The 51838-nt window shown below is 48.8% G+C and carries 40 protein-coding genes and 1 pseudogene; 17 read left to right on the top strand and 24 right to left on the bottom strand.

The window, feature by feature from the left end; translation table 11 throughout:
- Positions 1–23 precede the first annotated feature (23 nt).
- Positions 24–952, bottom strand: a pseudogene (locus tag N836_RS78265) (IS1595 family transposase).
- Between the two features lie 334 nt (positions 953–1286).
- On the opposite strand from N836_RS78265, the gene N836_RS63930 reads away from it, so the two are divergent.
- From N836_RS63930 to hypD, 8 genes are all read left to right on the top strand, one after another.
- Positions 1287–2657: a condensation domain-containing protein gene (locus N836_RS63930; RefSeq protein ID WP_081716960.1), complete on the top strand. Its 1371-nt coding sequence runs from the start codon at positions 1287–1289 to the stop codon at positions 2655–2657.
- Positions 2654–3145 (top strand): DUF6141 family protein, encoded by a 492-nt coding sequence (locus N836_RS63925; protein WP_023075307.1) that lies wholly within the window; start codon positions 2654–2656, stop codon positions 3143–3145. The genes N836_RS63930 and N836_RS63925 overlap by 4 nt, the downstream gene beginning before the upstream one ends.
- Positions 3146–3363: 218 nt before the next feature.
- The gene (gene lon, locus N836_RS63920; RefSeq protein ID WP_023075306.1) at positions 3364–5886 is read left to right on the top strand and encodes an endopeptidase La; all 2523 of its coding nucleotides are present in this window, start codon (positions 3364–3366) and stop codon (positions 5884–5886) included.
- Between the two features lie 204 nt (positions 5887–6090).
- Positions 6091–9792: a pyruvate:ferredoxin (flavodoxin) oxidoreductase gene (gene nifJ / locus N836_RS63915; RefSeq protein WP_023075305.1), complete on the top strand. Its 3702-nt coding sequence runs from the start codon at positions 6091–6093 to the stop codon at positions 9790–9792.
- Positions 9789–9920: a hypothetical protein gene (locus tag N836_RS77950; protein WP_268744328.1), complete on the top strand. Its 132-nt coding sequence runs from the start codon at positions 9789–9791 to the stop codon at positions 9918–9920. The genes nifJ and N836_RS77950 overlap by 4 nt, the downstream gene beginning before the upstream one ends.
- 47 nt (positions 9921–9967) lie before the next feature.
- Entirely contained in the window at positions 9968–10990 is a 1023-nt protein-coding gene (locus tag N836_RS63910) for a dihydroorotate dehydrogenase-like protein (protein ID WP_023075303.1), read from the top strand.
- A gap of 31 nt (positions 10991–11021) precedes the next feature.
- Positions 11022–12230, top strand: coding sequence for an ATP-dependent 6-phosphofructokinase (locus N836_RS63905; protein ID WP_023075302.1), 1209 nt, complete (start codon positions 11022–11024; stop codon positions 12228–12230).
- A gap of 8 nt (positions 12231–12238) precedes the next feature.
- Positions 12239–13354, top strand: coding sequence for a hydrogenase formation protein HypD (hypD, locus tag N836_RS63900; RefSeq protein ID WP_023075301.1), 1116 nt, complete (start codon positions 12239–12241; stop codon positions 13352–13354).
- A 144-nt stretch (positions 13355–13498) separates the two neighbouring features.
- Here the strand turns inward: hypD and N836_RS63895 are convergent, their stop codons facing one another.
- Both N836_RS63895 and ftsH read right to left on the bottom strand, forming a co-directional pair.
- Entirely contained in the window at positions 13499–14059 is a 561-nt protein-coding gene (locus N836_RS63895) for a DUF3122 domain-containing protein (protein ID WP_081716959.1), read from the bottom strand.
- Positions 14028–16019 carry an ATP-dependent zinc metalloprotease FtsH gene (gene ftsH / locus N836_RS63890; protein ID WP_023075299.1) on the bottom strand — a complete coding sequence of 664 codons (1992 nt, stop codon included), beginning with the start codon at positions 16017–16019 and terminating at the stop codon, positions 14028–14030. Before ftsH ends, N836_RS63895 begins: the two co-directional genes overlap by 32 nt.
- Before the next feature lie 269 nt (positions 16020–16288).
- Here ftsH and N836_RS63885 point away from each other — a divergent pair, with 269 nt between their 5' ends.
- Positions 16289–16765, top strand: a complete 477-nt coding sequence (locus tag N836_RS63885) for a universal stress protein (RefSeq protein WP_023075298.1) — start codon at positions 16289–16291, stop codon at positions 16763–16765.
- Positions 16766–16900: 135 nt separating this feature from the next.
- Here N836_RS63885 and N836_RS63880 read toward each other — a convergent pair whose 3' ends face one another.
- Entirely contained in the window at positions 16901–17122 is a 222-nt protein-coding gene (locus N836_RS63880) for a hypothetical protein (protein WP_023075297.1), read from the bottom strand.
- Positions 17123–17294: 172 nt separating this feature from the next.
- Between N836_RS63880 and hypE the strand changes: the two genes are divergently transcribed.
- Both hypE and N836_RS63870 read left to right on the top strand, forming a co-directional pair.
- On the top strand, positions 17295–18326 hold the full coding sequence (hypE, locus tag N836_RS63875; RefSeq protein WP_023075296.1) for a hydrogenase expression/formation protein HypE: 1032 nt from the start codon (positions 17295–17297) through the stop codon (positions 18324–18326).
- Positions 18327–18486: 160 nt separating this feature from the next.
- A complete protein-coding gene (locus N836_RS63870; RefSeq protein ID WP_023075295.1) occupies positions 18487–19095 on the top strand; it encodes a hypothetical protein in 609 nt (202 codons plus the stop codon).
- 28 nt (positions 19096–19123) lie between these two features.
- Here N836_RS63870 and N836_RS63865 read toward each other — a convergent pair whose 3' ends face one another.
- Both N836_RS63865 and N836_RS63860 read right to left on the bottom strand, forming a co-directional pair.
- Complete coding sequence (locus N836_RS63865; protein WP_023075294.1) at positions 19124–19702, bottom strand: Uma2 family endonuclease; 579 nt, start codon at positions 19700–19702, stop codon at positions 19124–19126.
- 146 nt (positions 19703–19848) lie between these two features.
- Positions 19849–20334 (bottom strand): ureidoglycolate lyase, encoded by a 486-nt coding sequence (locus tag N836_RS63860; protein WP_023075293.1) that lies wholly within the window; start codon positions 20332–20334, stop codon positions 19849–19851.
- Positions 20335–20575: 241 nt separating this feature from the next.
- Between N836_RS63860 and N836_RS63855 the strand changes: the two genes are divergently transcribed.
- Entirely contained in the window at positions 20576–21727 is a 1152-nt protein-coding gene (locus N836_RS63855) for a pyridoxal-phosphate-dependent aminotransferase family protein (protein ID WP_023075292.1), read from the top strand.
- Positions 21728–21786: 59 nt separating this feature from the next.
- Here N836_RS63855 and N836_RS63850 read toward each other — a convergent pair whose 3' ends face one another.
- Positions 21787–22320, bottom strand: coding sequence for a DUF192 domain-containing protein (locus tag N836_RS63850; protein ID WP_031293810.1), 534 nt, complete (start codon positions 22318–22320; stop codon positions 21787–21789).
- A gap of 59 nt (positions 22321–22379) precedes the next feature.
- On the bottom strand, positions 22380–23069 hold the full coding sequence (gene nblR, locus N836_RS63845) for a response regulator transcription factor NblR (protein WP_023075290.1): 690 nt from the start codon (positions 23067–23069) through the stop codon (positions 22380–22382).
- Positions 23070–23313: 244 nt separating this feature from the next.
- Here nblR and N836_RS63840 point away from each other — a divergent pair, with 244 nt between their 5' ends.
- Positions 23314–24816 carry a cryptochrome/photolyase family protein gene (locus N836_RS63840; RefSeq protein ID WP_023075289.1) on the top strand — a complete coding sequence of 501 codons (1503 nt, stop codon included), beginning with the start codon at positions 23314–23316 and terminating at the stop codon, positions 24814–24816.
- A 287-nt stretch (positions 24817–25103) separates the two neighbouring features.
- Here the strand turns inward: N836_RS63840 and N836_RS76745 are convergent, their stop codons facing one another.
- From N836_RS76745 to N836_RS63795, 9 genes are all read right to left on the bottom strand, one after another.
- Complete coding sequence (locus N836_RS76745; protein WP_023075288.1) at positions 25104–25256, bottom strand: hypothetical protein; 153 nt, start codon at positions 25254–25256, stop codon at positions 25104–25106.
- Between the two features lie 119 nt (positions 25257–25375).
- Positions 25376–27472, bottom strand: a complete 2097-nt coding sequence (locus tag N836_RS63835) for an FAD-dependent oxidoreductase (protein WP_031293809.1) — start codon at positions 27470–27472, stop codon at positions 25376–25378.
- A 272-nt stretch (positions 27473–27744) separates the two neighbouring features.
- Positions 27745–28467, bottom strand: a complete 723-nt coding sequence (locus tag N836_RS63830; RefSeq protein ID WP_023075286.1) for a TrmH family RNA methyltransferase — start codon at positions 28465–28467, stop codon at positions 27745–27747.
- A gap of 93 nt (positions 28468–28560) precedes the next feature.
- A complete protein-coding gene (locus N836_RS63825; RefSeq protein WP_023075285.1) occupies positions 28561–30402 on the bottom strand; it encodes an ABC transporter ATP-binding protein in 1842 nt (613 codons plus the stop codon).
- 122 nt (positions 30403–30524) lie between these two features.
- On the bottom strand, positions 30525–31193 hold the full coding sequence (locus N836_RS63820) for a LuxR C-terminal-related transcriptional regulator (protein ID WP_023075284.1): 669 nt from the start codon (positions 31191–31193) through the stop codon (positions 30525–30527).
- A 120-nt stretch (positions 31194–31313) separates the two neighbouring features.
- Positions 31314–32417 (bottom strand): sensor histidine kinase, encoded by a 1104-nt coding sequence (locus N836_RS63815; protein ID WP_023075283.1) that lies wholly within the window; start codon positions 32415–32417, stop codon positions 31314–31316.
- A gap of 534 nt (positions 32418–32951) precedes the next feature.
- A complete protein-coding gene (locus N836_RS63805; RefSeq protein WP_031293807.1) occupies positions 32952–33461 on the bottom strand; it encodes a pentapeptide repeat-containing protein in 510 nt (169 codons plus the stop codon).
- A 173-nt stretch (positions 33462–33634) separates the two neighbouring features.
- A complete protein-coding gene (locus N836_RS63800; protein WP_023075280.1) occupies positions 33635–35647 on the bottom strand; it encodes a methyl-accepting chemotaxis protein in 2013 nt (670 codons plus the stop codon).
- A gap of 291 nt (positions 35648–35938) precedes the next feature.
- The gene (locus N836_RS63795; RefSeq protein WP_023075279.1) at positions 35939–37747 is read right to left on the bottom strand and encodes a methyl-accepting chemotaxis protein; all 1809 of its coding nucleotides are present in this window, start codon (positions 37745–37747) and stop codon (positions 35939–35941) included.
- Positions 37748–38287: 540 nt separating this feature from the next.
- On the opposite strand from N836_RS63795, the gene N836_RS63790 reads away from it, so the two are divergent.
- Both N836_RS63790 and ndk read left to right on the top strand, forming a co-directional pair.
- Positions 38288–39007 carry a cytochrome b/b6 domain-containing protein gene (locus tag N836_RS63790; protein WP_031293806.1) on the top strand — a complete coding sequence of 240 codons (720 nt, stop codon included), beginning with the start codon at positions 38288–38290 and terminating at the stop codon, positions 39005–39007.
- A 265-nt stretch (positions 39008–39272) separates the two neighbouring features.
- On the top strand, positions 39273–39722 hold the full coding sequence (ndk, locus tag N836_RS63785) for a nucleoside-diphosphate kinase (protein ID WP_031293804.1): 450 nt from the start codon (positions 39273–39275) through the stop codon (positions 39720–39722).
- Between the two features lie 58 nt (positions 39723–39780).
- Here ndk and N836_RS63780 read toward each other — a convergent pair whose 3' ends face one another.
- The 7 genes from N836_RS63780 to N836_RS63750 all read right to left on the bottom strand — a co-directional run bounded on the left by N836_RS63780 (position 39781) and on the right by N836_RS63750 (position 47830).
- On the bottom strand, positions 39781–41097 hold the full coding sequence (locus N836_RS63780; RefSeq protein WP_023075276.1) for a cytochrome P450: 1317 nt from the start codon (positions 41095–41097) through the stop codon (positions 39781–39783).
- A gap of 65 nt (positions 41098–41162) precedes the next feature.
- Positions 41163–41801, bottom strand: a complete 639-nt coding sequence (locus tag N836_RS63775; protein ID WP_023075275.1) for a hypothetical protein — start codon at positions 41799–41801, stop codon at positions 41163–41165.
- An 82-nt stretch (positions 41802–41883) separates the two neighbouring features.
- Entirely contained in the window at positions 41884–42402 is a 519-nt protein-coding gene (locus tag N836_RS63770) for a GNAT family N-acetyltransferase (RefSeq protein ID WP_023075274.1), read from the bottom strand.
- A gap of 18 nt (positions 42403–42420) precedes the next feature.
- Positions 42421–42819 carry a hypothetical protein gene (locus N836_RS63765; protein WP_023075273.1) on the bottom strand — a complete coding sequence of 133 codons (399 nt, stop codon included), beginning with the start codon at positions 42817–42819 and terminating at the stop codon, positions 42421–42423.
- Between the two features lie 92 nt (positions 42820–42911).
- Positions 42912–44264: a tRNA (N6-isopentenyl adenosine(37)-C2)-methylthiotransferase MiaB gene (miaB, locus tag N836_RS63760; RefSeq protein ID WP_023075272.1), complete on the bottom strand. Its 1353-nt coding sequence runs from the start codon at positions 44262–44264 to the stop codon at positions 42912–42914.
- A 145-nt stretch (positions 44265–44409) separates the two neighbouring features.
- Positions 44410–45981 (bottom strand): gamma-glutamyltransferase, encoded by a 1572-nt coding sequence (gene ggt / locus N836_RS63755; protein ID WP_023075271.1) that lies wholly within the window; start codon positions 45979–45981, stop codon positions 44410–44412.
- Positions 45982–46975: 994 nt separating this feature from the next.
- Positions 46976–47830 carry a helix-turn-helix transcriptional regulator gene (locus tag N836_RS63750; protein WP_023075270.1) on the bottom strand — a complete coding sequence of 285 codons (855 nt, stop codon included), beginning with the start codon at positions 47828–47830 and terminating at the stop codon, positions 46976–46978.
- A gap of 149 nt (positions 47831–47979) precedes the next feature.
- Here N836_RS63750 and cas3 point away from each other — a divergent pair, with 149 nt between their 5' ends.
- Together cas3 and N836_RS63740 are read left to right on the top strand one after the other, a co-directional pair.
- Positions 47980–50154, top strand: coding sequence for a type I-D CRISPR-associated helicase Cas3' (gene cas3 / locus N836_RS63745; RefSeq protein WP_023075269.1), 2175 nt, complete (start codon positions 47980–47982; stop codon positions 50152–50154).
- A gap of 287 nt (positions 50155–50441) precedes the next feature.
- Positions 50442–51830 carry an ISKra4 family transposase gene (locus N836_RS63740; RefSeq protein ID WP_023071473.1) on the top strand — a complete coding sequence of 463 codons (1389 nt, stop codon included), beginning with the start codon at positions 50442–50444 and terminating at the stop codon, positions 51828–51830.
- Positions 51831–51838 lie beyond the last annotated feature (8 nt).

The raw sequence follows: 51838 nt of genomic DNA, 5'->3' as shown, positions 1-51838 counted from the left end.
GGCTCAATCGGCGTTTCAGGGAGTTAGACGAGCAATGTACTCAATAGACTACCCAGCAAGGCTTTCCCCCTTTTTCTGGCATTATGCACAAACTCAAAGAACCCCAAATATATCGGCAATTTCTCTTGTGAGATACCTCGATGAGGTCTCAACCATGACCGCAGCAATGACCAGAAGCCTTCCATCGTATTGACATGGACTTCACAGAAACCATCGCCATCGTCATCTCGGGCATATTCTCCGGCACTGTGGCAAACACTTTTGTGAGTATATCCCCAACTCTCTAGACGAGCATAGATATCATACTCGTCGGTATAGATGAGGGTGCCAGGTTTCACGATGGACTGAATGATTGGCTTAATAGTTTGTTGTTGAACATTTGACAGCATTTTAATCACCACCTCTCCGCCTCGCTGAATCATCCCGAAGATCGGCGGTTTCTCCGTTTCGAGCGTACCGTGCCCCCGAAACCCTTTGAGTTTCCGCCTGCGCCCCTTGCGCCCTTTTTTTTGACCTTCTCTGGCTGCCCCTTATGGCCTGCTGTCACATACACTTCATCAAACTCCACCGTCCCTGATAACTGGACTTCTGGTCGCTTGTCGGCCACCGCTTGACGTAATTCACTCGTCATCTGATGCACATCATCTTTGTGCAGACTCAACTCTTCGGCAATTTGTTGGTTCGAGACATTGAGTCCCATCAGATATAAGCACGCCATCCAGGTCTGTAACGGTTGATGACGACCCGCAAAGAGGGTGTCGGTTAAGTCATCAAAGTGACGACCACACTCCCCACAGATATAGCGTTGCCGCGCTGAATAGGTGTCATGCTTCCCTCGTTTAGTAATGCTTTTCGAGCCACAATCAATACAGCAAACGCCCTCAGGCCAACGCATTGTGCGAATAGTCTCGTAGCATTTGTCCTCATCGATTAACTTAGAAAGCGTTAGCATAGGTAGGCTGGCAGGAGGATTCATTCCATGACACTACCCTGCTCATCTTAAAGTTAGCAACCTCCCTGAAACAGCTATTGAGCCAAAATAAAATCTAATTGCATCCCTATTCCTAAGTGCTCAAATTTTGTCGTATATAGAAAAGCTAATTCCTAGACAAAAACTTATCAAAGTTACGATGTTGTTCAACCTAAAAAAATACTCTGTATCCGTAGCATAAATCTCCTCATAAGTTCCTCATAGGTTGCCCTCAAACTTAAAGGTGAGAGTAGTCGATCTGATGGCGTATGGCCTCAATGTCCGGCTGACACATTGAGGAAGCGGAGGGGTAGCAATGAAGACTCAAGCGTCTCAAAAAAACAGATTCCGACAAAAAATGAATGGTCCAGAACGTCGGTTTTTGGGAATGCCCAATGCCAATATTGTGATGGGAGCCAGAATCCGGGGCCAAGTAACTCCAAAACTGCTGCAGTCAGCAATTTTGAAGGCCAGACAGAAACATCCTCTGCTAGGAGTCCGTATTCATTTAGGCGATGACGCCACAGGATGGTTTGTCCAAACGAATGTACCAGAAGTCCCCATTGAAACTAAACCAAGAGCGACTGAAAAAGATTGGACCGAAGTAGCTGCAGACCAGCTGCAACAGCCTTTCTTCATTGCAACAGGTCCGTTGATTCGCATTATTTTACTGGAGTCGCCGGAGATTTCCGACTTGATTATTACGGCTCATCATAGTATCTGCGATGGTCGCTCATTGGTATACCTAATCCGTGACCTCATGACCTATTTAGGGCATCCTGCCTATGAACCTGAGCCTAAGCAGGTGATCCCTATAGCATCCCAAGAGTATTTACCACCCTCTATTTCTGTTAACTGGCTTCGCAAAATTATTATCAAAAGCATCAATCAAAAATGGCTACGTAAAGCGATTACCTTTAATGACGAAGATTACCAAAATCTGCACAATACTTTTTGGCAGAGACACCGTGCCTCTGTCTTACGATGGGACATGGCACCATCTCAAACAGCTATGCTAGTGGCTTGCTGCCAGCAGGAACAGGTTACCGTCAATAGTGCTCTCTACACTGCATTTCTGAAAGCTCAAAAACAGATCCAGGGCGATGCCCATGATTATTTTCACAACATTCTAGTGCCGGTTGATTTTAGAAATCGTCTGACAAAGCCAGTGGACGAAGCAGTTGGATTTTATGTCTCAGCAGTAAAATTTAAACTGAAAGCAGCTAAAGAGCGTCCCTTTTGGGAAATGGCTCGCATCATTGACAAAAAAACGAGACAGCAGCTAACTGACAAAAATATTTTTGCTGCACAGAAACTTAGCTTACTGACCCCATCATTTCTGGATGGCATGGTCTTTGCAAAACATGGCTACTTAGATGACAAGATGGCGGTTAGTTATGTCAAACGGACAGGTCTAGATAAATTGTTTGCTGGAATGACGATCAGCAATTTAGGTCGATTAAGTATTCCAGTTGATTATGGGGGCTTGCATTTAGATGCGCTTATGGGGCCTGCTGTTTATTCTGACATTATTGAAAAAGTATTGGAGGTGGTTACCGTCGGCGGCAACATGAATCTCACTCTGACCTATGGAGAAACCTTCATTGAGACCAGTACGATCATGCAGCTTAAAGATACCGCAATGAAATATCTAGAAGAGGCTGTCATTAAGGAGGCATCTAAATGAGCTATCAAGAAGTTCAGCGATTTAGCAGTCTGGGCTGGGTTTGGTTAGTGATTTTGCCAATCGCAGGTCTCATATGGTATTCGGCTTACCAACAGCTGATTGCTGGTCAGCCTGTGGGAACTCGATCTGCCCCTGATCTGATGCTGATAATCTATTGGTTCGCATTTGGTATTGCCATGCCGCTGCTGTTCCTAGGGGGAGGTATGCGGACAGAGGTTCGAGCCAATGGTTTGCATCTTCATGCTTTGCCCTTCCCGTTTTGTTCTAAATATATTGACTACAACGCAATTCAAACCTACGAAGCACGAAAATATCGTCCACTACGTGATTTTGATGGCTGGGGTATCCGGTTTGGGCTGGGGGGCAAAGCCTATACAGTCAGCGGTAATCAAGGGGTACAAATTGTCTTTAAAGATGGTCGACGCTTGCTTATAGGTTCGCAACACCCTGACCAACTAGTAGATGCAATAAATCGATACAAAACATAAATCACAATCTACAGGTACGGTTTAACTCATCATGCGACTATCCTCTTCGTCTTATACTAGAAGTATATTCAGTTAAATCCTTCTATCTGTTGACAGGACTGATTAAGGCTGGATGTTATGGCGAGCTTGCACAAAGCTGTTGTTTCTCAAGAGAATAATGTGAGTCCCTATGTAGTCACTATTCTGTAGAGCGCTTACCCATCACAAGGGGGGAAATAATGACCATGCTGTGGCTACCCCATTCCGCTAAAAAAATTGCTCAACTCGAATCCGGGTTTCTCCTCCCGGTGCGAGACACCGTACTATTGCCCGCCATTACTCTACCATTAGTGGCTGGACGTCCCCATTCCATTACTTCTGTGGAAACAGCCGTGGCCACAGAGAATAAGCAGCTGGTGATTGCAGCAATGCGTCCAGAATGTCTCAAGCGATTGGCGAAGACCCGTGACGCAGAAGCGGAAGCCAAGAATTTATCCGATCTATATTCTGTCGCTACCCTTGGTGCGGTGCGGCGGATGGCACGATTGCCCATCGGTCCGATTCAGTTGCTGGTTGAGGGATTAGAGCGTATACAGCTGGAGAAATTATGTGTCACCGATCAAGGATTTGAAGTTGAGTTTCGCAGGCTGCCGGCGTTGACAGTGGAGGCTGCTGTAGCAGCTGGGGGAGAGGCGGCAACCATCAATGCCCTGAATGATGCCATCAAGTCGCTTTGGGAAGAAACTGCAGCTGTTAACCCCAACTTTCCTGACGAATTGTTAGCTGTTTTAATCAACAATGACGATGCCGCTCAAATCGCTTATCAGTCAGTTATTTTGATGCAGCAGGATGTGCTGCAAATCCAGGCGGCATTGGCTGAAAATCATTTGGAGACTCTACTCAGACAGGTGCTAGGCGACTTACAAAAATATGTCGAGGAACAACGGCTGCGCAGTCAAATTTTAGGGGAAACCAAAAAGGAAATCGATGAGCAGCAACGAGAATTTTTCCTACGACAGCAATTAAAGAAAATTCAAGAGGAACTGGGGCAAGGTAGTCCTGACCAAGAAGAAATTGCTGACCTCCGCCAAACTCTGGAAGCAACTACTCTACCAGAAGTGGCTGAGAAACAAGTAAAGCGGGAGCTGGCTCGGCTTGAACGCATTGGTATTAGTTCTGCGGAAGGTGGGGTCATTCGCACCTATCTGGACTGGTTGCTAGAAATGCCGTGGCAGAAAATCGTTGAGGATAATTTAGATTTGCAAAATGCTAATACTGTTCTCGATGCAGATCATTATGGTCTAAAAAAAGTAAAAGAGCGCATTATTGAGCATTTAGCTACCTTTAAACTCAAACGTCAGCAACAGCCATCTGATACTGATGAATCCATTCAAGTACAGGCAGAACGCTATGCTATCGGCACGGTGGTTTGTTTTGTGGGACCGCCAGGGGTGGGTAAAACCAGCCTGGGTCGCTCAATTGCTCGGGCGTTGGGCCGTCCGTTTGAACGCATCAGTCTGGGCGGACTACGGGATGAAGCCGAGTTGCGAGGACACCGTCGTACCTATATCGGTGCGATGCCAGGCCGGATTATTCAGGCAATTCATCGGGCTGGTGTGAAGAACCCGGTGATCATGCTGGATGAGCTGGATAAGGTAGGGATGGATTATCGGGGAGACCCGGCGTCGGTATTGTTGGAAATTCTCGATCCACAGCAAAACTATTGCTTCCATGATTTGTATTTGGATGTGGATTTTGACCTGTCTCAGGTAATCTTTATTGGCACGGCCAATGATCTCTCGAAGGTGCCGCCGCCCTTATTGGACCGATTAGAGTTGGTAGAACTGTCAGGTTATGCCGATCGCGATAAGCTTGCGATCGCACAAACCTATCTACTTCCCCGGCAGCTAGAAAAAGCCGGTTTACCCAAGGATGCGATTATTTTGCCAGAAGTGACTCTACGCCTGGTGATTGATCACTATACCCGAGAAGCGGGTGTGCGCCATTTAGAGCAACAGCTGGGCAGTCTCTGTCGCAAAATTGCCGTGAAGTATGCGGCTGGGGAAACAATCTCGGTTCATATCCATCCTGAACAGTTGGAAACCTGGTTAGGTCCACCGCGCTATTTGCGAGATGAGCGACGACAGCGACCTCAACCAGGGGTGGCAACAGGTTTGGCCTGGACCCTGGCTGGAGGCGATGTGCTCTTTGTTGAAGCGGTGCTATTACCCCAGGGTAAAGAGTTGACTTTGACCGGACAGCTCGGTGATGTGATGGAAGAGTCGGTCCGCATCGCTCGCTCTTACATTTGGTCCCATGCCGAGGATTTAGGCATTGATCTAGCTCTATTAAAGGATAACGGAGTGCATCTGCATGTCCCTGCCGGAGCCATTCCCAAGGATGGTCCCTCAGCTGGGGTAACCATGCTAACGGCGATGGCTTCGCTATTGCTGCATCAGTCGGTACGCACGGATACGGCCATGACCGGGGAAATTGACCTCAGTGGTGATGTGTTGCCTGTGGGGGGCATTCGAGAGAAGGTATTGGCCGCTCACCGGGCTGGTATTCGTCGCGTCCTGTTGCCGCTGCAAAATGAAAAGGATCTGGTGGATGTGCCAGATCATGTGCGGCAGGAGATGGAATTTGTTAAGTGCGATCGCATCGAGCAAATCTTAGACAATGCATTAGTATCGGCTGCTCAAAAATGTGAGGATACTAACCATCGTCAGCAGTCAACGCTCAAATCAGAGCTCCTCTTGTAGGTAAAGTCGGTTAATAGAGTTGTTGTCCATTCAGGGATGGCTCCATGATATTAGGGGGGCGAGAATTTTTGTCAGTAGTATTTTCCCCTCCTGGAATAGCTGTAGCCCTCATAACATCCTCAAACTTCCTGCGTACTCTAAAGATGTTAGATACCGCTGGTTTCATCAGCCTGTTGTTGAAACCCCGATGGAGGATTGCAACCGATGACGACCACCCTATTGCACCAGCCCCCCGCTGCCACACTGGATGGCAATGAAGCCGTTGCCCGGGTGGCGTATGCGTTAAATGAAGTAATTGCGATTTATCCGATTACCCCGGCTTCACCGATGGGAGAATGGGCCGATGCCTGGGCGGCTGGCAAAAAGCCTAATCTGTGGGGTACAGTACCCACCATTATAGAAATGCAGAGTGAAGGGGGAGTGGCAGGAGCCATCCATGGTTCCTTGCAGACAGGGGCACTGACGACAACATTTACGGCCTCTCAGGGACTGCTGTTAATGTTGCCTAATCTATATAAGATTGCCGGGGAGCTAACACCCTGTGTGATTCATGTCGCGGCACGGTCGGTGGCGGCCCAGGCGCTGTCAATTTTTGGTGACCATAGCGATGTGATGGCGGCTCGCAGTACCGGGTTTGGCCTGCTGTGTTCGGCCTCAGTGCAGGAAGCTCAGGATATGGCTGCGATCGCAACCCTTGCCTCCCTTGCCAGCCGGGTTCCCTTTATTCACTTTTTCGATGGTTTCCGCACCTCCCATGAAATTCAAAAAATAGATACCCTTTCCGATGAGAGTTTGCGTTCTCTAATCGATAACGAACTGATTACCCAACATCGTCAACGGGCTCTGAGTCCGGACCATCCAGTGATTCGAGGGACAGCACAGAATCCCGATGTCTTCTTCCAGGCCCGAGAAGCCGTGAATCCCTACTATCCTCGCTGTGTGGATATTGTTGAGCAAGCCATGAACAGATTTGCCCAGCTCACAGGTCGACAATATCAGCCGTTTCAATATTATGGTGCTCCTGATGCAGAACGGGTGATGGTGCTAATGGGGTCTGGTTGTGAAACGGTTCAGGCAACGGTGGATGCCCTCAATGAGGTGGGAGAAAATGTCGGTGTGGTCAAGGTACGACTCTATCGTCCCTTTGATGCCCAAAAGTTTGTCGCAGTGCTACCCAAAACCGTCAAGGCAATCAGTGTGTTAGATCGGACAAAGGAACCAGGGAGTGTCGGGGAACCGCTGTATTTAGATGTGCTGACAGCCCTCCTAGAGGAGCGATTTACCACCATCGATAATGCATTGCCGATGATTGTAGGGGGACGATATGGCCTATCGTCTAAAGAATTTACCCCGGCCATGGTTAAGGCTGTTTTTGATAATCTTTTACTAGATGGATTTCAACATAATCAAAAAGAGCCCAAAAACCACTTTACCATTGGCATTGACGATGACATTACCTACAGCAGTTTGAACTACGATGAGACCTTTTCAATCGAGTCAGACCAAACTATCCGTGCCATTTTTTACGGTCTAGGTTCAGATGGAACAGTAGGCGCTAATAAAAATACGATCAAAATTATTGGTGAGGCCACAAACAACTGTGCTCAAGGTTACTTTGTTTACGATTCGAAAAAGTCGGGTTCGGTGACCATCTCTCACCTGCGTTTTGGCTCTGATGCGATCCATGCTCCTTACCTGATTAATCAGGCAAATTTTATTGCTTGCCACCAATGGATGCTCTTAGACCAGCTTGATATTTTAGGTCCAGCGATGCCAGGAGCCACATTGTTGTTAAATGCTCCCTATGCGCTCGACCAAATATGGAATCAGCTCCCTAAACGCATCCAGATCCAGATTCTGCAAAAACAGCTTGAGGTATATGCCATTAATGCTTATGATGTGGCCCGCGCTGTTGGTTTAGGCGGTCGGATTAATACGGTGATGCAGACGTGTTTCTTTGCTCTATCAAAGATTTTGCCTACCGCTGAAGCGGTTAAAGCCATTCGGGCATCGATTACCAAAACCTATGCCAAAAAAGGTGACTCAGTTGTATCGATGAACCTGGATGCGGTGGAGCAAACCCTGCAAAATCTGTATAAGATCCCTTTGCCAGAAGCAACGCAGAGCAGCCAACAGAGTAGCCAACAGAACAGTCAGGTTCCACCACTAAACTCTCCAGTACCCGATACAGCACCTGATTTTGTAAAAACTGTTCTTGGCAAGATGATGCAGCGCCAGGGGGATACCATTCCTGTGAGTGCGTTGCCCTGTGATGGCACCTATCCGACAGGCACGGCTCAGTGGGAGAAACGCAACATTGCTCAGGCGATTCCTGTGTGGGACCCGGATGTCTGTGTTCAATGTGGTAAGTGTGTGATGGCCTGTCCCCATGGCGTTATTCGTGGCAAAGTGTACCAACCTGAGGCATTAGATGGAGCCCCAGAGAACTTTCAGCACACCCCCGCTCGCGAGTGGTCAGGACAAGAATTTACCCTCCAGGTAGCGGCTGAAGATTGTACTGGGTGTGGTGTCTGTGTTGATGTCTGTCCGGCCAGGAATAAGTCGATTCCTCGACATAAGGCGATCAATATGACGCCTGTCTATCAGAAGGCCTCGGCCAATGGCACGCATAAGGTTGTTGATTTACGACAGCAGGAGAAACCTAATTGGGAGTTCTTTCTCAATCTGCCTGATCCCGATCGACAGCAACTCAATCTCCATAAGATTAGTCAACAGCAAATGCAGCAACCCTTGTTTGAATTTTCGGGTGCTTGCGCTGGCTGTGGTGAGACGCCCTATCTTAAACTGCTCACCCAGCTGTTTGGCGATCGCTTACTGGTAGCCAATGCCACCGGCTGTTCTTCTATCTATGGTGGCAACTTACCCACCACGCCCTGGAGCCATAATGCAGAGGGGCGTGGACCGGCCTGGTCCAACTCACTGTTTGAAGATAATGCGGAATTTGGCTTGGGGTTCCGGGTGTCGATTGATAAGCAGGCAGACTATGCCGCTCAACTTCTGCAGCAGGTCGATTCAGAGATGGTGGTGGAAGTTGGCTTTTCTCCGATGGAGCAACTGGCTCAGCAAATTTTGCAGGCATCGCAAAAAGATGAGGCGGATATTGCAGAGCAGCGGGAACGTGTCGGTCATCTCAAAGAAATTTTAGGGGAAATGATTGAGCAAGAGATTTCCTTAGAGCTGAAGGAGATGATCCAACGGCTGCTGCCTCTGACGGACTATCTTGTGAAAAAGAGTGTCTGGATTGTGGGGGGTGATGGCTGGGGCTATGATATTGGCTACGGTGGATTGGATCATGTGCTAAGTTGCGATCGCAACATTAATATCCTTGTTCTCGATACAGAAGTCTACTCCAATACTGGTGGTCAACAATCTAAGGCTACACCCAGAGCCGCTGTAGCCAAGTTTGCAGCCGGTGGTAAAACAACAGCGAAAAAAGATCTAGGTCTAATGGCTATGACCTATGGCCATGCCTACGTAGCCAGTGTAGCCATGGGGGCCCGCGATGAACACACCCTCAAAGCTTTTCTAGAAGCCGAGTCCTATGATGGCCCCTCTTTGATCATTGCCTATGCCCACTGCATTGCCCACGGTATCAACATGTCCACTGCCATGGGACATCAAAAATCAATAGTTGATTCCGGTCGCTGGCTGCTATACCGTTATGATCCACGTCGTCACTTGGCTGGTGAAAATCCTCTGATTGTTGATAGCCGTGCGCCGAAGCTACCGCTAGAACAGTCCATGTATGCCGAAAATCGTTTCAAAATGCTAGTTCACAGCCAGCCCCAGGTTGCCAAAGAATTGTTACAGCAGGCCCAACAAGACGTGCAAACCCGGTGGCACCTATATCAATATTTAGCTTCATTAGGAGAGGAAAAACCATGATTAACATTCGCGTCAATCCCCTTAGATGGAAACCCTTGAAATGGTGGCTATTGGCTTTAATCGCTCTACTGTGGGCTCTGTGGGTCAGCCAGGAACCAAATTTACTCAGCCCCGTATATGTGCTTTGACGTCCTAATACTCTGTGTTTCCTATAGTCTCATCAATGATTCACACTATGGACATCTCCACCACCTACCTTGGTCTGCCCCTGCGTTCTCCCCTAGTAGTCGGTGCCTGTGGCCCCCTTACCGAAAATCTCAGCAATCTTCGCCAGATAGAAGATGCTGGCGCAGGGGCGATTGTGCTGCATTCTCTATTTGAAGAACAATTACATAAAGATCGCTTTGAACTCGACTACTATCTGACCCAGGGAACCGAGAGCTATGGAGAGGCGCTGACCTACTTTCCCCAGCGGCCTCTGTTTCATGTCAGCGCTGAAGCCTATTTAGAACACATTCAAACCGCTAAACAACAATTAGATATTCCCATTATTGCCAGTCTCAACGGTACGACCACTGATGGTTGGGCCGACTATGCCAAGCAAATTGAGTCTGCTGGAGCTGATGCGTTAGAACTCAATTTCTATGCTGTGCCAACAGATGTCAGTATGACAGCCGCCCAAATTGAACAGGCGTATTTAGACATCGTGCATTCGGTCACCCATAGCGTTGATCTACCGATTGCGGTCAAACTAAGCCCCTACTTTACAAATTTGGCCAACTTTGTCCATAGTCTCTCCCAGGCCGGAATCAATGGTCTGGTGCTGTTTAATCGTTTCTATCAGCCTGACATTGATATCGACACCCTGGAAGTCTATCCCCATGTGTTGCTCAGTACCTCTCAAGACTTACGGTTACCCTTACGGTGGATTGCCATTCTCTATGGCACCATTCCGGTAGATTTTGCCGCAACGGGGGGTATTCACCATGCTGAAGATGTGATCAAACTGTTGATGGCAGGGGCTGATGTAACCATGATGGTAAGCGCACTGTTGAATCATGGGATTGATCATCTACGCACCGTTGACCAGGAGCTACGCAAGTGGTTACAGGACCATGAGTATAGTTCCCTCAGTCAGCTAAAGGGCAGTATGAGCCAGATTAACTGTCCTGACCCCAGTGCCTTTGAGCGAGCACAGTATATCAAATCGTTACAGAGCTATCGACCTCAACAACTATCCATTCATCTGGCTCCATAATTGATTTTACTCTTTTATATTTTTCTCAACTGTGACTAAAAGAATTGGTATTCTCACGAGTGGTGGTGATTGTCCTGGACTCAACGCTGTGATTCGCTCTGTAGTTAAAAGTGCAACCAGACGCGGCTGGCAGGTTTACGGTATTCCCTACGGCACCCAAGGTCTAATCAATTTAGAGCAAGGCCGCTGTACTATTGAAGATTTTCAGCTGCGAGACCATGGGTTTGATATTCCAGGTCTACTGCGTGGTGTGGATATTCTCCAGTTTCTCAGTGGCAGTATTCTCGGTGCTCTAAATAAAGGCAATCCCAGCGACCCTGACAATGCTCGTGAGATTTTAGAGGGCTATCGTTTGTTAGGCTTAGATGCCTTGATCGCTCTTGGCGGTGATGGCAGCCTGGATATTATTTCTGACTTGGCTCAGCGAGGACATTGGAACTGGATTGCCATCCCCAAAACCATTGATAATGATATTCCATTTACTGAACAAGCACTGGGGTTTGACACCGCCGTTGATACTATTACCCGTGCACTTTACGATCTTACGTTTACGGCTGCTAGTCATAGCCGCATTATTGTGGCTCAGGTGATGGGGCGCGATGCCGGTCATTTGGCACTCCGCTCTGGTATTGCCGGGGGAGCTGATGTGATTTTGATCCCAGAATTAACCCCACAAATTACTGAAAACGTATTGGATGGCATCTGCCAACAGTTAGTACAGCTGCGGCAGGTTGACCGGCAGTTTGCTCTAGTGGTGGTAGCAGAAGGGGTGCATAATCATTTAGGTGCGAAAGAAAAATACATCGGTGATACCCTGGCACAACAGATTCAAGCCCATGCCCAGCGCCTCTGTCAGGCCAAATCACCCACAGCGTTAATCAACGTTTGCCATTTACAGGATGTGGAAACCCGAGCAACAACCCTGGGGCATATTCAGCGCAGCAGTGTCCCGTCATCCTTAGATCGATTAATTGCCGCCGCCTTTGGTTGTAAGGCAGTAGATTTAATTGCAGATGAACAGTATCAGCAGATGGTCATTTGGTCCCATGGGCAGGCGGACAGTAAGCCCCTCGATCAGGTAATACCTTTTATCAAACAACAACATCAAGCAGCTGTTTGTCCCAGCCCAGTCACCTTGGGCGATCCTTGGGTGAAAACAGCACAGGATCTGGGTATTTATATCGGTGAGCCCGTTCGGCTAGCTGAGACCATGATGGTGACAGAGCAACGTAACCGCTAACGTGACCGATGAAATATGTCAGTGAATACCGAGATGAGGCTGTGGTTCAAGACTATGTCGCAGAGATTTCTGCCCTAGTTACTCGTCCCTGGTCTCTGATGGAAATCTGTGGCGGTCAAACCCATACCATCATCAAATATGGGCTTGATCAGCTGCTGCCCCCAAGCATCACCTTAATTCATGGTCCTGGCTGCCCGGTCTGTGTGACCGATATGACTATTATCGATCAGGCACTTACCCTGGCAGCCCAGCCCGAGATTATCTTTTGCTCCTATGGTGACATGCTGCGAGTACCCGGCACGTCAACGGATTTATTGGCTGTCAAAGCCCAGGGCGGAGATGTACGCATGGTGTACTCTCCGCTAGATGCGCTAACGTTAGCCCGTAAGCATCCAGACCGACAGGTGGTATTTTTTGCCGTGGGGTTTGAGACCACAGCGCCAGCCACGGCCATGGCCGTCTATCAGGCCCACCAGCAGCAGGTTAACAACTTTTCGGTGTTGCTCGCCCATGTATTGGTACCCCCTGCCATGGAGGCGATTTTGTCATCACCTGATTGTCAGGTCCAGGCGTTTTTAGCCGCAGGTCATGTGTGTACGGTGACAGGATATGCAGGATATCATCAGATTGCAGCAAGATATCACACTCCCATTGTGGTGACTGGGTTTGAGCCGGTTGATATTTTGCAGGGGGTGTATCTGTGCCTGAAGCAGCTAGAAACCGGCCATGCACAGGTGGAAAATCAATATGGCCGATCTGTTCAACCTCAAGGGAATCTACCAGCACAGCAGCTGATGAACGAAGTCTTTCAGATTATGCCTCGGGTATGGCGAGGTCTAGGTACTCTCGCCCAAAGTGGTTTGGGGTTACGGAAACCTTACGCTGACCTTGATGCCCAATTACGGTTTGCCGATCGGCTACCCAATCTCCCACTCCTCCACGCCCTTACTCCCTCTAACAATACCTGCATCAGTGGCCTCATCCTACAGGGGCTAAAAAAGCCCCATGAGTGTCCTGCTTTTGGGACGCAGTGCTGCCCAGAACATCCCCTCGGTGCACCGATGGTTTCTTCCGAGGGAGCCTGTGCTGCCTATCATCGCTATCGTGCGGTTGCATTCAATTGATATTGGCCACTGTAGGCTCATAAGTTTCTCAACTTCGTTATCTAGTTATCGTTGGATGAGAGACTACAGTAAAGATAAGCGACGAATTCAACTCTCCACTTAAAGCTGCACCTCACAACCTCAATCTCAATGTGGACCGAAGCATTATGAATCAGCACAGATTAAACTCTGGCAAGTTCCTACATTTAACCACTCCTCTAAAACATCATGGGGAATCAAGATATTGACGTCATCTCTTGTCTTAGTGGATAGCTGTAGTTTTAGGGAGTGCGTATCCTGAAGGTATGGCAGTAGTGGACGGATATCGTACTGGGCAATATTTGAGGCTGGTAAGTCACCGATAAAATGTTGCCGAGTCAGGTTGGAGGCACTTAATTCTTCTCCTGAATTGGTCTTGACTATCAAAGGTTGAGTTGCATCAAGATGGATGCTATCGGTCTGGGTTGTTAACCACAAATAAACTCCTGCTCTAGGCTGTTCCATGGGTTTTAGTGCTGTGATCTCCCAACTATTGCCCATCGTATCGGTGAGCGTCTGTTGTGATTGATAAACCCATTGATCGGCTTCTTTCAAAAACTGTACTTTTGCTAAAGCTACAGGCGCAGACCATAGGAGTACAAGCAAGAGGGTGAGGCCTAGCATGACTACTAGCTTCATGACAGTTTGAGTAAAGCTATGATGGTCTGAGCTGATAGGGTGTTTCATACTGTCGATCTCCTCGTGAGTTATTCGATAGTGCCTGTAGCCGCTGATGTCCTGGGTTTAGCCAGGATTGCAGACCCGTAGATGGCTGAATCTCTAATAACAGTGTTTTTAGCGTATCACCCTCTAGAGTTTCTGTTTCTAGAAGCTGCTGAGCCATGCGTTCTAAAACATCTTGATTTCTTACCAGCAGCTCTAGAGCCCTTTGATAAGCCTGATCAATCAATTCTTTAATTTCTCGATCAATTGTTTCTGAGAGGTGAGGGCTAATAGGACGACGTGGTTGTGAGAGTCCTTCTAAAAACTGAGCCTGAGGACGTTCTATGGCTACAGGTCCCAGAATTTTACTCATACCATAGAGGGTGATGCAGCGTTCTGCTAAGTCAGTTGCTTTTTGAATATCATCACTAGCTCCTGTCGAAACCCGGTCAAAAATCAGTTCTTCAGCAGCCCGTCCCCCTAGCAACGTCATCAGGCGACCCCGAATCTCATCTTCCATCATCAAAAAACGATCATCTTCTGGCAGCTGCAGAGTGTAGCCTAGCGCCGCTACTCCTCTAGGAACGATAGAGATTTTTTCTACCTTACCGGAGCCTGGCATCAATGTCCCGATAATTGCATGTCCGACTTCGTGGTAGGCGACTGTGCGTTTTTCCAAGTCACTGAGGATGCGTGACTTCTTCTCTAACCCTGTTAACAGTCGTTCAATGGCTTCATTAAAATCTGCCATTGTCACCGCCTCTCGATTTTTTCGAGCCGCCAGTAGGGCGGCCTCATTAATTAAGTTGGCCAAATCAGCCCCAGCAAATCCAGGAGTGCGGGCAGCTAGCTTCGATAAGGTTACATCATCCGCTAAATGCACCGACTTAGCATGGACTTCCAAAATAGCTTCCCGTCCTTTTTTGTCGGGTCGATCCACCACCACACGTCGGTCGAAGCGGCCAGCTCTCAGTAGCGCCGGGTCTAATACTTCTGGACGGTTGGTTGCTGCCAGTAAAATCACCCCAGCATTGGGCTCAAACCCGTCCATCTCTGCCAAAAGCTGGTTGAGGGTTTGCTCTCGTTCATCATTACTAGCAAAGGGATTATTAGCGGTTCGTGATTTGCCTAACGCATCCAGCTCATCAATGAAAACGATACAAGGGGCCTGTTTTTTAGCCTGATCAAAGAGATCTCGTACCCGTGAAGCACCCACCCCCACAAACATTTCAATAAACTCTGAGGCTGAAATACTAAAGAAGGGGACATTGGCTTCTCCTGCAATAGCGCGTGCCAATAGAGTTTTACCCGTACCCGGTGGACCGACTAACAAAACACCCTTAGGAATTTTGGCTCCCAGTCGCGTATATTTCTTCGAATCTTTGAGAAAGCCGACAATTTCCTGTAGCTCTTCCTTCGCTTCATCCACGCCAGCTACATCGTCAAACGTGACCTGGCTACTACCCTGGGCGTAAATTCGAGCTTTACTCTTGCCTACATTGAGGGCTGCCGGGCCTTCTTGCATCCGGTTGGCAAAGGCTCCCCACAGTATCCACAACATTAATAGAGGGAATAACAAACCCCAGATGCCGCCAAACCAGTTACCTCCATTGGTGGGTAGGGCTGTAATTTCAACGTCGTGGTTGCGTAGAATACGAGACAAATCGGGGTCAGCGGGCAAAGGTGTCGTAATGGAGGTTTCTGGTGCCGCTGGTGCTTCGTCTGCTGTTTGCTCAGCAGAGGTTTTGAGGGTGTATGCAATCTGATGTTCGCTGACTTCTACGGTTGCGACTTCGCCACTTTCAACCTGGGTGAGAAATTCACTGTAGGGCACCTCTTTAGGACGTTGTGGCATCCGGGTAACTGTGAACATCATGATCAGTAGCCAAACCAGCAGCCATCCCAGGTTGATCAGGCTAGGCCGAAAATCGCTGGGTTTGTCTGGTGATGGGTTCACCGGAGGAGAAGGAGTACGTTTTTGCATGAGCAAGCCATGGTATCTACACGTTTGCTAGCGTAGCCACAATGCCCAGTGGCATCCGTTGCATGTCTCTAGTGTAAACAGGCGATTTGAGGAACTTATGAGCATGGGATGGATGGATTTAATGGCTATTGGACAATGGCGGCAAGAGGTCACATTTTATAAAATGGCTGCTGATTGCTTGTGGGAATTGTTACTTTGTAGGTGAGAGAAATAGGTATGATATTAGGCGTGAGTTTTCTCCGTGGCAATAGCACTTTGATGGAGGTTCTATGTTTTCTAAGATTCTTGCGCCGATCCAAACACCGATGACGGATCAGATGGTGTTTGATCGGGCTTTGACTCTGGCTCAACAAAATCAAGCTGGCCTCATGTTATTGCATGTGATCTCTCCCGAGATGAAAGGCACGCCAGCATTACCGAATCCAACCCTATATCGGTATCCAGTGATTACAGATGAGCTGATGCAAGGCTATCGGCAACGATGGGAAGAGTTTGAAAATCAAGGATTAGAGATGCTGAAGTCTCTGGCTGAAAAGGCGCAAGCTGCCGGAGTAGAGGTAGAATTTTCACAAAATATTGGTAATACTGGTCACGTTATCTGCGATATGGCCAAGACTTGGCAAGCTGACTTGATCGTTATTCGTCAGCCCGATCGTTCCAAACTAGATGAATTATTCTTAGGCAGTATCAGCAACTATGTTTTACACCATGCCATCTGTCCGGTGTTGGCGATTCCTGCTGAATGAGGCTGAGGCTATAGTTCTGCCACAGTTCTAATTGGCTGCAACCGTCTCCATGTGGTCAACCTGGCGACGTTGAGGATGCATGCCCACATGATCGATAGTGCGATCGCATAATCTCAAGGATATCTAGATATATATTCAACTGATTTTGGGCTGTTGAGCTAGGAGCCAGTTTTCCATCAGAAAAATAGCCACTAACAAGACCATCTGAAGCACCACGGGAGAGACTCCAATCATAATCATCACGCAGGCCGTAGCCGTGAGGCCTGCAGAGATAACTTCAAATTGCTTATCCGCTGTTAGAAAAACTCTGACAGTCACGAGAAGTATGGCAACGGCGGTAAAGAATGCAGACCACATACTAACTTCCTCCTACATCTTGCTAGAGGATGAAGAGAACCTAGCGGATGAAACTAAATTCCCACTTAGAGCATAAAAAAATATCCTGAGGAACTCCTGAGGAACCAAAGAATTGGCCTATATTCTAGCGAGCAGCTCCGGGCCGATCATTAAGTTAAATCAAGATAGTGTTATGCAATCTGCTGTTACCTGTCCTATTCCCTTCCAGCAATACCCTCAGGTGCTTCTGGCCCATGGAGGGGGAGGACGTCTCATGCACCAACTAATTGAAGATATGCTGCTGGCTACATTTCAGCCTGAGCCAGACTGGCAGCATGATGCCGCTAGTCTAACTATGGCTGGTAACCGGCTAGCATTTACTACTGATTCCTATGTGGTGACACCGCTGTTTTTTCCAGGGGGAAATATTGGTTCCCTCGCGATTCATGGCACGGTTAATGATCTGGCCATGGCTGGAGCCAGACCCTGCTATCTCAGCCTCAGTTTTATTTTAGAAGAGGGCCTACCGATGGAGACCCTATGGCAAGTAGTCCAGTCAATTCAGACAGCTGCTCAACAATCCCATGTGAAGATTGTTACTGGCGATACAAAGGTAGTTGATCGAGGTAAAGGAGATGGCATATTTATTAATACCTCAGGCATTGGCGTATTGGAACACAGGGGTTTTATCGGCCCCCGCTCTGTCCAAGTAGGCGATGCGGTGATTCTCAGTGGAGATATTGGCCGCCATGGGATTGCTATTTTATCTGCTCGCGAAGGTCTGACGTTTGAAACCACGATTGAGAGTGATTCTGCTCCTCTAGTAGACCCTGTGCTTGAGTTACTGCAGCGTTGGCCAGTCCATTGTTTACGAGATCTAACCCGTGGAGGGTTGGCTAGTGCTTTGAATGAAATTGCATTGGCCGCTCGTCTGACTATTGAGCTAGAGAGTGCAGCGATTCCTGTGGAAGGACAAGTCCAAGGCGCTTGTGAAATTTTGGGGCTTGATCCACTGTATATCGCCAATGAAGGCCGCTTTGTTGCGTTTGTACCAGCAAGTGCAGCGTCAGACGTGCTGGACTGTTTACAACAGCACCATGCGCAAGCTCAAATCATTGGTCACGTTGTGGATGACCAAAGGGCGTTGGTCATGATAAAAAATGCTCTTAGCTCCCAGCGCATTCTTGATTTTCTGAGCGGTGAACAACTGCCCCGCATTTGCTGATCAGTTCGCGATCGCCTTCGGGACCGGGCAATCAGATTCTGCAGTCTACTAAAGGGGTAGGTACTTCACCAGTGCTCGTATAGAGTGTAAGTCATAGACGATTTTATTGTTTTACTTAACAATCACCAACTAAAACCCGTATTGAATCAAGGAGTAAACCATGACTCAAGGGCTTAATCCCGATCAGTCCTATACTTTCAGTAAAATCTTTGACCTCAAGATTCCGGCTGATGAATTTGCAATTGAGCTGGGTTATACCCTGAGTCGCCAGCGCTTAGCCTTACCCCGTTTTCAAGGAGAACTAGACCGTATTCAAGAACTCCATGCCCGTATCGAAGAGATACTGCCATATGTAGACTTAGCCAGCGAAACCTCAAGACGTGAGGTTCTAATCTCGCGAGTAGTATCAGAGCTAGTCCACTACACCAAAGCCCAATTACGGATTGAATACCCCATTAAGGTCAGCACTCAGCTGCAGGGGTATTTAGACTACCTGCTGAGAACCCAAACAGAACTGCTGGTTATTGAAGCCAAACGCCAGGACTTAGATTACGGGTTTACCCAGCTCATTGCTGAGATGGCTGCCTTAGACCAGTGGGATAAAACCCCTGAGCAGACTATGTTGTTAGGTGGCATCACAACAGGAACCGTCTGGCAATTTGCTTGGTTAGATCGCAACACCAAACACTTTAAACAAGGTCTAGACAGCTATCGTGTCCCTGAAGACCTAGACGATCTCATGCGTATCCTCGTAGCAGCTCTTACCTGATCAACTGTCGCCACCCAGAGCACAAGGTTCAGGATACCTGATCCAGCACTAGACCGCGATAAACCTGCTCAATGGGAAAACTAAGATTGATGCTCTTTAGCTCGATCATATCGCCAGGCTTGTAATTGAGAATGATCCATTCCCCCGTCTCTTTTTGATGATACAAATCCATCTCAATCCGGGTGGAACTGACCAATAAGTAATCTTGTAAAACCGGATTGTTGCGATAGAGTCTAAACTTACCACCGCGATCGTAGGCTTCGGTACTATCGGATAACACTTCAACAATTAGACAAGGATAGGTAATGTACTGGGTTGTAGTCTGATCTCGCTCATCGCAGGTGACGCTGGCATCTGGATAGGTATAGTTGGTGGTTTCGACGATGTTAACCTTTAGGTCTGAGTTGCCAGTAATACAGCCAGTGTTTTCCAGATGAGTGTCAAATAGGCTCGTCAAGCGAATAGCGAGGCGACTATGGTTAACACTGCCGCCGCCCATGGCATAGACTTGACCGTCGATATATTCATAGTTTTCCTGTTGCTTCTCTTCCCAGACGAAGTATTCGTCGGGAGTAAGCTGAGGAGAATTATCTTTTACCGCAATCATCGTTGTTAATCAGCTTTGTCAAAACTCTACTCTTTAGGCATTGCATGCAATGCCCCTACCCTACTCTCCACTCTTCACTTTCTCCCCTTTACTGTCACTAGGTTGAGCGAAGTCGAAGCCCACTCTCTACTCTTCACCTTAACTCGTTAGACAATCTCAAAACTTACCCCATAGGTCTGTCCCAAATCACACGTATCGTGATCCACCACATTGGTATCACTCAGTTCTAAATTGTAGAAATTAATCACATCTGTCTCAAAGTAAGGCCCTGCATGCCAGGTGCCTACCTCTAACTTAATAAAACAATCCCCAGGAATTCTAAACGCCTGAATCTGTTGCAGGTCCGGCGTACTGCCCTCACAGGGGGGGGCTACTGCCATCAGCCACTCCTTCCCCTCCAACGACCCCAAACACTGCGTGCAAGCCAGATGCCGCGTAATCTGATCAAACCGCCTGCCCTTACGCTCCAACTGCATGATGTAAAAACGCGGAATCCCCGCATCTAGCTTGAGCTGAGCGTCTTCCTTATCATAAGGTTTACCATCCCACTGGGGGCTTAGCACCTGTCCAAAAGGCCGAAATGCTTCAGCAGTCAAAGGTTGGGCCTGAAGCTGTTGCAAAGTAGTTTCCATGGCGACGTAAGGGGGCAACTCCTACATTTTGCTGACAATCCCAAATTGCGTCCAGTGAAAGGACAAATTAATCCAGAGGCGGGTATCCCCTTGTGGGTGCCCCTACGAGATTTGCCCGATTGCCTACTGCCCATGTCCCGGCTTTGGCCCAAACCTTACAACACATCAAAAATGCGGCAAGGTACGTCAGAACTTATGCGATTCTGGGGAATGCACTTTTGATACATCCTCCCCTAGACCCATGGACAATAAAGCAATGCTGATGATTCCGGGACCTACGCCGGTTCCCGAGAAAGTCCTCCAAGCGATGGGCAAACATCCCATCGGCCACCGCAGCGGCGACTTTAGTAAAATCATTGGCGAAATCAACGAAGGTCTCCAATGGCTTTTCCAAACCAAGAATGAAGTCTTGACCCTGTGCGCCAGCGGTACTGGCGTTGTTGAAGCCGGTATTATCAATTTCCTCAGTGCTGGCGATAAAGTCCTCGTCGGCAGCAACGGTAAGTTTGGCGATCGCTGGGCGCAAATTTCCAAGGCCTTTGGCCTCGATGTCCAGGTCATCCAGGAAGACTGGGGTGTTCCCCTAAAGCCTGAGGATTTTGGTGCAGCCCTGGCCGCTGATACGGAAAAGGCCATCAAAGCGGTTATTGTCACCCACAGCGAAACTTCTAGCGGTGTGCTCAACCCTGTAGAAGCTATTAACGACCATGTTAAGGCCCATGGTGAAGCCATCATCATTGTGGATGCGGTTACGAGTCTGGCTTCCTACGATCTCAAGGTGGATGAGCTGGGTCTGGATGTGGTTGCCTCCGGCTCCCAGAAGGGCTTTATGATCCCCCCTGGCATGGGCTTTGTCTCGGTGAGTGAAAAAGCCTGGGCGGCCTATGAGAAGGCTACGCTGCCTAAGTTCTATATGGACCTGGGCAAATATCGTAAGTCCTTTGCTAAAAACAGCACGCCCTTTACGCCACCGGTCAATCTGTACTTTGGCCTGCAGGCGGCTCTAGAAATGATGAGGGCGGAAGGTTTAGAAAGTATCTTTGCTCGCCACGAACGTCAGAAGCAGGCATGCCGGGCGGCGATGAAGGCGTTGGGTCTACCGCTGCTTGCTCCCGACGAGTTTAGTAGCCCGGCAGTTACCTCCGTTATCCCCGGCGATGCGGTCAGTTCTGAGGATATTCGCTCGACCATGGGTAAGCAGTTTGATATTGCGATGGCGGGCGGTCAGGACCATCTAAAAGGCAAGATCTTTAGGATTGGGCATTTAGGCTTTGTGTGCGATCGCGACATTCTCACCACCATCGCCTCCCTGGAAACCACCCTACAAATCCTGGGCTACGAAGGCTTTACCCCTGGCAGCGGCGTGTCGGCAGCCAGCCAGGTATTGCGCTAGCTTCGACTTCGCTCGCTCCCTTGAGATTCCCGCTGGCTAAGCGAAGTCGAAGCCAGCGGCTATCCATCTTCTAAAAACGTAAGCTCCACCTGATCCCCTGCCTCTAATCCCAACTCCGCTGCACGACCCATACGCAGCTCGATGACATTGTCCACCAGCAGCCTACCCGGGCCATAGGTAGGGCAAGGGTCGGACTCACAGGGAGGGGCTTCAAAAATGCCCTGTACCTGGCCTTGATACAAAAACACCATATCCAGCCCCACTGGTACGTTTTTCATCCAGAAACGGGCGGGTCGTGGTGGACTAAAGGGAAATAACATCCCTCGGTTATCGGGTAGGGCTTGGCGGAACATCAGACCTAGCTGCTGCTGCTGAGGAGTTTGGGCAACTTCTAGGTTAAAGGTTTCGCCTGCGATGGTGGCTTGGGCTGTAATGGGAAGCACTTGGCCGGGTCCAGTAAGTACGATTGCATCAGAAGCAGCGTTAGCAGTAGATGTTTCAGCGGATGCTGTTGGTTCGTTGCTGCTGCAGGCTAGCAGCAGGCAGCATAGCATTAGCACCGGAAAATATCGCTTCTGAGGCCAATTGTTCACGCTGGTTTTCCTTTGCTAAACATCACGATTTTGGGTGAGTTTAGGTGGGCACCGCCCACCTACGCTTCTCGCAATACGTATCCGACGCCGCGGACGGTTTGGATTAGACGCTTTTCGCCTTTGCCGTCAATCTTTAAGCGCAGGTAGCGAATGTATACTTCAATCACGTTGGATTCGCCCATGAAGTTGTAGCCCCATACGTTTTCTAGAATTTGCTCGCGGGTCAGGACTTCGCGGGGGTGCTCCATTAAATACTTGAGCAGTTCAAATTCTTTCATGGTCAGGTCGATGACTTGGCTACCACGGGTGGCCTGACGGTTGGTAACGTTGAGGGTAAGTTCACCAAAGACGAGTTGCTCAATGCCGTGTTCGCTGGGCTGTAGATAGGCGCTGACCAGGGCGAGAAATTCGTCGCTGCGATAGGGTTTGAGAAAATAATCGTCGGCTCCAGCTTCAATGCAGGCAACCCGGTCGTCTAGATTATCGCGGGCCATGAGCAATAGCATCGGGGTGCGGTCACCTTGCGATCGCAGCTGCTGACATAGATCCAAGCCCGACTCACCCGCTAGCATGCGATTGACCACAATTAAAGCTGGATGCCGGTTACGGACTTCTTCAATGCCCGAATCGATGGTGGTAGCCACCAACGGAATGTAGCCCGACTCCCGCAGGTCATTACTGACATCATGGGCCAATTCTTCGTTAGCTTCGACTACCAAAACACAAGGTGTGGCTTCAGCAGTACTCATGGAGATCACCTCCTGATTGGGGTAACATGCAGCGCAAACTTTAGCTTAAATTCGCTCATCAGACCACCGTTTAGGCCGATTGTCTCCATCACAGTTGGGATGGCAAACCATGGTCACATAAGCAATAAAAGCCCAGATCCGCAGTTGCAATGCGTGCATCGGAACATTTGCTATACGCAAATACTAGCGCGTGCTCATCCAAACACCATAAGTTAAAGAATATATACAAACGCAAAGATAATTTATGACCGTTGGGATTTGGGTACTAGGGGATCAGCTCTGGCAGGATCAATCAGCATTGGCCAGTGAGGCAAATGCCCCCATAATTTTGATCGAGTCCCATGGGCACAGTACTAAACGGCGCTACCATCGGCAAAAGCTGGTGCTGGTCTGGTCGGCCATGCGGCACTTTGCGGCTGAGCTAGAGGCCACAGGGCGAGCCGTCACCTATGAAATTGCGGATGATTTTGTGACCCCCCTACGCCAGTGGGTTGAACAAAACCAAATTACTGAACTGCGGGTAATGGAGCCTGCCGATCGACCCTTTGCGCGTTTTCTCAATGGGTTGGACCTGTCCTGTCAGCTGACCATTGTTCCTAACAATCATTTTCTATGGTCTGTGGCCGAATTTAAGCAGTGGGCCGACGGTCGCAAAAGTTTGCTAATGGAGTCGTTTTATCGCGAAGGCCGCAAGCGCTACGGCATGCTGATGGAGGGCACTGGGAAAAAGCGGACCCCTGTCGGCGGTCAATGGAATTATGACAAAGAGAATCGTAAACCGCCTAAAAAGGGGATCAATCCACCGGTTCCCCAATGGTTTAAGCCCGATAAAATTACTCGCCAGGTGATGCAGGAGGTGGCTAAGTTAGACACCTTTGGTGATTTAGAACCGTTTGGCTGGGCTGTGACTCGCGCCCAGGCCCTGCAGGTACTTGACTACTTTATTACTGTGCGACTCAATACCTTTGGCCCCTACCAGGATGCCATGGTGACCGGGGAAGATACGCTCTGGCATGGGCTGCTCTCGCCTTACTTAAACCTAGGGCTTTTACATCCTCTGGAGGTGATCCAAGCGGTGGAGGCTGCTTATAAACAACAGGATCAACCTCTCAACAGCGTAGAAGGATTTATCCGTCAGGTTTTAGGTTGGCGAGAGTATATGCGCGGTCTCTATAGCTATGTGGATGAAGACTATCCCCAGGGGAACTATTTTGAGCACCATCAACCGCTGCCTGAGTTCTTCTGGACCGGTGATACGCCGATGAATTGTTTGCACCAGAGCATTGATCAGGTAAAACGCACTGGCTACAACCACCACATTCAAAGACTGATGATTTTAAGCAATTTTGCGCTGATTGCAGGGCTATCGCCCCAGGCGGTGGAATCTTGGTTCCATGCGGCCTTTATTGATGCCTACGATTGGGTGATGCAAACAAATGTGATTGGCATGGGGCTGTTTGCAGACGGTGGTGTGTTGGCGACTAAACCCTATGCGGCTTCGGCCAACTACATCAATCGCATGAGTGATTACTGTAAGGACTGTCAGTATCATCCTAAGCTGCGTACAGGAGAGAATGCCTGTCCCTTTAACTTTTTCTACTGGGATTTCCTAGCTCGGCATCGCGATATTTTACAGAATCAGGGGAGAATGAACTTTATTTTAAAAAACTTGGATAAAATGTCCGCTGAAGAATATGCTGAGATTCGAGAAAATGCTAGTCAATGGCATGAACAGCAGACGCCTTAGGCTTGCTTCATGGCTCCTAAATACTGGTTCTGGTTACATCAGGCAATCATAAAGAATGCTCAGAATGACGGACATGTTGGTGTATGGGAGAACGTTTTCTCCTATGATTATTGACATAGCGTAGAAAGCTCAATAACGATTCTGAGCTGAAACTCAGGGTGTAAATACAACCAAACAGCTCTTATGAGCAGGACACAAACACGTTGAGGGTGCATCTCTTTTCTTGTTTGGTTGCATTATTCTTTAATCTCTTTTTAGAGAATTGATACTGTTGTGTTGTTGCAGAGCTATAGGGCGTTTTGGCTGGTCCATGTTGCGATCGCAAGCTGTAAAGCCTCCACCACCACTGTATTCATAGACTGTTCCTTGTGAGAAGCAAATTGTTTGATTGCTTTTTTGACCTGAGGCGGCACATAAATTGTCATTTGTTCAGTTGCCATAGTTCAAAACTCTTGGTGCATATACATGGAGTCTAGAGTACTCGCCTATCTAGCAGTACGTGCAAATGGCCGATATTTGAGAGCACAAATGCGCAACTCATTTTGTTTCTCCAAATTTGTTAAGTAGCAAGCTTGGCTTTAAGCAGCTCATAAAATACTCGCGAGAGATCTCGACGTTGAACAATTCGCCGATCTTGGGGCGTATGGACAAAGGCATCGTCATAGCTCTGGGGCATGGCTTTTTTGACTAAAAATCCTAGCTGCTGTCGGGTCATCGCCTGGTCCGGCGCAAACCGTTCTCTACCGACACCGGCCACCATTCCCTGGGCTTTGAGAGTTTCTATGGCGCTGTAGGCCCAGTGTTGTCCTGGCTGTACGTCCTTAAACGAAGGCCGATCCGGTGTGGCTTTTTCTAGTCCTAAAAGACTAACCAGGGCTGTACACACCACCGCACGGCTAACGCTGCCGTAGGGCCGAAAATGTAAGTTTTTAGCATTCTCACTGGTGATGATCCCGGCGGCGGCCATTACCTGGATCGCTTCAAAATCTGGGTCGGTGTAAGATATGTCATCAAACCACACAATGGGAATCCCATTCCGGGTTAAAAAGCCTTGTAGCTTGCGCAGCAGGGCCTCATCCTTCACAATATCGCGGGGTTGTTTGCCCGTCCATATACTCAAGACTGCCAAAAAGCCGCTGGCTTCACCAATGGCCCACTCTACCGGATGCATGCGATAGGCGGCATTGGTAATGTGGGTGGTGCCAATACTTTTGGCCGATAGGACCAGGCCATCGGTATCGATGGGCACCAGGGCGGTTGCAGGTAGGGTAAAGGGCAGGGCAATCACATCTTTGCCTCTGGGGCTAACATGACCATCGACTAAATTGCCGTGCAAGTCTAGATAGTGATATTGGCCGATTCCCAACGTATCGTTAAAGGTGCGGCCGCGAGCCTGGTTAGGAAAAAAGCTAGCTGCTACGTCTTCATGGCGAATGGTGGTTAAGGCAATCCCCCGTCGGGCTTCACGGATGTAGGGTTCCAGGGCAATGCCATCCTGGGTCCAGGTCAGGTCTCCCCGAGGCTTGAGGTCGGAGGCACCATTGGTTTGCAAAAAATGGATATAGGCCTGGGCGCGAATCCGTGCTCGTTCAATCTGTTGTTGGCGTTCAGAGCGGCTTAGACCCACTAAGTAACCTGTACGATAGTCATTGCCGCAGCACTGGCCCCGTTCAGGGTGACTTGATGTTCCCCAATTGATGACGGCCACATCCCCAGGAGAAATTGTTTTCTTATTTAAAGAACGTCGTAACAATCGCCGATAGCGAAAAATGCCAAACGGATTAAAGAAATCCCGTTTTTTCCAAACGTTGTTTTTTTTGACCCAAAAATCGCCGGTAAACTCATGCAGATTGAGCCAGGGTACTCGCCCATATTCGGTGGGAGCACCAATGGGGACTCCCTTGCCAGGATAGGTGTGCTCGACCAGGACATCAAAGGTAAACGACTGTTGACACTGGGGGCGAGCATCCTCTGGCAGAATCGCCTCGCCAGTCTCGCTGCGGGCTTCTTGTCCCACCCGTGAGGGCACATTACCAATCTCTAGCAGGTCGCCGAAGTCCGTGGCTTCGATGACGACTTTGGCATAGACGGTAAATGCATGTTTGGTTTTGGTATCTTGACACATCACCCCAATAACCCGGCGCATACTCTCTTCACTGGGGGCGGCTTCAACCAATGAGGTGGGTTCAGCGTAGGGAATCAGGGTGAGTTTTCCCGATTTCAAATAGGGCAATAAGGTTTCATTTAAGGCTGTGGATGCGACGACAGGGGTGGTAGACAAGGGACAGACCCAGGAGCCGCCTGGATCATCAACAACACGTCTGGCCACTGGCTGTAGCTGTCGCTGCCGCTGCCGGAACAGATGCTGGCTTTTGGAAATAGCAAATTCTTCACCGGCTACGGTCATCAAATCGGCCTGGTGGCGTAGTAAATCCCCATCGTCAGAGGCGGGCAGAGCCTGGGCGGTAAATTGGCCACCGACCATCCGTTGGGGCTGTACTAAACAGACGTCGAGCTTAAGTTTTAGGGCGGTCAGGGCAGCGGTATAGGCAGCGGTTGAACCGCCGATGACAGCAATTGAGCAGTCATAGTTAGCACCGTCCCAGGGGCGGGTTAAAGCATCGTCACTAAGCAGGCCGTTTTGTTGATGAACCATAGGTGTCACTCCAACGATCATTCCATCATGGATCGAGGGGGACACACTCGGCTGAATTTATCCGTAGTTTTTCATAAATCGGGCGATTGATCCCGATACTGCCGTCGTCTGCCTGGGGTAGTTTTGTGCAATCTCCACAGGTGCAGTACCCTCAGATCATATAAATCCAATCATCACCATAAAAGCCATGTCTAAAAAGCCTCCTGTTATTGATATTGACCCGGCAACGCTGCTGTTTGTTGTGTGTTTGCTGATCTTGCTACCGCTTATATTTACCGGGTTTCTTTCTCAGTAAGAGCCTGGTCTAGGGCATGATCAAATGCGGCTCGTAGCTTGTGAATTACATACAGGTCTTCGCGTTCGAGTCGAGCGATGCCTTGGATGACATAGCCTTGGTAGCGTTCTGGCAGCCCTACCCGTCCCATCAGTTGTTGTAACAGTTGTTTAAGACTGGCGTATTCTGCTGCAGGCATGGGCTCGCTGTTAAGCCGTTGATCGGTAATGTGGACCTGGGTCTGGTCGGCTGATAGTACAAAGCTGTAAATCATGACGGCCTGGGCCAGGTTGATTGACGGCTGTAGCTGGCGTTGAGGAATGGTGGTCAGCAGGTCACAGGCTTCGATATCGGCAGACTTGAGCCCGGAGCGCTCTCCTCCAAAGACGATGGCGATGCGTCGTAGCCATTCGCCTTTGGCATTGAGGTAGTCTGGCAGCTCCCGCACGGAGGTGTAATGGTGTTTTTCGTAGCGGTGACGGGCGGTGGTGGCGCAGGCTAGGTCGCAGTCTGCGATCGCATCCTTTAGCTGATCATAAACCTGCGCCTGGTGCAATACATGCTGGGAACCGTGGGCCAGGGCCAGGGCTTTTTCACCCAGGTGGTCGGCTTGGGGGCGTACCAGACGCAGGCCGTTGTAGCCCATGGTGTGCATGGCACGGGCGGCTGCGCCGATATTCTCGGGTTCTTCGGGATCAACAAGGATAAAGATGATTTCCATGGGGATTTATTATATGGGGCGTTGGATGGCGATGGACGATTCAGGGCAACCACGAGGGATTGCCCCTAGGATTTATTGTCACGTTGCCAATGATTAGGTATAACTTTCGGCTTGGAGTTCGAACATTTCGGCATAGCGGCCTTGTTGGATCATTAATTGATCATGGGTACCCACTTCGGTGATCTTGCCTGCTTCTAAAACAACAATGCGGTCGGCCATGCGTACGGTGGAGAATCGATGGCTGACGAGAAAGGTCATTTTGCCCTGGGTGAGCTGGCGGAATCTTTGGAAGAGATCGTGTTCTGCGATCGCATCCACTGCGGCGGTGGGTTCATCCAAAATCAAGATTTGGGCATTGGTCATAAATGCTCGGGCTAAGCCAATCTTTTGCCACTGGCCGCCGGAGAGATCCACACCACCGGAAAACATTTTTCCTAAAATGGTCTCATAGCCGTTTTCTAGCTGTTCGATGACGGCTGTAGCTCCTGCTCCTGCGGCTGCCTGGCTCACTAAGTCGATGTCTTGCCGCTGGGGTAAATCACCAAACCCAATGTTGTCTTGGACATTGAGCGCATAGCGAGCAAAGTCCTGGAACATGATGCCAATCTGACTGCGCAGTTCCTCTAGAGAGAATCTCTTTAAAGGAATTTCGTCAATAACAATTTGACCGCGATCAATGTCGTAAAGACGGGTTAACAGTTTTAATAAGGTGGTTTTTCCTGAACCATTTAGCCCCACTAGGGCAATACACTCTCCTGGAGCTACTGTCAGGTTGATACCTTTGAGGGTAGGGTGATCTGCACCTGGATAGGTAAAGTAGACATCCTTAAATCGGAGACCCTGTCTCATGGGCATCGGAAAAGCTTTTGGTTGTTGAGGGCTAACTACCTGAGGTGAGAGATCAATCAGTTCGAAATATTGTGAGACATAGAGGTTGTACTCATAGAGTGTGGCCAGACTGAGTAATATGGACTCAATCAGTCCCTGAGCCTGTTGAAAGGCACCCGAATATAGGGTGAGGTCGCCAAGGGTGACGACACCTTGCAACGTTTGCCACAGGACTAACCCATAAGCGCCATAAAAGCCGACGCCCCCCAATAGTTCAATGGTGAGCTGAGCTAGAGACTGCTGTTTGGCTAATCGACGAGATTCTTGGTTAAACTCATGGCGAATAGTACGGTATTGCTCCACCATGTGTTCTCCCAGGTTAAACAGCCGTACCTCTTTAACGTATTTGGGATTGGTGAGAATTTCATAAAAGTAGTCTGCTAGGCGACGGGAGGGCGTCTGACGACGATTCATCCAAAATCGACGATAGGAATATCGAATACCTACCCACAAGGTGGGGAGTACGCTCACTAATAGCAAGCCGATGACGCTGGGGCTAAATCGCAGCAGCAGGGTGAGTAGCCCCACTAACCGAGTAGTTGACCCTAGCAGTCGAGATAAGATTTCAACCACCCGCAACGGATAGTTGCTGCCGCTTTGCTGAGCGCGGTTGAGGACATCATGAAATTCAGCGGATTCATAGTGGGCTAAATCGAGCTGCATTGCCTGCTGAAGCAGTTGCACATTGGCATGGAGCAAAAACTGATCGTTTAGCACCCGGCTAACGTAGGTATCTAACTGATTCAATATCTCCCGTAGCAGCAGTAGCCCAAACCCGGCGATCACTAGCCATGACAGGTCAGCCGTAAACCCAGCGACGCCATTGTCTAAACTCAACACCACCTGGTCGACGATCAGCTTGCTGATGTATAGCTGGGCCACTGGCACCAGCGCACTAACCAAGGTTAGCAAAATACTCAGCATCAGCCAGCCCGGCGACGCTGACCAAACGAGCTGGACAAGGCGAGGGGTATTGCCTAGCAGACTCAGAATTTCTTGGTAGTAGCGACGCAGGCGGGGAAGGGGATTAGGGAAGGTAGAACGCACTGGGAAAAGGACTTTTGAATTTTAGGCGCTGAATTTTGACTATGATCCTCTACTTTGGTAACACAGTTAACACAGCTAATAGTTCTAAACCTCAATTCCAAACTCCACCACTACCGACATCCCTATGCCTGAACGAGCCCCAGCTTGATGGCTTTAACGATGGCCTGGGTGCGGCTGCGAACTTTAAGCTTTTCAAAGATAGCCGTTAGATGGGCTTTGACTGTCGCCACAGTAATGTACAGCTGTTTTGCAATCATCTCATTGGAGGCACCTTGTACTAGCCAGTGTAGTACATCGCGTTCACGGTCTGTTAACCGGATGGCTTCAGCGGCTTGTAGAGGTCGGGTTGGGTTGGCATGAAACAGTCTAAAGAAACCACTGGCCAGTTCTGGGTCTAGATAAACGGCGTCCTTCAGTACGGCGCGCAGGGCATCATAGAGCTGGCTGCCTAGCTTATCCTTGGCAACATAGCCTTTGGCACCGGCCTGCATGGCTTCATAAATCCATCGATCTTCTCGATGGGCAGACAGGCTGAGGACGCGGGTATCTGCGCCTAGTGTCTTCAGCCGCTGTAGAACGTCTACACCAGTACCTTCGGCTAGCTCCATATCTAGCAGGGTAATCATCGGACTATAAGTTTCAATCATTTCAATAGCCTGGGCAACCGATTCAGCTTCTGCTACTACCTCAAAGGTGCCGGGACCATCGGTGTAAAAGCCAAGTAGGGTCCGTAGTCCTTGTCTAAACTCGGCGTTGTCGTCAACTAACAATATGGAAATGGCATCAGTCATAACGGATGCACTTTAAAAAGTGACACATATTGGTAAGTATGGTGCTATCGAGACTTTTATGCATGTGAAAGTAAATATCTAGCAAAAAAAGTGGATTAAAGCAGTTCCTGTGGCCATCACTCATGTTCCCTGGCGCGGTAAAAAGATTGAAAACTGAGCACCTCCCTGGGGAAGAGTCTCGGCTCCGATGCTGCCTTGATGGTCCAAAATGATTTTTTTTGCGATCGCAAGTCCCAAGCCAGTACCACCGGATCGCTTTGAGTAAAACGGCGTAAACAGTTCTGAAATATCGGACCCATCCAAGCCAGGGCCCTGGTCCCTAACCGAGATCAATACGGCATGCTGAGACACTTGCCAGTCGACGGTAATCGTTCCACCCTGGGGACTATAGTGAATCGCATTGTCCAGTAAGTTTTGTAAAACTTGCTCAAATTGCCAGCCATCTACGACCAAAGAAACCGATTCAACCGGCGTTACTACCCGCAGCTGTTTGTTCTCAAGCTGCGGCGTTAATAGTGTAATGACATTTTGCAATAGGACCAGCAGATTGTGGTTTTCTTTTTGAAGACAGGCTTGCCGACCGCAGTTAAGTAAATCTCCTAATTTTGTTGAGATAATCTCAGCGGTTTGGCGGATGCACTCGGCCTGCCCTTTCTGTATTTCGTTTTCAGCGCCACGGGCGATTGTTTCTGCATAAAGATGAATCAGGGACAGGGGATTGCGAAGCTGGTGATCCGCCTGTTGTAATGTCTCTTCTAGCAGTTGGATCTTGGCCTGCTGACGTTGATGCTCCTGATGAAGGGTGAGATATTGCTGAAGCAGCTGGGCGTATTCCTTAATCAAGTCTTTCTGGAAATTAGAAATATGCTCTTTTGTCCACAACAGTAGGTAGTCACATTGGGTTTCTGTCTGGCGTAAACCACATATATAAGCCCGAGACTCACTCGAACTGGCCGATAGGGGTATCAGTTCTAAAAAGGGTAAATTCTTAGTAATCCAGCGTTCTGAATCCAGATATGACGCTATAGCCTCATCTGGCGGCTTATATTGCCGATAAGTTAGCATATCATGCTGATTTGCCTGCTGATCCCAATGAACTAGCCAAACGTCTAAAACTGATAGCTGCTGGCTGAGACAATCAATCTGTGTTTGACACAGCTGGCGAATCTCAGGGGATGCTAGCTCTGACTGACAGCCCGATGTTGAATGAGGTGATATGTACATGTTTAATCCACTCCTACCTCACCCGGTAACTGTGGTGTTTACGCTGATTCTGCGGTATCTGCGCCTGTCTCTAGAATCAACATTTTTTCGTCAAGATGCAAGTCTTCAAGACAAATTTGGGTGTAAACACGCAGTCCTACAAATTCATCCAAACATGACCGTTGGCAGCCTCAATGAGGTCGATAGAGGGCCTTATACTTTCAGCTGAGTTTTGGGATTTTGGGATGTGGATAGTTGGTAGGCTTTGTTGCTATTAGACTTTTGACCAATTGGCTCAGATCCAATCAAGCCCTTACGCTATTGAACAGCGCATTTCGTTGACATGTTCGCTATCGTAGACTCGCATCCTTTGCGTGAGGGCGCGAGTCTTTTTTATCCCTACTTGATGGCTATAAAACTAGAGGGCTATGACTGGAGGTCTAGGATCAGTGGCCCAGTTTTTTTAGGGTGATTCTTACTTAAGTATGAGGTGTAGCTAAAGATACTGATCTCGGCTCAGTATGGCTTGACGCTAACTATCCGAGTCCCTGTTATTTAGTCGTCACATCCTAAGCTTTCCCGTGTGGCCACACCTGTTACCGGGTTGACGCCCTCAGCCCGCTCACATAGGTACTTGACTTGAAAACGGTCAAGAATGGTGTATGAGAAATCAGCACCTGTAATTTCGGCATCGGCAAAGGTGCTGCTGGTCATCAGGGCATCGCTGATGATGGCATTGGTTAGAGTGGAGCCTGTGAACTCCACCCGGTCGGCAAAGGATTCTGACAAGTTGGCACCGGTTAAATCGGTGTGGATGAATTTTGCTTTTGTCAAAATCGTGGCGCTTAAATTAGCGCCACGAAAGTTGGCCTCTCGTACCTCGGCGGCGGCCAAAGAGGTGCCGGTGAGATCGGCGTCTTCAAAGTTGCGGCCAGTGAGATCCGTCAGCGTGTAGTTAATAACGCCGGGCTCTGCGATCGCAACCATAGGCCCAGTGGTCAGCAGCAGTGCGATCGCAACAACCATACCCATCAGTCTGACGCTCAACCACTGCCACCTAGTCATTAACCTATCACTCCTGTCTGCCGCAGCTCTAATCATAGGCGAATTTAGCAACCGTCAGCGCTTTGGTACTCTACGGGATCAAGTGGAGCTTGCTGGACGAGCGGCCGATACAGCTGACCGCCGTAACAACTGATAGCTGGCTCATGGCTGGCTATGCCTTTTGAGCATGCTGATCACGGGGTACCTTTTTGAGCGGCTTTAGACGATACTGTTTCCCCAAGCCATGGCTCGTCAATTGTGTGGAGGTGTTTATTTTGCGGGGCATCCATAGATGTGTGTGTTTGCGGCAGTCTAGCCAATAAGTCCAAAGTATGGGCTTGAGTGTCTTTAGAGATGGTCAATTGTCCCCGCTGCAGGTCCCCCCAGAGCATATCTGACGCCTGGTTAGCATCTTTACCCAAGGTCGTCGTAATGGTTTCAATCTCTGCCAGAATTTGGGTGATGGTTTGGGCGGCGGCAACCATCGCCTGGGAATTTGCCATTGTCGCCTGTCTAGATTGAGTAATGTCAGTGGTCTGATGGTGTAATTTTTCTAATGAGTGCCGTTGACGCTCGTAGGCCTTGAGGTTGGCCATATCCGCTATAAGTTGAGCAATCAAGGCTTGAAACTGTGATTTATCTGTCGACTGGGTGGCCTGGTCAACTGCTTGAGTCAGAGTTAGCAGATGTCGATGCAGGGTATCAAACATCTGGACAGATTCTGTTGCCGATGGCATGCTCTCCAGGTAACCGCCCAGAGTCTGGGCCAGAGTGAATAATCCATCTAAGCGACTATCCACTGATTGGTACTTGTTCGCCTGCTCAGCCAGCTGCTGCCGGACTTTTTGAATCATTACTCGTTGCTTACAGGTGTCGTCGTCAAGCTGGGCTGCGAAGGCCAAAAACTTTTCGGTGACCTGGTCCGCGTGGAGGTTGCTTTTGTCAATGGTTTCCGCCTGGCGACGAATAGTCTCTTGATGCTGATTTAGCTGGTCGAGAATATTGAAAAATGATAAGGAGAGCTGTTCTAGCTCATCTTTTTGAGTAATCGCAACCTCCGCCAGCAAGTTGCCATCCGTATTCACAAACTGTTTACCCTGAAGTAGGATCGGTTTGATTCGCTGGTTTAGCTTTCTAATCGCCAAAAAGACAACTGTGCCCAACAACAATATCATCAGGCCTGTGGTGATCGTGGCAATGCGAACAATCCGACCATAGATTGCCTGATGGGGGACAAAGCCAAACAGAAGCCAGTCTTGTCCAGGGACGGTGGCATAGGCCCAGTAACCAGAGTCTCCCTTGAGAAATCCTGGGGCTTCAACGTTCACTTGCTGCCAAATGGGTTCTAAACCAGCAATATTTTGGTATGTTTGGTCGGCAATGGCCGGATCGCTAGGATTGGTAATCACCTGGCCCGATTGGGTTAACAGCAAGAAATGGCCTGCTTGTTGAAAGACTGCGTCGTTGAGCAGATTACCTAAATGGCCGCTGTCAATGTCCACCAGGCTGGTCCCTAACCAGCGCCCGTCACTGTTAAACAAAGGATAATAATAGGTGAGTAAGCGCTGTTTTTCCCCTTGATAGGGTGCTGTCCACAAACTGGTTTGAGGTTCAAAATAGTTGCGATAGCGTTCGCTTTTCGGATAAAACTCACCTGCGTTATCGGCGAAGTCTTCGTAGCGAATTGCACCGGGATCAACGGTGGTGTCTTCTGATGAGTTGATGGCTGAATAGTAGGGGAATAGCCAGGGCTGCTCCTTGATAATGCCGTTTTCGCTTTGGCCTAACCCGAGGCCGACTACAAACTCGGGACGGCGTTCAAATAGCTGCAGTACTAATTCTCGATAGGTGTCGGGAAATTGAGCCCCTCGTTCATGCAAGGTGGTCGCACTGACACCTAAGCTATAGGCCAGTGTTTCTGCTGAGTCTGTTACTGATGCGATCGCATTAACTTTACTGTCAATATTACTGAGGACTTGCTCTTCTGCCTGGCGCTTTAACATTTCACTAAAGAGAAATGCCATGCCCCCCATGCCAGCAACGGCACCTAACATAATCATCCAAAACAGACGTCCGCCAAAGGAATTTAGACGAAACCACCCCTTGGCTCGATCGATCAAAGTAGGTTGATAACTTTGGGGCGTATTTGGCAGATTTTTAAATGGTGTAATCGATTGCTTGGACGTCGGCAATTTGAAAGAGCGCATAGTTGTGGTGAGATAACAAATTCGCTAAAGCAAGAAAGTCGCAGAGCCTATTCCGCCATCCTATATATTAGGTCATAAGTTTTATGACCGCAGGTGGATTGGCTGACTATAGAGGCTATATGTGCTATTTCAAAAGTATCTTCACCGGATCAATAAACAACTTCAACAAAATATATTTGTTATGTCAATTGTTTGATCTTGAGGAACACACTGGTTGAGTCTGTAGATGGGTGGATGAGTGATGGGGTAACGATTGAGCCCCTCTACTGATCGGCTTAGTCTAAATCAGCCTTAAGACTCAACGTCAAATGCTCGGGCCTGCTGATACAGTCTCGTTGAAATTTGCTCAATTTTTGACAACATTGGCCCAATAGCCTGGACCGTATCCAGCATGGAGCGAGATTCTGATAATGCGACTTGACTGGTCTGAGTAATCTTACCTGTCTGTTTTTGCAAACCTTCGATATCGGGCCAACGGCGTTCAATCGCTTTGAGGGTGACTATATTGTTAGAGAGGTGATTAACTAGCGCCTTTAGTTGTTTAGTGTTTGTGAGGGCTGCATCCTTGGCCAAGACGTTGTTGAGCGACTCAACCTGTTGTTCTACTAATGTCAGGATCTCTGTTGAATGGGTTGGTATCCGTCTGAGGTCTCCATCTAAAGCCCGTCCCAAAGTATTGATGGCATCTACTTGAATGTCTAATGATTGGGCATCATCCGTGACATTGGTCATCCGCTGTTGAATTTTTCGGGCCAGTGTTTGTTGTTCGCTAGCTAATTGGTCCAGCAGCGCTGTGAGTTCTGTAAAGCGTTCTGAAACTTGGTCAGCATGCAAGGTCTCTTTTTGAATTTCGCGCTCATGACGACGAATGGTTTCCTCGCGTAAATTGAGCTGTTCTAGCATGTTGAAAAAGGCTAAGGACAACTGATTAAGCTCATCTTGTGTATCCCACTGGGCCAGTAGTGTAGAGTCAGTCTTAGCCAGCTGATTACACTGGTTTAGCACTGGCCGGAGACGACGGTTGAGACTGCGAATAGCCAGAACAATTGCCGTAGACAGTAGCGCAATCATTAGAGCCGTGGCTGCCGATGTAATCAGGGCAATCCGGTTAAAGACCGCAGCATAGGGCACATAGCCTATGACTACCCAGTCCTGATCGGGAACATTGGCATAGGCCCAATAGCCGGTTTCCCCTTCCAAAAAACCAGTGTCGTTGAGGCTCACCTGTGGCCAGATAGCCTGTAATTTAGGAATATCGTTGTAGCTCTTTAAATTGTTCTCAGGATTTGCAGGATCGGCAATGATTTGCCCTGAACGAGTCAGTAATGTAAAGTTCCCCATCTGACGGAAAACGGGCTGATCCAGGAGGTCACTCAAATACTGGCTGTCAACATCCACAAGCGTTGTGCCTAACCAGCGTCCATCACTGGCAAACAATGGCACATAGTAGGTCAGCAGCTGATTGATATCGGTTTGATAGGGCTCCGTCCAAACACTTGTCTGGGGTAAAAAATAGTCTCGATATCGATCACCATCGGGATAAAATTCACCTTCGTTATCGGCAAAATCTTCATAACGAATGGAGGTTTGACTGGGGGTGGATTCATTTTCAGCCGCATCTACCCAATAGTAAGGAAAGAGCCAGGACTGATCGACAATTAACCCGTTCTCTCGCTGGCCTAACCCCAGACCTACGACAAATTGCGGACGTCTTTCAAATAGCTGTAGGGTGAGTTCTCGATAGGTATCAGCGTACTGGGCCTGCCGTTCATGTAGGGTGGTGGCGCTAATGCCCAGGCTATTGGCGAGGGTTTCGGCGGCTTCTGTTACTGATGCGATCGCATTAACTTGGCCATCCAGGGTACTCCGCACCTGGTCTTCAGCCTGGTATTTCACCATTTCACTAAAGAGAAATGCCATGCCACCGACACCGGTCAGGGCACCCACCATAATCATCCAAAATAGACGACCACCAAATGAGTCTAACTGTAGCCATCCCATCAGGGTTTGCTTAAAAGATTGTCGCTGAGGAGTTTGGACCTCGGTCTCGGCAGCAATAGATGATTCGGTTTGAACAGTATTGGATACTTTAGAACGCATAGCAGTGACGAAATAGAACAGGGAGTTTTTGATGAAATTAATAGTTCAAAGATTCTCTTGGCTTTGCCAACCCCTCAATATAAGGAGGTTAGAGAAACCTCGATAACAATGTTGTCTAGCCAACATTGTGTCTAGCCGAGTTATCAGTATTTCAGCGTAATTGCAACTAATTATTCATTTTTGATAGATGTATGACTTTTGCGGCTTTTCAAGTGAATTCAAGCCCTTTAAAGCCAGAAAATGCCTATTTCTCTAGGCCAATTCAGTCTATAAATCGGTAACAGCAACACCTGTGTCCATCTCTAATGGCACCATTGTTGAGGTCAATCAGTGTATTTGTGGAAGTTTTTTAAGCAACTTCACTAGATAAATACCTAAACTTTAAGAAGTTTGAGAGAGTTCAGGAAAAACTTTAAGAGAAAGATCCGTAGTATAGAGTTGACCCGAAAATATTATTGGCTTTTATCTATGGAACAATTAGATTCCATAGAATGTCCATTAGTTCCGTGGCAATTTGTCAAACCCTATCTTCAAGCTTCTATGAAGCCCACTATTCCCTATCAACCTTTGCTACTGCGCCTTTTACATGGACTCACGGGTCTGTGCTTGGTGTTAGCTATCCTCACCGCCTTTTGGACCTATAACACCTACGATGGTCGTTGGGGAACAGTTTCTTGGCTACCCACCTATAAGGCGATTGAAGGTATTCACGGTACCTTTGGGCTATACACGCTGCTGATTTTTCCTGGGTTTGTGCTCTATGCCTTTAATCGTGGCAAACATCGTTTAGCGCAGCCACAGGCATTAACAAAATTGACGCATCAAGTCGGCCAACCTGTCTGGTGGTATACCCTCAGCCGCTTTGTGAATACGCTGACTTTGGTGGCGCTCACCTTTGCGTTATTTAGCGGCAAGATGATGGATGAGAAGTGGTTGCCAAATGGAGAGCTGGAGCATTTTTGGTACTACGGTCACCTGGTGTCGTGGGGGGTGATGGTGGTTGCGATCGCACTTCATTTACTCATGAATGCCAAAGTGGGGGGTGCTCCATTTCTACTCTCCATGTTCACCTGGAAGTTTAGAGCCCAAGATAGTCCGAGACTTTGGAAAAATCATATTGCCGCCTGGTGGTCCAATTTGCAGCCAGGCACCTGGTCCAATTGGCCAGCGTTGCTCACGACTCGACCCAAGCTAGAAGTCGCAATTTGGATCAGCCTAATTGCCGCCTGGCTGATTTCCCTATTCAAAGAACTTGGATAGTTTATTGCCCAGTTTTCACACGTATTCGTCGCCAGTATTTATTGCCTATCCACAGATTTAATATCCATCACACCTGATCTTTAAAGGTGTCTACGTAAAATGACCACAAAGGGATATACCCTAGATCTGGCTCTATTGCTGAGTAGGTCTTGTCATGGTTTGTTAGACCATGGTGGCTTGCTGCAGAGCGTAGCGTCGGTAATAGACGCTAACCCCGAGCCAGTGACCTGATTAACTCAATAGACGTATTGTTAGGAGCAAAATTGTGGAACGCACTTTTATTATGATCAAGCCTGACGGTGTTCAGCGCGGTCTGGTCGGTGAGATTGTCAGCCGCTTTGAAACCAAAGGCTTTAACCTGGTTGGCATGAAGTTCATGGGCGTTTCCCGTGAACTGGCAGAAAAGCATTATGGTGTCCATAAAGAGCGCCCCTTCTTTGGGAGTCTGGTAGACTTCATTACCTCTAGCCCTGTAGTGGCCATGGTTTGGGAAGGCGACGGTGTTGTCGGTTCGGCCCGGACACTAATTGGTGCCACGAACCCCATTAGCGCGGCTCCCGGTACCATCCGTGGCGACTATGGCGTCACTATTGGCCGTAATATCATCCATGGTTCGGATGCGATCGAAACTGCCCAGTCCGAAATTGCTCTCTGGTTCACCGATGAAGAACTAGCCGCCTGGGATTCCTGTGCTAAGAGCTGGATTTACGAATAGATAGGCTGCCGAATGTAGGGCGCACGGCGGTGCGCCCTGACGATATATCACATCTGGCTCACAAACGCCCAAACTGGACCCGCAGATTATCGCGAGGATGCGGTGTCGGTACTACTACCATTGATAAGTCTTGATCAGGCAAAAGCTCCCAGCGATAGCCTCGTAGCAAATGTACCGCAAACAGCTTCATTTCTAACCGAGCAAATTCTTTCCCCAGACATTCACGAATGCCACCCCCAAACGGCACATAGCTGTACTTATTAGGCTGTATTGTTTCGGCGTCTTTAGCAAATCGCTCCGGCTGAAATTGATGGGGAACGCGATAGTCATCAGGGTTCAGATGGGTTTGATTGATTTCATAGAGCACCGTCCACCCTTTAGGGATGCGATACCCATTAAATTCACAGGTTTTGAGTACCTTACGGAATCCACCTCCAACCGGGGGAATCAAACGCAATACCTCCTGTAGCACCTGCTCCAGATAGGGCATTTGTTTGAGAGTATCTAAAGTAATGGGACTGGCTGGATCAAAGGCTGTTTGCTCAGCTCTTAAAGCACTTAAAACTTGAGGATGTTGGGCCACTAACAGACAAAAGGAGGCAACCGCCGACGTTAGCGTTTCGTGTCCTGCAAATAGCAGTAGCAAGACCTGATCTTTGAGTTCATCAATGCCTAGACTATTGCCTTCCTCATCTTTTGCCTGGATCAGCAAGCTCAGGGCATCATTGCCTAACGCTTGACTCTGTTGTCGCTGGCGAATAATCTCCTCTAGCAGCACTAATAATTGTTTACGAGCCTGTTTAGCTTGACCAAATCGCGTCCAGGGCAGCGCTAAAGGAATTGAAAATAACCCTTTACACCAGGTCTCAAATAAGTGGCCCAACTCAGTCTGTGCTCCCTGGTCTAATCCGACTAAGAGCTTACAGGCGACATCAAAGGTATAGTCGCGCAGTTCTGGATACCAGGTCAGTGTGGTCGCTTTGGTCCATTTTTCCCCATAGGCATGGGTAATCGATTGAACGGTGTCAATATAGCTGGATAGCGCCCTGGGCATAAAGGCTTGGGCCAACAGCTTACGCCGATTTTGATGTTCTCCACCTGTTTGTAACGCCAGGGAGAGATTTCCTAATAATGCCTGAGTGCTAGGCGGCCAGCTTACCACAAAATAGTTGTTCTCATTAGTTAAAACAAACTGGTTAGCGTCAGCTCCTTTAACAAATAATGTGGGACTGCCTAATAGTCGTGTCTTAAAGATCGGTCCATATTTTTTGTGCTGTTTTTCGCCATAGTTTGAATCACGAAAAAAACTGAGGGTGTCGCCAATCAAAGGCAGACCAAAATCACCAGGGGGCAAGGGCAGGTTGGAAACGGTCATAACGGTGCCTTTAGGAGCTAAGATGCCCCTTTACTGTAGCAACGATTTTCTCATGCTTCATCCCCTCAATCTCGCAATACCCCCATCAAAAAACTCGCTAGATTGTCAGTGGCAATTTGTTGAATTGATTTGTGATCAACAATATCGAACTTAGCGCCCTTCTCTCGTAAGTTGTTGTCTAGATTGACGAGAAAACCTTTGGTGATGGAGTCATCGCCTACCTGAATCCAACCAATGCCAATCTCGTGGTTGTGATCAAGTTTTTGGGATGCTGCTACGATTTGTTTTGCGATCGCCAGCCGGTCTGTGGGCTCATTATCAATCAAAATCAAGATAATCTCACCATTGCTTGCCTGCTGCCCCGTTGCCTTTTCAGCAAAATACTGCTCGAACACCGTCTGCAGTACCGGAGCCAGGGTCAGTTGTGCCGGTGCTGGGGCTGTATCCATCAACGCTTGAAAATTCTCAACATTAACATCTTGATGGGAGCGAAACGTTTCTTCACTGCTGCAATAAACCGTCAATCCCTTAGGCGCTAATGCATGACATTGCTCAGCAATTTCTAAAATCTGAGTGTGGGCTTGCTGCCACCGTTGCTCAAACCCAGGCGTCATGCCCAATCGTTTCAGCTGGGTTGGCGCATAGATCAGCGTATAGCGACGATCACTTAACTGAGTTGGTAGCGATGTACTTGTCAGCACCATAATCTAGATCCTTTAAGTTAGCTAATTTTCCATGCCCCAATTAGGATGCCCCGGAGGTTAATCCGTTTGATCTAGGGGCGCATTACCATCCTTGCCAATGCTCCACCGTCAACGCCCAGCGCTCATGGTCACGCCATTCTCCATTAATTTTTAGATACTGGTGTGAAAATCCCTCATTGGTAAAGCCTAGCCGTTTGACCAGCTTGATAGAAGCCAGGTTGCCAGGTTGAATATTTGCTTCAATCCGGTGCAGTTTAAGGGTATTAAACCCATGGTTTAATACCAGTCCAACCCCCTCGGTCATTAACCCCTGACCGCCATAGTCCACACTGCCGTAGTAGCCCAGATAGGCATTTTGGAAACTGCCATAAAAAATCTGACTCAGGTTAGCCACTCCCACCAGTTGGTGATCAGCAGCGTGCCAGATTAACATGCCTTCAAAGGATTCTGTTTGGCAGCGGCGGATATAACGCTTACAGCCCTGCTCGTCTTTAGCGGGTTCTGCCCAGGGAAAATGGTAATCAGCACTACGCTGATGCAAATCCAGCAGCAATGACCAATCATCATCGACAGGTGGCCGAATATAGACACGTGGGAGCATCGTTGAACTTAGCAGGTTCTAAATAGCCATTGCTTTGCTAACATCTGCCATAAACTTTGATTCAGGCTGGGCAACGCCATCGGCAGCTAACAGTTCTTGCAGGGTATCAATCGCAGTTTGCTTACAGTCACCATCGCCTAGGCGCTGAGCAATGTCTTGTAGAAACGATTCCAGTTCTTGAGCATCTGCTGTGGCTGAACGCACCTTAGGAATTGCTCTCTGAAGATAGCTACTCAGAGAAATACCAGATTCCCACGATAACTTGTCAAACTCCTCGTCTAAAAAGTCTTGTTCATCTACAGACAGTTTGGCATCTGAGTACATTCCCAGAAGGTATAGATCGACCATTGCCTCCCGCTGAACCTGATTAACACCAGTGGGGTGCTGACTGAATAACTTTTGAAATAAAGCTTGCATCAAATCCTCCCGAATTATTTGTAGATGCCGAGATCATTCCTAAAGTTGGTGATACAAGTCCAGATATAAAATTTCGTGTGGACATGTGCTTGTTAAGCTTCTACCAGAACGTGAATCCGTTCTCCTGTCAGGCTAAAAGCCCGGACTTCGGTAATTTTTACTTCAACGATTTTGCCTTTCAGTTCGTTAATATCACCTTCACAGAAGGTTAGCCGATTCGTGCGCGTACGCCCCATTACCTGGTGCGGATTTTTGGGGTTCACATCTTCCACCAACACACGCTCCACCCGATTAGCATAGCGCTGGGACCGTTCAGCTGCCTTGATAGAAACCAAATGATTCAACCGCTGTAGGCGATCGCTCTTGGTGGCTTCATCGAGCTGCTTGTCCCACAGGGCCGCTGGCGTATTGGGGCGGGGCGAGTACGCCGCCGTATTCAGTTGGTCAAAGCCAATGTCATCCACCAGCTGCAAGGTATTTTGAAACTGCTCTTCAGTTTCACCGGGAAATCCCACAATGGCATCGGCACTGATGGCGGCATCTGGCACATACTGACGGACGGTGTCGATAATCCGCCGATATTTCTCATGGGTATAGCCCCGTGCCATGGCCTTGAGCACATCATTATCCCCAGACTGAAACGGAATGTGAAAGTGCTCACACACCTTGGGTAGTTCGGCACAAGCTTTAATCAGCCGCTCGGTAAAGTAGCGGGGATGGCTGGTGGCAAAGCGAATCCGCTCGATGCCAGGGACATCATGTACGTAGTAAAGCAGATCGGTCAGCGTATTTTGACGGCGACCTTCAGGGGTAATGCCCGGTAGATCACGACCATAGGCGTCAATGTTTTGCCCCAACAGTGTCACTTCGCTATAGCCTTGCTGACCTAGCAGCTCCATCTCAGCTCGGATTGCTGCTGGGGTGCGCGACTGTTCGATACCACGAACGCCTGGAACCACACAATAGGTACAGCGCTCGTTGCAACCATAAATCACATTCACCCAGGCGCTGATCTTGCTATCCCGTCGAGGCTTGGTAATGTCCTCCATAATATGGACGGGCTCGGTGGCCACCACCTGATTGCCATCAAATACCTGCTCTAGCAAGTCCCCTAGACGATTGGCATGTTGCGGTCCCATCACTAGGTCTAGTTCAGGCACCCGGCGCAGCAGTGCTTCACCTTCCTGCTGGGCCACACATCCGGCCACAATTAATGTCACATTTGGGTCTGACTGTTTCCGCTTGGCCTGCTTGCCCAGATAGGAATAAACCTTTTGCTCGGCGTTGTCACGAATGGTGCAGGTGTTATAGAGCACCACATCGGCCTCTAGGGGATTTTCCGTCCAGTTCATCCCCATATCATCGAGGATGCCAGCCATGCGCTCAGAGTCGGCTTTGTTCATCTGACAGCCAAACGTAGTGATGTGATAGCGGCGTTTATCCATGGGGAGGTAGGAAAATACGGGTTTTAGAAAAATGCGATCGCTGATTTAGGGGATGAACCGATCTCAAGCCATTGCTCCTTGACGGTATCTCAAAACTAAAGTCGGCCCCTAGGATCAGCAATGCCAGAAAAACTAGGGCAGTTCCCTATTGTGCCACAGCTACGGCTCCCTTGCGGCGACTGTCTCCAGCCCCGTGTAGATAGCCGTTGTCATCTAGTCCCACAGCATGTATCCCGCCAAAAAACATATTCTGGGCCTGCCACCAAACTGGCTTGGCTGTGCTGATAATGGGGGTGAGGCTTGCCTGGTCAAAGCCAGGTTCCAGGTGGAATACGTCATTTTCCCAATGAATACGAGGTGCAGCCACGGCTGCTTCTAGGGGCATGTCAAAATCCACCAGGTTGGATATGACTTGCAGAATGGCGGTGCGGATACGGTTAGAACCGCCGGAGCCCAACACCAAATAAGGCCGTCCCTGTCGTAGCACTATGGTAGGGGCCATCATTGAGGATATGCGCTGGTTGGGAGTCCACTGGTGAAAGCCATTGGGGTTGAGGTCTTCTTCACCCAGCATGTTATTGACCATGATGCCGGTGTTAGGAATTATGTAGGATGACCCTTCGCCGTTGGAGGTGGTAACACTGGCGGCGTTGCCGTTGGTATCAATGACACTGAGGTGGGTGGTGCTACCGAGCTTATTGGTCAGGTGTTTAGATGATTTTAGAGCTGCGATCGCAGCCATCAATTCGCCCCGATATTGTCCTAAATGCCCCATGGACAAAAGCTCCTCAGCCACATGGGGTGTCTGAATGCGAGCATCATAGCCATCACGGCGAGCCACATTGGTAAACCGCATCACCTGACTCAGGGCCAGCAGATGGTCAGGACTGCCATGGCTCGCCAGCTCACAGTCCGCCAATAGCGCTAATGAACAGGCAATCAATCCACCCCCGGCACTGGGCGGTGGATTGGTTAGCAGCTGGGTGCCATGGTAATCGAGACATAGCGGCTGACGTTCAATCACCTGATAGTTAGCAAAATCCGCTGCCGTCAGATAGCCCCCCTGCGTCTGGGTCAGCTGCGCCGCCATAGTCTGCCAAAATGCCTCCACACCCCCCTGTACCAAATGCTCTAGAGCATCAGCGAAGGCAGGCATGTATAAGCGGTCTCCCGCCTGCAACAAACGCCCCTGCGGCGCATAGATAGATCGGGCACCCGCCGTCGCCAACAAAATTGGTTTGAGCAATCCATACACATAGGCCGAAAAATCATTGACGACAACGCCCTGACGCGCCAGCTGTACGGCCGGGGCCACAACCCGCTCCAACGGCAATTGGCCCAAGCGCTGATGCACATGCACTAAACCCTTGAGCACCCCCGGCACCGCCATTGATCCCAGACCAATGTGAAACTCCTGTACCGTATCGCCAAAGTCAGCATTGATGGGATAAAAGTCGAGTGGATGCTGCAATTCCTTACAGACTGGTGTTTGGGTAAAAAAATCAAACAGTACATGCTCACCAGTGTCGGTATGCGCTAGCAAAAAACCACCCCCCCCTAGAGAGGTCAGCACCGACTCCGCGACACAGGACGCCAGCACCCCCGCCACCGCCGCATCAAAAGCATTGCCTCCCTGATTGAGGATCTCGACTGCTGCTGCTGCTGTCTCATCATGGCCAGCCGCGACGACTCCGCCCATAGATTCTCCTTTTGCCATCGATAGTCAAAGTAGCAGAAATAGAGAAAAGAGCAATTAAAGTAGAGTGTCTATTCACAAAAGATGTCTAATTATTCAACTACTTCATCAAAGTTCTCAAAGATTATACGATTTAAATAAAGCCTCTTATATCTGAATCATAGCTGTCTTAAACCACGGCTGATTACCATGGGGACAGACGGCCAAAAAGTCTTCTCAGGTATTGCCTGTTATCTCTCTTAAAGGCTTTTGGCCTAAAAGCAACTGCTCTCAGAGATTGTTAACTTTGGTCTACAAAGTACAAACTGTTGGCGTGATGATCTATATTGACATTGAAGCGAAAAAACATCGCTTCCCTGGCAGACTAAACAGCTAGAGAAAACAACAAAGAGGTAAAGCTGTTGCATATTCTGTCTCGTTCAACCCAACACCCAATGGGTCAAGCTGATACATCCTATCGCTGTTAAGTTGGGAGCCATGCTGAAGTTGTTGAATCGGGTGCTCAAAGGGCAATTATCAACAACAAGATGCATCTCCAAGTCCTAGCGAATGATTGGAAAGGATGTTCCTCAGGAAGACCATTGGGTGTTGTGTTTTTAAAGAGATTTGCCTAGTCCTTGAGATTGTTAACTTTAGTCTACAAACCACTCATAGGAGTTGAGATAGGTTATATTGACATTGAAGTGAAAAAGCATCGCTTCCCTGGCAGACTAAACAGCTAGAGAAAACAACAAAGAGGTAAAGCTGTTGCATATTCTGTCTCGTTTAACCCAACACCCAGCGAGTCAAGCTGATACATCCTATCGCTGACATATTGGGAGCCATGCTGAGGTTGTTAAGCAAGATGTTCAAAGGGCAATTGCTAACAACATAAGACGCATCTCCAAATCCTAGCGAACTATTGGGAAGGATGTTCCTCAGGAAGATGGCTGGGTGTTGTGCTTTTAAAGAAATTTGACAGGCTTCCAGGACAGAGCTGAGCTATTACTTTAAATGTGCCAGCACCAGCTTTCATTTATTGGTAGTGTTGGAGCGCCAGAGTCAAACTTTGAACAAATCGGGTACGAACATCTCGTGGGCTGATAATGATGCAGTCTGGATCGTAACGACGGATTTCTCGAAAGAACCAGAAGGTGTTTTGAATCTGCCGGGTGACTCGTCGAATTTGTTGTTCAGGTAGCCATTCGTTTGTTAAATCGGCTCCTTTTTTTGATCGATAGGCAACAGCTAATCGGTTAACTAAATGAAATTCAACCTCAATATGGTCAAGCTGGGGTTTCCACTGTCCTTCGACTGGGGTAATGACGGCTTCGCTAGGAATGCGATCTAGTCGGAGACACCAGTTGTGATGTAGCGCTTCAATATCTTGGTTGCCTTGGGTTTCATCGCACCAACAATCGAGATATTGACGATCTTCATGACGCTGAATGATGGCATGACGTACGGTAAAGCTCCAAATTCGGTCGGCGGCGTCTTGATAGGTGAGACGAAAAGGACGTACTTGGCGAATGAAGCTATCGATATGAATACGCCAGGGTGGCCCTGGATGGTCTACCCAAGCTTGGATCTCTTGTCTTAGAGGGTGATTTAATTCGCTGCGCTCTAGTAATAGGTGGGCCAGTTCCATCGCTTCGTTGAAATACCCACCATCTTTGAGAAGATTGAGGGCTTGGTTGAGGATGGTGGTGCGATCGCAACTCCAGTCATGGTTATTGGCTATTAGCAGCTTGCCATTAGCAATTGCTTTGATAAGTTTTGACACGTTTGGCTTGTCCCCCCAGGTTTGGCCAAACTCCATTGCTAGAGCCTCTAGCTGGGCTTTTTCATAGTCAGAAATAGTTAGGGTAATGGAGGGACGTTTGCGTGCCATGGTGACTTCTGTAAAAGTGCAAGTGCACTTTGCAGCTTCAGCTATTGAATAATGCTATTTTCCTTGCCATTATAGGTCCAGTCAACAAAGCACGTGCACTAAAGCATTGTGCTTGATAGCAGTTTACGAAGAAATGTCAGCACCTAGCTATGGCTTCGATTCAGCTTAAACCCGTTTATTCTTGCCCAGCTGAGAATATTCCAGCCAGTATGAACTTGCCTGCGACTTGGAGGTTGGCATGGCATCAGGTTGAAACCTTGAACGCATTACACAGTTCTGATGTAGATGTAGTGTTCAACACGGCAATGACTGGGGATGGGAAAAGTCTTGCAGCCTATTTAGATATCTTGCAAGGAAACAGCTGCGCTATTGGCCTGTACCCAACTAATGCTCTGGCCAGAGATCAAGAGATTCAAATCCAGGACTATATTGCTAAATTTCAGCCATCCAATGAGCCAAGAGTCAATCGTCTGAGTGGTCCAGAGTTAGAGATTTATGCGGAGAATGAAGGATTAAGAAAAGGTAGTGCGATCGCAACCCGCTCTGGTCAATCGGAAGTGCTCATTACTAACCCTGATATCTTCCACTATTTGCATCGTGGAGCCTACTTAACTGACAAAGAAACTCCCGATAAACTTTGGAATCGGATTGATAAGGATTTTGACCTGTTTATCTTCGACGAATTCCATGTTTTTGCAGCTCCCCAAGTGGCCAGCGTACTCAACACAATGTTGTTGATCCGAGTAACAAACCGCCATAAGAAGTTTTTGTTTCTGTCAGCCACACCCAACGAAGCACTTTTGAAACGGCTAGATGCGGCTGGCTTTAAATACTGTGTTATCAATCCCTCTGATGCCGACAAATACAAATTTCCAGATACACAAGCTGAAGAAACTGAACTGAAAGCTAAGCATTGGCGGCAAGTAGCACGACCAATTGATTTGGCATTTGTGGCCATGGAACCAACATCTAAGGCATCTGAAACTTGGCTGAGGGAAAATCAAGGGTCTATTCTTGAACAGTTTCTAAAGCATCCTGGCAGTAAGGGAGCCATTATCCTTAACTCGATCGCTGCTGTAAAACGACTAACACCAATTTTCAGAGAGCTTTTTGTTGACCATGGTTTGACAGTTCGAGAGAATACAGGGTTATCAGGTCAGCAGGAGAAAACAGAATCTCTGGCGGCTGACTTGGTGATTGGCACCAGCACCATCGATGTCGGTGTGGACTTCAAGATTAATTTCCTTGTCTTTGAGTCTTCAGATGCGGGAAATTTTATTCAGCGATTGGGGCGTTTAGGCCGCCATGATGGCTACACAAAAGACGGTCAGGACATTAGGTTTGATGGGTTTCGCGCCTATGCGTTGGTGCCCAACTTTTTTGTGGAGCGGTTGTTTGCTGGGGAAGATGCTGTGTTGGCAGATGGGGGGACGTGCGATCGCATCCGCTTCCAAAACCTAATCCGTGAAAAGTATCGAAAAATCAACAACTTTGAAGGCTACTACAAACGCTGGGGTGGGGTTCAGTCCTTTTACCTTGCTCAACAGTTGAAGAACACCAACATTCAGCAGCAGTATGCGGGCTCTCTCCAAAAGTTCTGCGCCAGTTGCGAAAAAACCTTTGATATTCAACTCAAGCGAGTTGCAGGGCAGCTAAGTGGCTGGGCGAAAGACTGGCAAACACTATCTGGCCAAAAGAGCGGTAACCCCATTGCAGAAGATGCCCGCAGCTTTCGAGGTTCTAGTCCATTACAGTGCGGATTGTATGACTTAACCGAGGCGTACGAACCGGATCGGTTTAAGACCTATGACTTGCCTGGTGTACTGAGCAATCTAGACATTGAAATGAGGAGCAAGTCGGCTTTTCTGGACACGCTCAAGGAAAGTGCTGAACGTACGGGACAACCTATTCCAAAAGGCCGTTTTCGCCATTGTCTGGGGTTTATGAAGCTATGCAGCTACCGCGAGGAACGGTTGAATTGGACGTTTACCTATCCTGGTGACCTTCAGCCTATTGCCGATGCTTGGCAAGTTCAGGTTCTGCAAGGTTTGCAGGTTTGGCAGCCGGATAATCCATGGGTAGGTAGCATCAACCGAAGACTTAAGCAGCAGGCCTTGGTTTGCTACGTGTTGCGTAAGCCTATGCGGGAAGTCCGCCTACGCTTACGGCTACCGATGCATTTTCAGATTTATCCCATTAGTGATGCTGGCAGCATTCACGATGCTAATGCACCTTATTCGGTTGCGTTTGGGCAATCGGCGTTACTGCTAGATACCCTGGCGTACCGATTCAAACACGACAGAGGCGAGATATGGGTTGTGTAGTTTAATCCCTGAGAGGGGTTTCAGAATGTTCATAGGGAAAGAGCTTACGCCATTAAGTTCAGACATATTTATTTCAATCCCTAGAAGGGTTTGTAGATGTGCTCTTTGTAGATTCCCTACTAGACCAACATATCAGTTTTCATAAAGTTCTGACGTATTTGACTCGTCAAATAACTCTGCAACGGGCGCATCTGAAGGTTCGGGGAACCGGTAAACCCAATTTGCGAGAATAGAAGTAGAAAAAAGGCTGCCCGAACCTGGGCAAGCCCTCATAAAAACTCACTTCTATGTTAGCGTCTCCCTCAAAGGAGTGTCCTGACCCATTAGACTGGTCAGGTCTCTTCGACCGTCTTCAAAAGAGTCAAACCCTGGCCGCTATTGTCTTGTGTGCGTGGCACATCGGGCTATATGTTGCCCGTACCTTGGTAGAACAACAGCTGAACGACCGAGCTCAGGTCCCGACTGCGTGGGGAACCTGTTCTGTGTGTGGTCATCGCTTGCATAGTAAAGGCTTCGCCGCGCGTCAAATGTTAACGCTGGTTGGTCAAGTGCACTGGCGACGACGGGTGGGGCGATGCCCTCAAGGGTGCCGAGGCAGTCAATCGATTCCTTTCGATACGGCCTTGGGCATTGATGCGTATCAGCAAACATCCGTAGAGTTGGTGCGTCTGGGCTGCTTGCTAGCGGTCTTTGTTCCCTTTGAGTTAGCCACCTGGCTGTTATCCCAACTGAGTGGACTCCACGTCAGTGATGATAGTCTGTGGCAGTGGGTACAACACTATGGACAACAAGCCATGGGGCAGTGGACGCAGGAGGTTGAACGCTGGCAGCACGGTCACGCACCACCCCGTGAATCTTTGAGTGATGAGGTGGCGGCCATGCCGTTGTTAATTGCGGCAGATGGGGTCACTGTCCCCCTGCGACCACAGTCAGGAACACCCCGAGGAAAGACTCGCTGGCGTGAGGTCAAAGTCGCCCTGCTTGCTCGATTGAGTCATCGTCTCAATCGAAATGGTAAATCGGTCACTCGGTTGCAACAGCGGCGATTAGTAGCAGTGTTGGGAGATCTTGAGAGCCTCAAACCTCGCTTGCAATTAGAAGCTGTTCGACAAGGGATTGAAACTGCGCCTCACGTGGTTTGGTTGAGTGATGGGGCCAGGGGCTTTTGGCGATTGTTCGACACCTGCTTTGCTCACATGGCCACCGGCATTCTGGATTTTTATCATGCCGCTGCCCATCTCTGGCAAGCGGCTGAGGCTTATCATGATGGCAACCCAGCACGCACCCCACAGATGTGGTTCGAGCGACTGCGCCATCAGTTGCGCCATGGCTATGTACATCGCATTCTCGACGAGCTGCACTGGCTTATCCGCTCACCCAATACTGCCGCCTCAACAAAACCCATTCTGCAGAGAGTTCACAACTATTTCAAGACGCATCAAGCGCATGTTCAGTATCGTTTGTTTAAGCACCAGGGGCTACCGATAGGCTCTGGTATGGTTGAAAGTGCCTGTAAATGGCTGATTCAGCAACGGTTTAAAGGCGTGGGGATGCGCTGGAGTGAGCCGGGCCTCAATCATCTACTCGCGCTGAGAGTTGCTTGGGTCAATCAGCGATTTGACGCTCTCTTCGCTCAACACTCTTTGGCATTACCTTGCATCTCCCCGAACCGCTAGATGCGCCC

Origin of the sequence: Leptolyngbya sp. Heron Island J, from assembly GCF_000482245.1 — a bacterium.
Classification (GTDB): domain Bacteria; phylum Cyanobacteriota; class Cyanobacteriia; order Phormidesmidales; family Phormidesmidaceae; genus Leptothoe.
Note: the sequence above shows the minus strand (reverse complement) of the source record. Positions and strands in the feature narration are given on the sequence as shown.

Excerpts from the sequence above, each read along its gene's own strand:
- N836_RS63930 (WP_081716960.1), top strand. The coding sequence starts at position 1,287 with ATGAAGACTCAAGCGTCTCAAAAAAACAGATTCCGACAAAAAATGAAT.
- N836_RS63925 (WP_023075307.1), top strand. The coding sequence starts at position 2,654 with ATGAGCTATCAAGAAGTTCAGCGATTTAGCAGTCTGGGCTGGGTTTGG.
- lon (WP_023075306.1), top strand. The coding sequence starts at position 3,364 with ATGACCATGCTGTGGCTACCCCATTCCGCTAAAAAAATTGCTCAACTC.
- nifJ (WP_023075305.1), top strand. The coding sequence starts at position 6,091 with ATGACGACCACCCTATTGCACCAGCCCCCCGCTGCCACACTGGATGGC.
- N836_RS77950 (WP_268744328.1), top strand. The coding sequence starts at position 9,789 with ATGATTAACATTCGCGTCAATCCCCTTAGATGGAAACCCTTGAAATGG.
- N836_RS63910 (WP_023075303.1), top strand. The coding sequence starts at position 9,968 with ATGGACATCTCCACCACCTACCTTGGTCTGCCCCTGCGTTCTCCCCTA.
- hypD (WP_023075301.1), top strand. The coding sequence starts at position 12,239 with ATGAAATATGTCAGTGAATACCGAGATGAGGCTGTGGTTCAAGACTAT.
- N836_RS63895 (WP_081716959.1), bottom strand. The coding sequence starts at position 14,059 with ATGAAACACCCTATCAGCTCAGACCATCATAGCTTTACTCAAACTGTC.
- ftsH (WP_023075299.1), bottom strand. The coding sequence starts at position 16,019 with ATGCAAAAACGTACTCCTTCTCCTCCGGTGAACCCATCACCAGACAAA.
- N836_RS63885 (WP_023075298.1), top strand. The coding sequence starts at position 16,289 with ATGTTTTCTAAGATTCTTGCGCCGATCCAAACACCGATGACGGATCAG.
- N836_RS63880 (WP_023075297.1), bottom strand. The coding sequence starts at position 17,122 with ATGTGGTCTGCATTCTTTACCGCCGTTGCCATACTTCTCGTGACTGTC.
- hypE (WP_023075296.1), top strand. The coding sequence starts at position 17,295 with ATGCAATCTGCTGTTACCTGTCCTATTCCCTTCCAGCAATACCCTCAG.
- N836_RS63870 (WP_023075295.1), top strand. The coding sequence starts at position 18,487 with ATGACTCAAGGGCTTAATCCCGATCAGTCCTATACTTTCAGTAAAATC.
- N836_RS63865 (WP_023075294.1), bottom strand. The coding sequence starts at position 19,702 with ATGATTGCGGTAAAAGATAATTCTCCTCAGCTTACTCCCGACGAATAC.
- N836_RS63860 (WP_023075293.1), bottom strand. The coding sequence starts at position 20,334 with ATGGAAACTACTTTGCAACAGCTTCAGGCCCAACCTTTGACTGCTGAA.
- N836_RS63855 (WP_023075292.1), top strand. The coding sequence starts at position 20,576 with ATGGACAATAAAGCAATGCTGATGATTCCGGGACCTACGCCGGTTCCC.
- nblR (WP_023075290.1), bottom strand. The coding sequence starts at position 23,069 with ATGAGTACTGCTGAAGCCACACCTTGTGTTTTGGTAGTCGAAGCTAAC.
- N836_RS63840 (WP_023075289.1), top strand. The coding sequence starts at position 23,314 with ATGACCGTTGGGATTTGGGTACTAGGGGATCAGCTCTGGCAGGATCAA.
- N836_RS76745 (WP_023075288.1), bottom strand. The coding sequence starts at position 25,256 with ATGGCAACTGAACAAATGACAATTTATGTGCCGCCTCAGGTCAAAAAA.
- N836_RS63835 (WP_031293809.1), bottom strand. The coding sequence starts at position 27,472 with ATGGTTCATCAACAAAACGGCCTGCTTAGTGACGATGCTTTAACCCGC.
- N836_RS63830 (WP_023075286.1), bottom strand. The coding sequence starts at position 28,467 with ATGGAAATCATCTTTATCCTTGTTGATCCCGAAGAACCCGAGAATATC.
- N836_RS63820 (WP_023075284.1), bottom strand. The coding sequence starts at position 31,193 with ATGACTGATGCCATTTCCATATTGTTAGTTGACGACAACGCCGAGTTT.
- N836_RS63815 (WP_023075283.1), bottom strand. The coding sequence starts at position 32,417 with ATGTACATATCACCTCATTCAACATCGGGCTGTCAGTCAGAGCTAGCA.
- N836_RS63805 (WP_031293807.1), bottom strand. The coding sequence starts at position 33,461 with ATGACTAGGTGGCAGTGGTTGAGCGTCAGACTGATGGGTATGGTTGTT.
- N836_RS63800 (WP_023075280.1), bottom strand. The coding sequence starts at position 35,647 with ATGCGCTCTTTCAAATTGCCGACGTCCAAGCAATCGATTACACCATTT.
- N836_RS63795 (WP_023075279.1), bottom strand. The coding sequence starts at position 37,747 with ATGCGTTCTAAAGTATCCAATACTGTTCAAACCGAATCATCTATTGCT.
- N836_RS63790 (WP_031293806.1), top strand. The coding sequence starts at position 38,288 with ATGAAGCCCACTATTCCCTATCAACCTTTGCTACTGCGCCTTTTACAT.
- N836_RS63780 (WP_023075276.1), bottom strand. The coding sequence starts at position 41,097 with ATGACCGTTTCCAACCTGCCCTTGCCCCCTGGTGATTTTGGTCTGCCT.
- N836_RS63775 (WP_023075275.1), bottom strand. The coding sequence starts at position 41,801 with ATGGTGCTGACAAGTACATCGCTACCAACTCAGTTAAGTGATCGTCGC.
- N836_RS63770 (WP_023075274.1), bottom strand. The coding sequence starts at position 42,402 with ATGCTCCCACGTGTCTATATTCGGCCACCTGTCGATGATGATTGGTCA.
- N836_RS63765 (WP_023075273.1), bottom strand. The coding sequence starts at position 42,819 with ATGCAAGCTTTATTTCAAAAGTTATTCAGTCAGCACCCCACTGGTGTT.
- miaB (WP_023075272.1), bottom strand. The coding sequence starts at position 44,264 with ATGGATAAACGCCGCTATCACATCACTACGTTTGGCTGTCAGATGAAC.
- ggt (WP_023075271.1), bottom strand. The coding sequence starts at position 45,981 with ATGGCAAAAGGAGAATCTATGGGCGGAGTCGTCGCGGCTGGCCATGAT.
- N836_RS63750 (WP_023075270.1), bottom strand. The coding sequence starts at position 47,830 with ATGGCACGCAAACGTCCCTCCATTACCCTAACTATTTCTGACTATGAA.
- cas3 (WP_023075269.1), top strand. The coding sequence starts at position 47,980 with ATGGCTTCGATTCAGCTTAAACCCGTTTATTCTTGCCCAGCTGAGAAT.
- N836_RS63740 (WP_023071473.1), top strand. The coding sequence starts at position 50,442 with ATGTTAGCGTCTCCCTCAAAGGAGTGTCCTGACCCATTAGACTGGTCA.